Raw genomic sequence first — 55,456 nt, 5'->3', positions numbered from 1 at the left:
AAAACCGAGTTTTTCCTGAAGAAGGAATGGCAGATCATCCAGTACGCTGGCACCCGAAGCGCTGATGACCCTGTCTTGCAGCATTTTTTGCTCATTCACGATCATGGCTGCTGTAATCACAGCGGAAGAGCCGTGCTCATAAAAATGATTCCAAAAAGGTCCCATCCAGCATGATACATGAAATTTTGGGAGCAGGTGAAACAGTGGAACTCCCATCTTCCTGCTGTATTCTAACAGCAGGAGCTGCGGGTATGCATCCTGGAAAATATAAGCATTGCAGCGCTCCAGAAAAAGAAAGTAACGCTCCTGGTCTCCTTCAGTGAGGAAATTGGCCAGATAAGAACTCTTTAGGTCTGTCATATAGTAGCCGCCATTTCTTGATACCATATGGGCAAGGAAGGCCCAGTGGAGACCGGGGTTGCGTTTGTAAAATAATAGATAGGCTTCTGTCCTCGTGCTATTGTTGCAGTTATATTTTTCCGTTTCTGCGGAAATAGCTGCAGCGATTTTTTTTTCTTTTTCTGTCAAAATATAAATCGGCGTATCAATTTTGGCCTGGCTGATCAGTGCCTGTTCAATGCCGTCCATCTCCCGTTCGGTAAGCAAGGTTTTCTTTGGAATGTGAGGCACACTGCGGTAATTCAAAACCCTTCTCAGCCATGCAGGATAAAATTCTGCAAATAATTTCATTTTGCCTCCCCGGATATGAAACTTTATGATTATCCATACGTATTAAAAAATCATCAGGCTGAAATGAAAGCATATCGTTATATTATATGTATTAAAGTACTTTCGGCTTCATGTATGCTGCTTCAGCAGTCTAATTGAAAGAGGGGGAATTGGGATGTCATTTTTTAACAAAGTGCTGGCAAGTGTAGGTGTAGGTTCTGCTTCTGTTGATACGAAATTAGAGCGGGATTCCTTTTATCCGGGTGAAATGGCCAAGGGTGTCATTGAAATCAGGGGAGGGAAGACAGAGCAGAAAATCGATCAGATTTACCTGGCTTTGAATACAACTTATATTAGAGAATCAGATGATAAGAAATATACAGCTGCAGGTGTTATTGATAAATACAGGATTGCTGAGACACTGATGATCCAGCCGAATGAAACGAGGGAAATTCCTTTCTCTATTCAAATCCCTGAGGATGCACCGCTGACATTGGGAAGAACGAAGGTTTGGATTTCAACTGGCCTGGACATCAAGAATGCGGTTGACCCTGGAGACAAGGATTATATATCCATTAAGCCGAACAGGCTCATGGACGGTGTAATACAGGCATTTTCAGATTTGGGCTTCAGGCTCCGGGAAGCAGAATGTGAAGAAGCGCCCCGCAGGCTTCGCGGCAGGCTCCCATTCATACAGGAGTTTGAATTTGTCCCGGTTTCAGGGCCATTCAGGGGCAAGCTTGATGAGCTTGAACTGGTATTCCGTCCTGCCGGTGGCGGCCAGATGGAGCTGATGCTGCAGGTGGACAGGAAAGCACGGGGGCTTGGAGGCTTCCTGTCGGAGGCACTGGAAATGGATGAATCCAATGTGAGGCTGAGAGTATCAGATTATGATCTTGCTGGAATCAGACAGCAATTGGAAAATACCATATCACGGTATTGCTGAAGAAGGTCTCAGAGAAAACGGAGAATTCAGGGATTAGCGCTGAAATCCCGTAATGCCGGGAGCAGCGCCGCCCCGCGGAAAGCGAATTGCCTGGAACGGAAATCAACAGCCCCATTAACATCAAAAAACGATGGCAAATAAAATAATATTCCTACAGTATTTGACGATGGAAAACCATCGTCTTTTTTATGCAGGAAACCTGCAGTTCTACTCATGGATCCACAAAAGAAAAGAGCCGTTCAAAAGTGCTGGCGTATTGTAAGGAACTGTCTGGATAAAGGTCAGATATAATTCCGTTGACCTCCAGTCGCTGCATGGCTGTAAATTGATGTTCCTGCGTGACCGTCCATGAATTCACTTTGTACCCAAATGATTTAGCCTGGGTGACAAAGGATTTGGATAAGAATGCATGATGGACAGACAAGAAATCGGCAAAGCTTCTGTAGGAGGCGAGCTGGAACATATCGAGCGGCTTGCTGACCAGGATTCCGGCCTCAACTTTGGGGGAAAGGGCGCTGAATGTCCGGATATCAGCGATATTAAAAGACTGCACCATCAAGAGATCAGGATTGATGCCCTCCTCGAGTGTTTGGTTCAGCAAAACAGCCACCTCTTTTGCCAGGCTTGCTTCACCTCCTGCCCCCTTCATTTCTATAAGAAGGCCTATTTTCCCCCCGAAACGCTTTACGACCTCTTTCAGCAGAGGGATTTTTTCTCCTTTATACTGATGACTGAACCAGGAACCTGCGTCCAGCTCCTTCAGCTGGCTGGCGGTCAGTTCTGTTACCAGTCCGGCTCCTCCTGTTGTCCTGCCGACATCTCCATCATGGATGACCACAGGCTGGTGATCGCGGCTAAGCCACACATCCAGCTCAATAAAATCAAAACCAAGTTCATAGGCTTTTTCAAAGGCAGCCATTGTATTCTCGGGAGCAATTTGGACAGCACCCCGGTGGGCAATGGACTGAAAAGGGGCCAGCGGCTGAAATGCAAAGCTCAGGAAGGATACAAGGATGCCGAGAAGCAGGGATCCTGCAAAAGTGTTTTTTATACGAAAAGGCAAGAGGCGGAATTTTTCGCGTGAAAGCCGTTCAAGGGCACGTACCGCCAGTAGATGAATGCAAATGATAAATGAAAAGATCCTGGATCGAAAGAAGCAGAAGCAGTTTCTTCCTGAAAGGGCAGCTTTCATTGCACTAAGGCCCCTCATATACATTCCCCCTTCTGTAGGTTGGGTTATATATAATATGCGGAAGCAAGCAAGTCCGGAAATGACGAACGACAGAATTTTCTGAAAAACGATAAAATTAGAAAAAATTCTTTGAAGGAATCGACAAGACCAAAATGTAATAATTGTAGTAGAAAATATAGAGGTGCTGGCTGAAAGGTGGATCTGGCAAAAGGGAATTAATAAAGGAGGCTTGCTCATGCTGAAGGAATTAACATTGCCAATGTTGAAGCAGAAGGATTTTGACGTGACGATTTTCCAGACGCCGGAGTTTCGGCAAAAGAAAGGGTATAAGCAGGTGTACAGGCTGCCCATTAAGGGTGCGTCACATGAGGAGTGCCTTGATCTTGCTTTCAGGAGTTTCAATGTTCCCGATCGCATGCCGGCTGACTTTAGAGGAAGATTTCTGTCAACAGGTGATATTATCTTTATTGATGAGGGGAGAAGGGGGCAGTTCTACTATCAGCTCAAACCAGGCGGCTGGGAGCAAGTGAACCGGGTGCATATCAGATAGATAAATGGAAAAGCAGCAGGGAAATGCCACCTGCTGCTTTTGCTTTTCATTTTTTTCGCCTTTCGGCAGAATTCTCTTTGCCATGTGCTTCATGTTCAGCCACGATAGCTTCAGGCGGGATATGATTATTTTTCTTTGGCGAATTGATGCGATTGCGATGTTTTTTTCCCATTGGCGCTTCTCCTCCTTGGATCTTTACATGGACTATTGTTTATGCTTCCTCCGAACTGTTTTGGAGGTATGCGGTTCAGTATTGGAACGTGAAGATGGATTGGTTTCATTCGCATGCTGGACAGCCTGTCTCAGCTTTTTGCTCATCGGTTCTTGCGGCATGTTTATCCCTCCTTAGGAAAAACTAATATTAGGTTGCCCGGGGCAGAAAAAAACATGCTGGCATCACTTGGTTTTCCAGCAGCAGCGGAAATATGGTATAGTGTGATGTGAAAGCAGTTGCAAACCATGCTTCAGAAAAATAATGGAGGTACAAAAGATGAGTGTACATATCGGTGCAGAAGAGAATCAGATTGCAGAGACGGTTCTGCTGCCAGGTGACCCTTTGCGTGCTAAATATATTGCAGAAACATTCCTTGAAGGTGCTGAATGCTACAATGAGGTCCGAAACATGTTTGGATATACCGGAACATATAAAGGAAAAAAGATTTCTGTCCAGGGAACTGGAATGGGGGTTCCTTCCATATCCATTTATATTAATGAACTGATGAACAGCTATAATGTACAGAACCTGATCAGGGTAGGTACTTGCGGTGCCATCCAGAAGGATGTAAAAGTAAGGGATGTCATCCTGGCTATGAGCGCTTCAACTGATTCACAGATGAACCGCCTTACCTTTGGAGGCGTGGACTATGCTCCAACCGCTGACTTTGACCTTTTAAAAAGAGCATACGATGCCGGTGAGAAAAAAGGCCTGAACCTTAAGGTTGGCAATGTTTTCACAGCGGATATGTTCTATAATGACAACTCTGAGCTGGAAAAATGGGCAAAATATCAAATCCTCGCAATTGAGATGGAGACAGCTGCCCTTTATACCCTTGCAGCAAAATTTGACAGAAAAGCTTTGTCAGTCCTCACAGTTAGTGATCATATCCTTACTGGTGAAGAAACTACTTCACAGGAAAGACAAACAACTTTCAACGAAATGATTGAGGTTGCACTGGAAGCTGCGATTAAATAATTCTTAAGTAAGATGCCCCATACCGGGCATCTTCTTTTTTTTGCTGATATCCATACTATCTATGCTTTCGAATGCAGTGCAAAAAGTGTTAAGATATACATATTGTGAAATACTAACATGGTACAACAATAGGACAGGTGAAAGAAATGAAGAAAATAGTAATCATGGCAGCAGCTGTTTTTATCCTTGGGGGATGCAGCAGAATTGAGCCGTTTGTAAGCAAGATTCCCTTTTGGCCTGAAGGCGGGCAGGCCGCTGAGAGCCCTTCAGAGGAAAACAAAGAAACCGGGAATGCAGCACCGTCAACAGATGATGGACAGGCAGCAGCTGAAAAGGAAGAAGAGTCTGTCCAGGACGGCCCTGTCTTGGAAGCGGCCTTTTTCAATCAAATAACGGAAACAGAAGGCAAGAAGTTAATTCAAAATCCTGCCAACATCATGGCGCTTGTAAATAAGGAGTTTATGCTGCCCGGCAGCTACATTCCGGAAGATCTTGTCCGGCCAAACGTTCCATTCTCATTCGGGGAACAGGATATTGAAAAGAGCTATATCCGCAAGGAAGCTGCGGCCCATATGGAAAAGATGTTTGCTTCAGCAAAGCAGTCCGGGATTGAATTATTTGCCGTGTCCGGCTATCGTTCATATGATAGGCAGGCAGTCATATTGGATGCTGAAATCCAGCGGGCAGGCGAGGAAAAGGCGGTCCAGGCAGTAGCCATGCCTGGCAGCAGCGAACACCAATCAGGCCTGGCGATGGATATATCCAGCAGAAGCGCTAAATTGGAGCTCTCTGAAGCTTTCGGTGACACAGCAGAAGGAAAATGGCTTGCTGAAAATGCCCATAAATTCGGCTTTATCCTGCGTTACCCGAAAGGCAAGGAAAATATTACAGGCTATCAGTATGAGCCTTGGCATTTCCGCTATGTCGGCCCTGCAGCCGGGGAGATTTATGCGAAGAAGCTGACTCTTGAAGAATACTTCAGCATTGTCAAGAAAATATGATCATCACTCCCTGTTTTTACTTGCCCTGATTGGGGAATAGAATGACTGCAGAACTGAAAGAGGGAGGAAGAAAATAATGAATAAAACAACCATGACTGTACCTGAAATGACATGCGATCATTGTGAAGAATCCATCAAAAATGCCCTCCTTTCGCTTGACGGAGTTGCCGGGGTGTCAATAGCACTTCAGGGGAAAACCGTAGAGGTCGATTATAATCCTGAGCAGACATCGGAATCCTTAATCAAGGAAGCAATTGAAAATGAGGGATATGGTATTGCCTGATTGTTTTTTGGGATGGCAGGAAAGCATGCCATCCCTTTTTTATGGCCATTCCAAAAAAGTCATTTTTTATTCATAAATTTTTTCCGTTTTTGTACATATTTTTTGTTAATTTACTCTATAAAATGTTATTCTAATTTTTAAGGGTCTAAGGACTTCTTTATGGAGACGAAAGTGGTGAACAGCTTGGATAATAATCATGTAGACCAGGAAAATTCTGACAAGCAGCCTGATTCCGGATATGTCCGGATGAAGAAGTTTCATTTTGTTATGCTGCTTTTTTTCATAGTATTCCTGGCAGCGGGGATTACAACCTTCGCACTGGCGTTCGGGGATGAAAAAGCTGTCAGTATCGGCAACGAACGAAACGAATTTGATAAGCTTTATTCTGCTTATGATACATTGAAAGGCAGCTACTATAAGGATGTGGAGCAGGATACACTCATTAACGGGGCTATCAACGGAATGGTAGAGTCCCTGGAAGACCCTTATTCAGACTATATGAATGAAGAAGAAGCAGCAAGCTTCCATCAGAGCATCTCTTCTTCATTTGAAGGTATAGGTGCAGAGATCCAGGAGCAAAACGGACAGATCATCATTGTTTCTCCGCTTAAAGGCTCCCCTGCAGAAAAGGCAGGCTTGAAGCCGAATGATAAAGTCCTTTCTGTGGATGGAAAGAGCCTTCAGGGAAAGAGCTCTACAGAAGCAGTAACACTGATACGCGGCAAGAAAGGTACCAAGGTGGAGCTTGAAATCCAGCGCGCAGGCGCTGATGAAGCTACAAAAATAAGCATCACCAGGGATACAATCCCGCTTGAGACGGTTTATGGTGAGATGATGGAGGACGGAATTGCAAAAGTCCAGATCACCACTTTCTCTGAGAACACCTCGAAAGAACTTATTGATGTATTGAACGATCTGCAAAAGCAGGGAATGAAAGGTCTTGTCCTCGATTTAAGGCAGAATCCGGGCGGATTGCTGAACCAGGCGATCAGTATTTCCAGCCTGTTTGTGCCGGAAGGGGAAATATTATTCCAAATCGAAGACAGGGAAGGCAATCGCGAAGTGGTAAAATCCAATTCTGAAGGCAGTCCCGACATCCCGCTTGTTGTGGTAATCGACAAAGGCAGTGCGAGCGCTTCGGAAATATTGGCAGCGGCTGTGCACGAGTCTGCAGGTGTCCCGCTTGTTGGTGAGAAGTCCTTCGGAAAAGGCACAGTACAGCGTGCAGAAGATTTCACGGATGGATCCAATATGAAATTCACAACGGAGAAATGGCTGACACCTGATGCGAACTGGATTCACGAAAAAGGAATCGAGCCTGATTATAAAGCAGAGCTTCCTTCTTATGCATCACTTCCGTTCATCAATCCTGAGAGCGAGCTGAAGGTGTCTTCGTCATCCGCTGAAGTAAAGGCTGCACAGGAAATGCTCAAGGCACTTGGCTTTGAACCGGGCAGGACAGACGGATTCTTTGATGAAAAAACAAAGCAGGCAGTCATCCAGCTGCAGAAAGCCCATAAACTTGAGCAGACCGGTGTAATTACAGGAGATACCACTGTAAAGATGATGGATCTCTTAAGAGAAAAGCTTCTTAAAAACGATACACAGATTCAAAAAGCAGTAGAGGTGCTTAAGAAAGAAATGCAGTAATATATGATTTGAAAAGGACCGGCCTGCTGGCCGGTCCTTTTCATGCTGCTTGAACGAGCCGGAATTTTACAAATATTAGCCGGTAGGTATAGGGCTGCCCCCCGATGCCCGAAAATGATGGTAAACGAATAATGGAGGCAGGCCAGTGATGAAAAAACTATTGTTTATCATATGCTTCACCATCCCATTGACTGCATGCTCTTTACCTTTTGACCCTGGATCCGATGATGCAGCCCCTGGCATGCCGGGGACTAGTGGAGAAGAAGAAACTGCTTACAAACAAGATGCTAAGGGCACTACATTCCTCCTGATAGGGATAGACAGCAGGGGGGAAGCGCACTCAAGGTCTGATGCAATCATGGCAGCAAGCTATATGCCAAAAGAGAAGGAAATCAAGCTGATTTCTTTGATGAGGGACAGCTATGTGGAAATCCCGGGAACCGGTAGGCGCACTAAACTTAATCATGCCTATTATGAAGGCGGGAAAGAATTGCTTAAAGAGACAGTTGAAGCGAATTTCGGGCTGAAAATTGACTATACTGCCATCATAGACTTTAAGGGCTTCATTGCTGCAGCAGATCTGATTGCTCCTGAGGGACTGGAGCTTGAAGTTTCAAAGGAAATGATAGAGGATATGAAGCTGGATATGCAGCCGGGAAAGCAAACCCTTGATGGAGAAGAGCTTTTGTCATATGTCCGCTTCAGGCATGACGGAGAAAGTGATTTTGGACGGGTTGAACGGCAGCAGGAGGTCTTAGCTGCCCTCAAAAACAAGCTTTCTGAAAGATTCAGTAATATAGAGGGAGTCCTGGATTTCCCGGCGGTTGTCCTTGAGGCAGCGAAGTATATAGAAACCGATATGGATGCCGATGAAGCAATCCCATTGGCTGTATCCTATCTGCTTAATTCCGCTGAGAACGTCCAGACATTGAGAATTCCAGTCAGTGACAGTTATGAAAATAAACTTGTCGAGGAAGCTGGAGCAGTGCTTGAAATGGATTTTGAAGAAAATAGAGAGGCGATCCAGCAGTTTATTGGAGAAAAACAATAAAGATGCAAGATAAAAGAGCAGCCATGGCCTTCGCTGATTTTCTTATGAGCCGATGTAATTAAAATGCTAAAAAAAGCTTCTACAGCTTTTTTGCTTTCAAACAAGGCAAAGTTTAGGTAACATATGATTGGAGCGTTAACCAATTTTGTCAGGAAGTGAACATGCTGAAATGGTAAATAAAACAGAAGTTTATATATTATCGGGATTCCTTGGAAGCGGAAAGACCACTTTGCTGAAAAGGCTGCTTCTGCAGGAAAAGAAGGATGGCCGGAAGACAGCGGTCATGATGAATGAGCTTGGGAAGGTATCCATTGATTCGGAAGCCGTTGATGGTGATGTCCCGTTGAAAGAACTGCTCGGCGGATGTATTTGCTGCAGCATTCAGGATAAACTGGAATCTCAGCTTCAGTCGCTGCTCCTGGATGAGAAACCTGAAGTGATTTATATTGAAACGACCGGCGCAGCCCATCCTGTGGAAGTTCTTGATGCTGTGCTGTCGCCGCTGTTCGCTGACAAACTGCAGGTTAAAGGCATCATCACTGCAATTGACGGGATGAGATGGCTTTCCCGCAAGTCGCTGAGCCCGCAAGTTCAGCAGCTGCTCATAGAGCAGGTACGGCATGCCGACCTGATCCTGGTGAATAAATCGGATGAAATGACCAGTTCAGAACAGGCCTCTGCAGTAATGGAAATCCAGTCTTTCAATCTGCATGCTGTGCCTATTCTCACCACCTACTCCAAGGTCTCCGCCGGCACGGTAAGAGGTCTTAAGACGAATCGGAAGACTGGGGCTGAAAAAACCTCCCTCAAGGACCTGAACCTTGGGTCCTATGTCCATACTTTTAAGGGTCCAGTCAGCCAGGAAGCATTTGAGTCTTTTTTGAGGGAGCTTCCTGATTCAATCTTTAGGATAAAGGGTTATATTAAATTTTCGGCTGAGGGTTATCCTTTCCTGTTCCAATTTTCCTATGGAATGCCTTTATATATGAAGGAATATATGAATATGCCCCTGAACATGGTGTTTATCGGCGAAAATATAGACTGGGAGCAGGTCAGCGGGAAATTAAAGGGTATGGAGTGGAGTGAATGATATAATATAATCGAAAGATCATTTAGCCGATATAGGGAAAGGACGATTTTCTTTGAAACAAGCAGCAGAACTGGAAAGAGCATTCCGGACTGTTTTTCGGACTTTAAGGCAGGAAGTGAATAAGCTGATGGGCGATGAAGTCACCAGCAATGAATTCACTGTGCTGAAACTAATAGCAGACGGACCTAAGATGGCTTCTGCCATTTCTAAAGAGCTGAATGTATCGGCAAGCCACATTACGAGTGTAACTGACTCTCTTGTCAGGAAAGGCTATATGACGAGAAGCCGTTCTGAAAACGACCGCAGAGTAGTGGAATTGGTGCTGACAGAAACGGGCAGTAAACTAGTTGAAAAACTGGAGGAGAAAAAATCTGCCTATCTGCAGGCAAAATTCCGCTCATTTACTGAAGATGAGCTGAATCAGCTGGTAAAGCTGTTTCAAAAACTTATGTAATTATTCTAAAGAGCCTGTGCAGCGTCCACAGGCTCTTTTTTTGCCTCACTTTACCCTGTCAGGATACGGTGAATAAAACAAGGCTTGTGTGGGACACTTTTCATGGAGGGCCGCAAGATCCACCAAAACAAAAGAGAAATCGAGTGATGAAAATGAAGTTATTAAAACATCCGGCAGCCCTTATCTTCGCCAGTTTTCTTCTTCAGGGATCCGTTTTTTATGCTGATGCATCCAGCAGGCCTGCGCCCATGGATTGGTCTGAAGTCAATGAGCTGCTTCCCAGATACAGCACATTTACTGTTGAAGATGTAGAAACGGGAAGGGAGTTCAAAGTGCAGCGAAGGGCAGGAAGCCGCCATGCAGATGTCCAGCCATTGACAGCGAAAGATACAGCCGTGATGAATGAAATTTATAATGGCAAGTGGAGCTGGAGAAGGAGAGCCATTATTGTAAAATCAGAAAAGTTGAGAATAGCGGCTTCAATGCATGGAATGCCTCATGGAGCTGGAGCACTTACCAATAACTTTCCCGGCCATTTCTGCATCCATTTTAATGGAAGCACCACACACCGAAGAGATGAGATGGACTTATCTCATAAATTAATGATTCTGAAGTCAGCAGGCGAACTGGATGCATACATCGGAAGTGCAGAACCGGAAGAAGCAGTTGCGGCATTCATTGCCGGGCTGAAGCAGCAGGACGAAGATATTGCGGGCATGCTTTCTTTGCAAAAGCTGCCATGGAAAAAAATCCTTCCTATCATTGAAAATGTTCAGCTTGAAAGTGCTTCCGGCGGATATAGCATGGAGGAAAAGCAGACTCAGCTTCTGGAAGTTTCCGTTGAAGTTGACTGGTATATTAAAAATGAAGGAAAAAGGCATTACAAAGGAAAAATCGAAATGGTAAAAATGTCAGCTTTCGACGGCTGGAAAGTAAACGCGCAAAAATTCCTGGAAGAAAACCGCCTACTCGAAAGATAAGCGGTTTTCTCTTTTCCTGTATAAATGGCTGTAAAAAGTATAATGGGAATGCTATTGGCATCCCGCCCATTCCTATTTCATCTCCCCAAACTTCACAAACGTCTTCTCATCCTCCACCAGCCCGCAGGCTGCGCACTGCACTCGGACCTCAGGTCCTTTATAAGCCATATGGAAAGGGCTCAGCTGCTCTTCAGCATATTCTTCCACAATACTCCCTGAGCCGGGATCGAGTTTTACTGGCTGTGCTACCTGCCTGATGATATTGAACCTGCTGCGATTGGTTTTGCAGTTCGGGCAGCGGTAAGGTGTCCCCATCAACATTCTCCTTTCATCCTTCTTATAGTTTTGCCGGTGAACGTATTTTTTGCCATTCCACTCTTCTTTATGCATATATAGTAGGGGTATACTAGAATGGATTGATAGACGCAGGCAAGGAGAGATAGAAGATGAACACTGATTATGGTTATTTGCTTGACCAGTACAGGCAGCTTTGGAACAACCGCAGGCTTGAAGGTGCCGATTCACCTGAGGATATTCTCAAGGAAGCTATCCGGAGGGAGCTGAAGGATGAAAATGCCCATCCTCGTGCCAGAAAGAGGGAGGCGGAAAAGTTCTACCTGGCTGTTAAGAGGATAACAGAATCGGACATACCTCAAGAGGATAAGCTTTTCCTGATAGAAATGCATTGCCAGTTATATGAACAGATCAGGTCCTGAGCGTTCTCAGCGGCATGTGCCCTGTAATGGAGAGTGATCTATATAGATGATCAATAACTTTTCACAAATATTTCACAGTACAAGGATATAATCTTCCTATACATAGCAGAAAAGGGGAACACTCATGAGGGCAATTGCACATACGCTGGTATATGCATGGCTGCTGCTGGTGCTGGCAGCCTGCAGTTCTGAACAGTATCCGCCAATTGCAGAGGACAAAAGGGTTGCGGCAACCGTCAACATTAAAGATATGTCTTTGACCTTCATCGATTTGGATATATTGGGTGAACTGGCGACATGGGATTTACAGAAGCCTTATACGGGCGGCCTGATCCTCTCTGACGGAGATACCTTGTTATTATACGGCAAACAGCTGGAAACCATTGATCTATATTCGCTGGAAAAAGGGACTAAGATTGGTGAATGGTCCGCAGGTACCGGGATTGTCAATGGCAGACTCCTTGAATGCAGGAAGGAAATTGCTTTTGCAGACCAGGAAAAAGATGAAGTCAGATTCTATGATTTGAATGGTAACGAAACAGGAGCAGTCGAAACTGAAGCCGATCCCTTGACGATCCTCGAAGAAAAGGAAAAAGGGAGACTATTTGTCTCCAGCTTCAAGCAGGAAGTGATGACTGTCATCGATTTAAATCAAGGCTGGAAAAAAATCTCATCCTTCAAGATCCACCCTTCTGCAGCAGGGGCTCTGATCAGGGAGGAAGAGGGAGAACTTTGGATAGGCGGCCATGGAGAAGGGGCAGAAGCCGAGAAAGACATACATATATACAGTCTGGATACAGGCAGGCTGGCAAAAACGATCTCTGCCCCAACTATGCCGGTAGGCTTTACTGAGCTGAATGGATCTATTTTTGCCCTCAGCCACGGCTCCAGTACACTCTATAAGATGGACGGCGGCGGTAAAGAGGCAGGCAGCATCCAGGTTGGGGCCAATCCTTTTGAAATGCTTCCTTTCGGACAGTATTTGATCATAGCGGGGTATGACAGCAATGATGTCCATCTGATTGATCCCGGACCGCTTCAGGTCAAAAAAACGATCAAAACAGGAGACGGGCCATTCCAGATTATACTCCGGGGGGATGTTGAAAAATGAGTGACATAGAAATATTGATTGTTGATGATGAAGAAGATATGCGCCACCTGATCGGGATGTATCTGGAAAATGCCGGCTTCAGCTGCCGCTATGCTTCAGGAGGAAAAGAGACGCTGGAAGAAATACAAACTAACCTTCCTGACCTCATCCTTTTGGATATCATGATGCCGGATGAAGATGGATTCTCAGTGTGTGAGAGGGTGCGGGCCCAATATGAAGTACCTGTCATTTTTTTATCTGCAAAAGGGGAAGAGTGGGATAAAGTAAAAGGGCTGCAGATCGGGGGGGATGATTATATCGTCAAGCCTTTCAGCCCTGGGGAATTGACTGCCCGCATTCATGCGGTCCTAAGGAGAAGCGGCAGCAGCAGCGGTGCAGATTCAAATATAACCGGTGCCGGAAAAATAACGATCGACAAAAAGGCGCGGAGTGTGAAGGTGGAAGGCAGCTATATTATGCTGACACTCAAAGAATATGAACTCCTGATGTTTTTTATCGGCCACCAGTCCCATGCTCTGAGCAGGGAACAGCTTTTAGAGCAAATTTGGGGAATGGATTATCTGGGAAGCTTAAGGACGGTCGATACCCACATTAAAACACTAAGAATGAAGCTTGGTGCAGGAGATTATATCAAGACGGTCTGGGGAATCGGGTATAAGTTTGAGGTGCCGAGCGAATGAAATACTTCTCAGGCAGCCTGGGAAGGAAAATCTGGCTGGCAATTATGGCCGCAATTGTCATCACCATCGTTTACTCTTATTTTCTTTCCTATTTATTCTATGAAAACCTTTATGTCTCACATATTGAAGAAGATCTGCTGCAAGAGGGCGGCCGCCTGGCCTCGCAGTATAGTTCAGGCCCGATTACCGAACAGTATAAAGAAAAAGTGGAATGGTATAACCAGGTATCGGATGCGGAAGTCATTGCTGTCAGCAATCCCAGGGAGCTGAGCGCCTGCCTCCCATTTGAGATTGATTATGACACGCTGATCGGCCCTGAAGAAAGAGAACGGCTCTTAAAAGGGGATGATATTCTTAAAACCGGGTATGAAGAGCGGTTTGGCCGAAAGATCATGGGAGTTATCATCCCCTTGCTTGACGAAAACCGGCTTGAAGGAATTCTATACCTATATATCCCAGTGGAAAACATCTCTGAAGTCACAAAGGATTTTGCCTACTGGTGGATTGCCGCTGCTTTGCTGTTTCTCGGAGCCGCCTTCATCTTCGGGACAAAAGTGATCAGAAAGCTGACTCATCCGCTTGCAGATATAAAAAATGCAGCAGAAAGAGTGTCTGCGGGAGATTATTCAAGCAGGGTCCAAATTCGATCGGAAGACGAAATTGGGCGTCTGGCCAGGGCATTCAATCAGATGTCTTCCTCCATCCAGAAGGAGGATGAAAGAAAGAAGGAATTTTTGGCTGATATTTCGCATGAACTCAGGACACCCATCAGCTATATTAAGGGCTATAGCGATGCCATCCTGCAAGGAATCGCGGAAAAAGATGATAAATATCTTCATCTTATTAATAGGGAAGCGGCCCGGATGGAAAGGCTTGTCGGAGACCTTCTTGATTTATCAAGGCTGGACACCGACGAGTACCAGCTGGTCAGAATGCCTCTTCCCCTTGCACAAGTCATTGAAGACAGCCTGGTCCGGTACGCTCCGGCTTTGGAGGAAAAGAGAGTAGAGCTGAGGACAAAGCTTGATCCGGACATCATTATAATGGGTGATGAAGGAAGAATCGGGCAGATCGTGCAGAATATTATGGATAATAGCATCCGATATACAGACAAAGGCTATATTGAAGTTATTCTGAAAGCTTCCAATAGGGACTGCGTTCTTACAATAATTGATACAGGGGGCGGAATTCCTCCGGAAGATCTCAAAAGTATCAAGCAGAGATTCTATCGGGTCAATAAAGCCAGAACCCGGGATGACGGAGGCACGGGACTCGGCCTTGCCATTGCAGAAAGGCTCATTCAGCTGCATAATGGAACCCTATCAATAGCGAGCAGACTGGGAGAAGGCACAATCGTAACCATAAAACTGCCAGTGCTTCAGGATTAATATGGAAAACCCGGAAAACTTCCGGGTTTTTTCTTTTTCTGATATACGAATTTCTTTCACATTCGTAATAGCAGTGTAATAAACGTAAACAATGGATGCTTCCTGAAAATGTGTCAATAAGACGTCTTTATCATATGTTTGGAAAAAAGACAGGTTCACTTCCACTTTACCAATTATTATCCATTCAATAATATTCCAGCCGTTTCACCTTAATATCCTGATACAATAAGCTTTTTTTAATAGATTAGTCCCAAAGTCAAAATCTGCATCACATGGGTGCACTCCCAAACTGCTAATATGTAAAATCCTCCCTCAAATATTACAAAAATCGTATGCTATGATATTACTGCAAGCAAGAGAGCAACAAAAAACAAACTACGATTATCAGGGAGGATTCATACATGAATAAAAAAGTAATCTTTTCAGTAGCAGCGGCAGCAGCATTGCTTGTATCACCAGGCTTTAATAAAGCAGATGCAGCATCTAATTGCCCGACTCCACAGCAAGTTAAAGTAAATTACTCTGGAAACCTGAATAACGAGCAGATTAACAGCCTGCTTCAAAAATATCTGAAACAATACAATATCAGCTGGGAAAATGTCCAGGTAAACAAGCAGCCGGCAAAAGCAGAACAGCCAAAACAGGAAACTCCTGCACCGGCTAAAGCTGAGCAGCCAAAGCAAGAAGCACCTGCACCTGCACCGGCTAAACAGCCTGCACAAGCAGAACAGCCTAAAGCTGCACCTACAGCATCACAAGTAAGTGCGTTTGAACAAAAGGTATTCGAACTGACTAACCAGGAACGCGCTAAAAATGGTGTACCTGCCCTTAAGCTTGATACAGAGCTCAGCAAGGTTGCACGTGAAAAATCAAATGACATGAAGACAAACGGTTATTTTGACCACAACAGCCCAACATACGGTTCTCCGTTTGATATGATGAAGAAATTCGGCATCTCTTACAAGACAGCCGGTGAAAACATTGCAATGGGCCAGCGTTCACCTGAAGAAGTGGTAAAAGCTTGGATGAACAGTGAAGGCCACCGTAAAAATATCCTGAACGCCAGCTTCACACATATCGGTGTAGGACATGTGGCTGAAGGAAACTACTGGACTCAACAGTTCATCGGAAAATAATATAGTAATCAAAAAAAGGAGACAGCACCCGCTGTCTCCTTTTTTCCTGCCTTGAGACGATCGCCGGAATGACTGTTTATAAGCATTATACCCATTCTGGCTGTCCGTATCAGGTTAAAAATAAATCATCTCATCTTTGCAGCAGGTGCTTTTCCTTCATGATTTTTCCGAAAAAGGATACAATACAACCTAGAGTGAATAAAGATAGGGGATTTCTATGGACATCAGAAAAGCAGAACCAAAAGATATAAGAAAAATAATGAAAATTGTAAAGAAAACAGTAGAAATTATGAAGCAGGAAAATAATGATCAATGGACAGATGAATATCCGGCAGAAACTGATTTCCTTAATGATATCAAGAACGGAACGATGTTTACGGCAGTTATGGATGGAGAACCTGCCGGAGCTATTACTTGCGATCAGGTCCAGGCAGAGCAATATAGCCAAGCTTCCTGGCAAAAGGAAGCTGATGAATGCTATGTGTTCCACCGCCTGGTCGTCGATCCTGAAATCAGAGGAGCCGGGATTGCCAGCCGTCTTATTTCCTTTGCTGAACAGCATGCTGTTCAGCGGAATGTGCCTTATATGAGAACTGATACATATTCACTGAACAAAAAGGCCCAAAAACTATTTGAGAAAAACGGCTACAAAAAGGCCGGTCAAATCTATATGGATAGGGAGCATCCTTTCTTTTGCTATGACAAACTTCTATAGAAGAAGTATGCCTGGAATTCAAGTATCCATCTGGAAAGGAATATCAACAGCTTCCTCATCTTCATGTATGGGGATGATAATTACAAGAAGACCCTCTTTAAAAGAGGTTTTGATCTCTTGCCGTATGACCTGATAAGGAATGGAAAGTTTTTTCTCAAACTTCAGGCTTGGACGTTCTTTTATCAAATATTCCCGGTTAGGGAGCAGAGTCAGATATTTACCTTTAATTATGATTTCTTCCTTAGCCATTTGAACCTTGATGGCTTCCCTTTCAATGCCGGGAAGTTCTGCCTCAACAATGACGGTGCTTCCGGATTTGTAGACATCACATCTGGGCACTGACCCCTGCTGGCCGAAGAATGCTGATCCGAGACTGGATGACATCATCTGTCCCTCCGGATTTTTTTTGTTCAGACTCCCCAATAGCGGATCATTCTGGACCTGGGTGCTCCATTCCAGAAGATGCCTGAACTGTTCCAATTCCATAGCTTGTTGCCTCCTTTATTGAAAAATGTGAGCTCAGAGCCAAAACGAAAATGTTAAAGGATCTCAGTTACTTCAATCTCAGAAAACTGCATATCAATATTTTTAGGTATCCTGACTTCCAGCATGCTGTCTTTGAAGCTGGCAGAAGAGCCTTTCCTTTTTACAAGTGCAGGAAGAGTAATTGTATGCTTATCATCATACTCAGGAATATGCTCCAGGATGATCTGGTTTGAAGTATGATAAAGCTTCAGCTGTTTGAGCCACGATTCATCCTTTATCCCGATTCTGACAAATACATAATCATGTGTTTCGTAGACAGAGGTATCGAGTTTAGAAGAGCCGGGAGGAGAGGGAGCAGGGTTCCCCTGCTGAAATGGGCTGAAACCCTGCATCATATTCTGCGGCCCTCCCATTCCCTGCATTGATTGGGGAAAAAGCTGCCCCATCATATTCTGAACATATTTGTCAATCTCATCAGGCTTGAGCTGCTGCATCGTTTTTTTCATGTCTTTGTTAAACGGGAAGAGGTTCCAGGGAAACATATGATACATCCTTTCATGGTGAGGCGTATATGCCCCGTGTTCGGTATATGCTGCAGTATTATATGCAGGCAGCAGCCTAACCGTTAATGATCATTGAGGCATTCAAAAGACCAGCACCCAGTCCAATGGCTTATATTTTCTGCCAGCCTCTTTTTAGTTGCATATCTTAAGGGTTCTTCATAGTATAGTGATTAAGAGAGCAGAAAAAAATATAGCGGGGTAATCTAATTTGGTGAATGTAAAATCGGCGTTAATAACCGGCGGAGCGGCCGGCATTGGAAAAAGGACAGCCATTGAACTGGCGGCTAATGGAGTTTCACTAGCAATCAATTACCGCAGCAGCCGGGCTAAAGCTGAACAGCTCGCGGTGGAATTGACTGAAAAATATGGAACGCAAAATATTGCAATCCAAGGTGACATCGCTTCTGCAGAAGACTGCCGGCGCATTGCGGAGAAGGCACTTGAAACTTTCGGCTCAATCGATATCCTTGTCCATAATGCCGGGCCATACATACATGAACGAAAAAGAATGGCTGATTATTCCCTTGAAGATTGGAGCTATCTGATGAATGGGAATGTAAACGCAGTCTTCTGGCTGACAAAGCTCCTTCTGCCGAAGATGAGGGAAAAAGGCTTTGGAAGAGTCATTACCATTGGATTTGACAGAGTCGAAACGGCGCCAGGGTGGATTTACAGATCAGCTTTTGCTGCAGCAAAAACGGCGGCGGCATCCCTTACAAGGACTCTTGCACTGGAAGAGTCTGAGAACGGGATAACAGCCAATATGGTCTGTCCAGGCGATATCGTAGGGGAATGGAAAGAGAAGGAAATCATTCAGGCGAGAGAATTGATCGGAGATTTGCCGGAAACTGAAAGAGATGCCACCGGAGAGGATATCGCAAGGGTCATCTCGTTCTTAAGTGATGATAATTCCGCCTTTATAACAGGGAGTATTATTCCTGTTACGGGAGGAAAGGATATACTGGGAAAAGCATACAGGCGTGATAGCTGAGGAGGGCACATTGCTGAAAGGCAATGTGCTTTTGCTGCCACACTTGTGCAAATATTTAAGAAAGTTTGAGAGAATTCTGGTTCAGAAACGGGTACGTATAGTTTTAAAGGTGAAAGGGTGATAAAATAGTAGGAAATAACTATAAATTTTGATGCAGGGTGCTGTGGAAGATGGACATATATAATAGGTTTCTTAAAAAACTCCTAATCAATTACATATTTGGCTCGTTGATTGCAGTGCTGGCAATCGGAGCAACCTTTATCTTTACTACCATTGATGCCAGGGGATATGATAAGGCCCTTATATGGATCATTCTGGCCGGGTCAATGGTCATCATGTTTTTTACCGAGGGCTTCTTCTTCAGGCTGCATATCAGGCCCATCCGTGCTGTCTTTTATTCTAATGAAATGGATGAAGGATCTGTCAGGAAAGCTACCTTGAGGCTGAAGCAATTTCCTCTCCTTACGGTCAAGCGGATTATGCTGCCGCACCTGCTTGGACTGACGGTGCCGGCAGCAGCTGCTTCAAGTTATCTGATCTCAGCCGGAGAGCTTAAGCTCTCCTTTTATATGGTGCTATATGCCGTCATTGCGGCTTTTCTTGTAGCCAGCATGCATGCCCTGGTAGAATTCTACTTGACACTCCGCGCGATCAAACCAGTATTGGCCCTTTTAAAATCGGCCAGTACTGGCGGGTGGCACATTCAAGAAACTCAATCTGCCATTCCGATCAAAAAGAAATTCCGATTGACAGTCCTCGCCATCGGTGTCCTTCCTGTCCTGATTTTTATGGTGGCTGCCCAGATCAAGCTTGAAGGAATGGGGATGGAAACGGCCGTTTTTTGGCAATGGGCAGCGGTTGTCATTTTCATAACAGTTTGCTATGCCATGCTGACGGCGAAGTATATGGCTGAGGATATAGAAGAGCCGATTTCACGGCTTCAGACGCTGATGTCCGAGGCGGAAAACCAGAACTTTGCCTACTTGAAGGATAATGTGTATACGGACGAATTCTCGGAAGTATTCACAGGCTTTAATATTATGATAGCGGCCCTGAAGCAAAGGGAAGAGACGAACCGGCAGCTGCTTGAAAGCTTCATGACTGTGCTGTCGGCAGCCCTTGATGCGAGGGATCCATATACTTCGGGCCATTCCATGAGGGTGGCATCTTTATCCCGCGACATAGGGAAGAGGCTTGGCCTTCATGAGGAGGAGCTGAAGCAGCTCTATCAGTCTGCGCTTCTCCATGATATTGGGAAAATAGGGGTTCCGGATGGAGTCCTGCAAAAAGAAGGAAAGCTGACTGACGAGGAATTCCAGTTCATAAAGGCCCATCCGGCTATCGGTGAAACCATTTTGAAGCAGGTACAGCCGGCAGGCGAAGTGGCTTCATTGCTCCCCGGGATTCGTTCCCATCACGAAAGAATTGATGGAAAAGGCTATCCAGATGGACTTCAGGGGAAAGAGATACCCTATTTTGGCCGCATCATCGCCGTAGCCGATTCTTATGATGCCATGACTTCTGACAGGCCTTACCGCAAAGGAATGCTGCCGGAAAAAGCTTTGGCCATACTTGAAAGTGGAAAAGGCACGCAGTGGGATTCCCATGTGGCAGACGCTTTTATAGAGCTGGCCAGAAGAAAGCTGCAGTCTGATGCCTCCTGACTTTCAGGTTCTCTATGGACGAACCCTTTATATCCTTCAAACACTACAAAGGCCGCACCAGATTGGTGCGGCTTTATTGATGCGAGCCATTTTTCCCGCCGGTAAGAATCATGACGAACGCAGCAATGCCTTCTCTTCCTGAAGAATCCCGCTTCCGGATTGTGCCTCCTCTGATTGGAGCACAAGAGTCCGTGTCGGGAAAGCCATGCTGACTCCTTCCTCTTCCAGAATGAGCAGGATCCTGAAATTAACGTCTTCTTTGATGGAAAGATAATCTGCAAAAGAGGTCACATTCGTAAAAAAGTACAGGTAAAGATCAAGGCTTGAGTCATTGAAGCGGTCAAAGCGCACAATGATTGTATCGTTATGGATTTCCTCATGCTCAATCAGCATCAGCTCAATCCGTCTTGCGATTGTCTGCAGCTTTTCCCTTGAAGTTGAATATGTAACTCCAAGATGAAAGGCAATCTGCCTTTTCCCCATTTTAGACCAGTTTATGATCGGCTCATTGGCCAGGGTCGAGTTGGGAACGGTCACAAGAGCCTGGGCAAAAGTGCGTATCTTTGTGCTTCTAAAGGTTATGTCCTCAACTGTTCCCTCGACACTGGGGGTCTTAATCCAGTCGCCTATTGTGAAGGGTTTTTCGGTTACAATCACTATTCCCCCAAACAGATTGGAAACTGTTTCTTTCGCAGCCAAGGCAAAAGCAAGGCCTCCAAGACCCAATCCGGCAATGAAACCATTAATATTAAAACCCCATTCTTCCGCAATCATACTTCCGCCAAGAACAATAACAAGTGTCTTGGCCATTTTAGAAATAAAGGGGACAACAAGCTTATCGACATTAATATCGAGCCTGCTCATCAATTTAGGGAACAGCACTGTTGTCATGCTGCTTAAGTTGAAAAGGCCCCAGGCTGCAAGCACGATGAAAACAGACCGGAACAGCTTTTTTTCTGCTGTGTCACTGATCAGGTCATATGGGAAAAACTGCAAAGCAAGCTGAAGGCCGATTACTACAAATAGCCATCTGACAGGTTTTTGGAAAGAATTAAGGATAGAAGAAGCTGTGGTGATGCCTTTTTTATCTGTGAAATCAATAATCAGCTTAAAGATGTATCTTGTAAACACTTTGCGGAGCAGCAAAAATAAAATCAGGATTCCGGCAGAAATGGCAAACTTTGCCCAAAAATCATCGGTTAACAGGTAATTCATCATTTTCCTCCTTGATGCCATACTAAGCAGTGATAAACATTAAAACACTTTACCACTAACTGCAGAAAAACTTAATAGGTTGAAAGGCGTAACTTTCAATAAGGCTCTTTTCGCATAGATTGTTGCTATTATGCCATTCTTATAAGAGGTGATTATTTACTCTTTCTGGAGGCCAATGCTGCTATTAAAGCACCCATTTGTTCAATAAGCTTATTGTGGGAGGGCATTCAAGAAACTCTATTTAAGAGCAATCCCCAACCAGCCATAAAAGAGCAGACTACGGACTTGAATGAGGGAATCTGTGACGGACTGAAAAATAAGCGGAGAAATTCCCCCTAATTTCGAAAAAACCTTAAAAGTAGCTCAAATAGACGGAGAAATTCCTTCTATCGATTCAAAAAACAGGAAAGTGGGCAATTCCTCACCGCTTAACTGGAAATTTTCCTCTTATTTACATCCAATCGTGCCAAATTCAGCAGCTTAACCGGAAATTCTCCCCTTATTTTAAGGCTTGCTGGTCACAAATACGGATAAGACTTCCTGATTCCTGTTAGCTGAATAAACCTCTCTTGGAAAAGGGGAAAAAGAGGGACCCTTCACCCAATATTGAAAAAGCCTGTCTGCCATATATACCTATGCGGACATCAAACGCGAAAGTACAGGAATGGAAGTATCGAGTTTTCATAGTCTGGATATATAAGGCTTGTCCAGTTTCTGTTGTCAATCAGTTTTTACGGGTATGGTCTCGGGTGCTGCATACACGGAGGGCGATCGAGTCTAACATCAGCATGTTAAATTTGCAGGCTTAATGCTAAAGAATAAGAGATGAAAGCTGAGCCGCTGAATTTTTCCTTGAAGGTCTTCTGCTGCTTCTTTCCGCATATATTATACGGACAAGCGATTGGAGAGGAGAATGAAGGGTGGCATATCAGGGGTCGAAAGGCTGGTATATTCAAAAGCTTAAGGAAATGGGGATCAATAAGCATCCGATAGACCGCAAAAAAATAGAATTATACAAAACCTATATTGTCAGAAAACTATATATCGATGAATTAAAGAAAAATCCGGGAAAATAAGCAAAGGGGGAGGCTGCACAAAAAAGCAGTCTCTTTTGTTATGACAAATGCTGCAGCGGGGCCTTTCCGGAAGCTGATCCTGCTCCGCAGGCCAATAGCAGCGGCACGCCTGCGCTTTTCTTAAAGGCATGTTGGAAAGCGGCAAAGCATATGATGAGAGAAAGGGGGCGGGGAATAGTGAGAACTCTTATTGCGAACAAGCTGACCACGATTTGGAAGGAAGTCGGGGAAAGCTGCCTTGACTCTCCGGGTAAACCCGGAAGCAAGGGGAACACAGCCCGGCAGCAGATTTATCTGCTCCAGCACTTTCCTGTCCACCTCCATGAATATTATTTAATGGCTAGTCTGATTATCAAGTCCAATTGGCTGGCACCTCCTTGGAAACTGTTCTCTTTTAAATGCGGCAGTGCAATCGACTATGATGCCTTTTATGCTGCAGCATGCGAGCAGGATATCAATGTCTTCACATACACTGGCATCGACGAAGAGATCTGGGGCGGCCAGAGTGACGTCCCGCCCAATAAACTTAAAATGATTTGGTCTCCTCCATCAGGCCTGAGGGGAGGGGAATTGGATGAAATCTGCTTAATGATGTTCCCTAAATCATTAAAAAGCTTTACAAGCAGGGATTTTGAAGCAATAAGCCAGCAGCTGCAAAGGGCTGATATGAAAAGGAAGAGACTCTGTATGGCTTTCTCAGCATCCGACCCTGAAGGTCCGGAATATGAGCTGAACCGGTTTCACTCACTCCTTGAACAGGCTGCAAGGTGGCAGAAGTACAGAATCTGCCAAGAGGAGACTGTGCATATTCAAATTGAAACAGCCTTCGAATATGCCGATGGCCGTTTTGAATATCCCCCAAAAATACTGGCGAAGATGCGGGAAAAAAGGGTACCTCCCTCAATATGGCCTGTGGAGAGGCTTGAACATGCGTATTTGAAGGCGGTTTTTCTGGAAGCAAGGTAATTTTTTATACAAGGAAAAAGCCAGTCCGGAATGACTGGCTTTGTTAATTTCTTTTATTCTTATGCCTCCATCAGCTGGGACACATCCTGTACCGGCTGGACTCCGCTCCGCATTACGTGAAGCGTATATAAGTCCTTTGGAATTTCATACAGATTGTAGATGATTTCCTGCTTGTTCAGCTGTTCAAAAATATGCTTCCTTGTTTCATTGGCCTGAACAATATATGGAAGCTTCTCTGCAGCTTTTTGAGATCGGATATTGACATTTCTGATTCTCATAAAGATCGTTTCGATCCCCGCTTCATAAAAAAGCTCATCAAAGAAAGCATCCTTGGCTGTCTTATTATAGCCTTTCCCATGATAGGGCTTGCCGAGCCAGGTGCCGAGGAACCCGGCCTGATCCTGGATGTCGAACAGATTGATGGTGCCGATCGGAGCACCCCATTCATCGAGGATGGTGCGGGAAATAAGCTCACCGCGTTCCTCTGCTTCAATCGTCTGCTTGGTCATAAATAAAAATTCATCATAGGAATAGGCTTTTTGGCGCACAAAAGGGAAGACTTCCGGGTGCGTCATTAATTCGTACAAAGCATGGCAATCCTGAAGATCGCGTTTCTTGAGCATGTATGTTCCCTCCAGCCCGAGGTAGTCCTGCTCCATGCCAAATAGAGCCCTGGTCCCACCCTCGAAATTTTTTGTAATGTTGCTAAAAAATTTCGGGGTGGGAATCGAACCCACTAGAACCATCCTTGAATTGGATGGTGGCGCACCATTTGCCTTCCCTATATCTATTGCATTCCATTATGTGTTTAATCAAAGGCAGAAATTCATCAGAATCATTGCCACTTAAGGTATCATACTAAAAAAAAATAAAAAAAGAAATAGGTAAATTGTTAATATTTCTTGAAAAATTTACAGCAAAATTCAGCAGCGGATTTTGACAAAATTCATCATTCAGAATAGACGAATTCTCCGTCAATCATTGTCCAGGACGGCTTGGACAGAAAATGGAAGGGATGAAGGCTCCAAAGGCCCAGATCTGCATCCTTGCCCGGCTCAATTGAGCCGAGCCTGTCTTCAACCCTCAAGTTCCTGGCCGGAATCAGCGTGATTCCCTCAAGTGCTTTCTGTTCAGAAAGGCCTTCCCTCATGGCAATGGCAGCACATACATTCAAATACTGAATCGGTGTATAAGGATGGTCAGTCGTGATCGATACTTCAATTCCGGATCTCGTCAGCTCGCTGTATGTCCTCCATGTTTTATTTTTCAATTCTACCTTCGATCTTCTTGTCAATGTCGGGCCGACGGACACTTTTAAATTCCTTCCCGACAGCTCGTCGGCAACCAGGTGGCCTTCAGTGCAATGCTCAATCCTCAGATCAAGATTGAATTCATCTGCCAATCTTACCGCAGAAATGATATCATCAGCCCTGTGTGCGTGGATCCTGACAGGGATGGAACGTTCAAGGGCGAGGAGAAGGGGGGCGGTACGGAGATCTTCCGGTGATGCCGAACTTTTGGCTGCATAAAAAGCCTCCCTGAGCATCCCCATGATGCCCATCCTGGTAATCGACTCTTTATTGCCGTGGCTGTGAATCCGCTTTGGGTTTTCCCCGAATGCGATTTTGAGGCCAGCCGTTTTCTGGACCATCATCTTTTCAATATTTTTGCCGGCGGTTTTAATGACAGAAGTGGTTCCGCCGATGACATTGGCGCTGCCGGGCATAATATGGACTGCAGTAATCCCATGCCGAACAGCATCCGAAAAAGCAGGGTCGAGCGGGTAAACTCCGTCCATGGCCCTGATATGAGGACTGAGGGGTTCTATAGTTTCATTGGCATCATTCCCAGCCCACCCGGTTCCTTCATCATAAAGCCCCATATGAGTATGCACATCGATAAAGCCTGGAAGCAGATGCCTGCCGTTGCAGTCAATGATCCTGGCAGTGGAATCCCCCTTGATTGAAGGGCTGGCCCTCTCTATCTTTCCGTCTGAAACAAGGACGTCACCCCTGAAGGGTGCTGAAATAATCGGATAGACAAGCGCATTTTTCAACAGCATCCTAGTCATGATTATGCCTCCTTCATTGGCATCAATCTTTTTTGCGTGCTTTTACAGCCATATAACCGGCAAGCAGAAGAGCAGCGGTGACGATGATCGGTGCCAAATATGGTTTGGCATAATCCTTTGCCTCATTCCAGTGAGAGCCAAGCTCCATTCCCAGCAGCAGAAAAAGCACAGTCCAGGGGATGATAGCTGCCACAGTGTACAGAAAAAAGGTTCTGAGAGGCATCTTTGCTATTCCTGCCGGTATGGAAATGGCATGCCTTACGACAGGTATGAACCTGGCAGTGAAGATGACGCCGGTGCCGTAGCGGTTAAACCAATTCTCGGCAGCATCCAGATGGCTGCCTTTTATCAGCAGATATTTCCCGTATCTCTCGAGGACCGGTCTGCCCCCAAAATAACCGAGCCAGTATAGAAAAAGCTGGGCAGCGGTGCCGCCTGCCACCCCGGCAAGCAAAGCTCCGGCAAAATGAATCTTACCGCTTGCAACCAGGTAACCTCCATAGCTCAGGACAATTTCACTGGGAATCACTTCTGCCATCAATCCAAGGGCTATGCCCAGATAGCCGAGGCTTGAAAGGAACTCAAATAACTGAATGACCATTTCCTTCACTGATACATGCCTCCCTTAAAAAATCCCTGTCATTTGAAGGGCGAGGACAGCAAAGCCCAAAACCCATACATAGACAGCAAAAATCTTAAGTGATTTTCTTTTCAGGAATGAAATCATCCAGACTACAGCGGCATAGCCGAACAGAGCTGATGAGAGTGTGGCGATCAGCAGGCTCCCTAAAGGGATGGCTTCGGTATGGCCGGCATACATTTCTCCTGCCTGCATCACAATCCCCCCTGCTATCGCAGGTATGGAGAGAAGAAAAGAAAAATAGGCAGCTGTTTCTCTATCCAGCTTCCTGATAAGGCCTGCGGCAATCGTTAATCCGGAGCGGGAGAGGGCAGGAAAGATGGCTGCTGCCTGGAATGTGCCGATGAAAATGGCATCCCCCATGCTGATATCGTCCATCTTTTTCCTGCCTTTTTTCATTCCATCGGCAGTCCAGAGGATAAAGCCAGTCAGCAAAAATTCCCACCCGATGGTAACGCCGGATTTTGACAATGAATCGAGAAGGTCCCCGAGAAGGAGACCTGCAATAACGGCAGGCACTGTCCCGGCAGCAAGGAGCATAGAAAGCCGGCCGAAAGGTTTTCTGACGATTTGGAGGAGCTCATCTTTGTAAACGACAAGGACTGCCAGCAGGGTGCCGACATGCAGCATAGTATCAAGGAACAGGCCCGCCTCATCAAGCCCGAACAGGTGCCTGCCGAGATATAAATGCCCGGTGCTCGAAATCGGTAGAAATTCAGTCAGGCCCTGGATCATCCCCAGAATAAGCGCTTCTATTTTAGAAAGCATCCTATCACCCTTTACATTCTTTTTTGAAGTATTGATGAAGGCTCTTATATATACATGTATTTGTGTGATGTATGCCCTCACTAATAAGTATTCAAGTTGTCCCAAACAAGAACAGGGAAAGGAAAAGAAGCGGTCAAAGAATATTATTAAGCGGAAGAATGAAACCTTTTTAGATGTGGGGCGTAGTAATAGTTATTAGAAATCATTTTTAATATTGGAGGAATTATTAGTGGAATACCAAAAAAACTCTAGCAGTGATGAAAGGCTGATGGCTTCGCTCATTTATATCTCCAGCCTGTTTACGACCTTCCTGGGGCCTCTCGTCATCTGGCTGTTAAAGAAAGATGATTCTGAGCTGGTGAACCATCATGGAAAAGAGTATTTTAATTTCCTTATCTCTTATGGGGTATATACGATCATTAGCACCGTACTCATGATCGTGCTTATTGGATTCATTACGATTTGGATTGTCGGAGCCCTGGCCTTTGTATTTACCATTGTAGCCGCTGTAAAAGCTTATGAAGGCAATGAATACAGAATACCGCTGGTTTTCCGTCTGATAAAATAAGACAGCAAAGCTGCTGATTCCTTTCAAGGGGGTCAGCAGCTTTTTTTATGCGGCCATCAGGCGGAGCCTGTGACAGATGCGGATTTTTTTTGTTAGAATATATCCATTATCAAGTAATAATAGGCATTAAGAGAGAGGAGTCTTTACATGCTCAATGAAACCGGCCTGGTGCTCGAAGGCGGCGGGATGAGGGGCGTCTATACGGCAGGCGTGCTGGAATACTTTATGGAGCAGGATCTGTATTTTCCCTACATAATAGGAGTTTCAGCAGGAGCCTGCAATGCTGCTTCGTATATTTCCGGCCAGAAGGGACGGAATAAAACTGTTAATGTGGATCTTGTCAGTGATCCCCGCTATATATCATGGCGCAATTATTTCAGGAACCGGCAATTCTTTGGAATGGATTTCATTTTTGATGAGGTCCCTAACAAGCTTGTCCCCTATGATTATGACAAGTTCCATGACAGCCAGTCTGAGTTTGTCATAGGCACGACCGACTGCCATACAGGAGAACCAGTGTATTTCAACAGGGCAGGCTATGGGCAGGATGTTCTGCAGGTCCTTAAAGCCTCAAGTTCCCTGCCGTTCATCGCGCCTGAGATAGAGTACAATAGCAGGAAGCTGCTGGATGGGGGAATCAGTGACCCGATTCCGCTGAAAAAAGCCCAGCAGGACGGCTTCCGGAAAAATATTGTCATTCTTACAAGAAATAAAGGCTATCAGAAAAAGCCTTCAAAATTCCATTTCCTTGTAAGAAGAAAATATCCAAGTTATACGGGCCTTCAAAAGGCCATGGAAAACCGCTACCGGCTGTACAACCAGACACTGGGCTATCTGGCAGAAGAAGAACAGAACGGCACGACTCTTGTCATCCAGCCATCAGAGCCGCTCGAAGTGGGAAGGATGGAAAGGAATCCAGCCAAGCTTGAACATCTGTACAATCAGGGCTACAGGGATGCCAAGAGGCAATTTGGGCGGATTCAGTCTTTTATTGGGTGACATTATTTGGTGACAGGCACCTGTACCAGTTGTAGACCAGTTTATAGCAGATCCCTGCCCGCTTTGGGCAGGGGTTTTTGTCTTGTGAGGGTAAGCGTCCTGCAGCATTGGAACCGGAGAAGCCAAATATATTATTAAACTATCTTTCTTTAAAATAAAGGTTCAGGGTGTTTCGCTGGAAGCGTTATTAATGACTATCCGCAAAATAATGGTTCCAGAGCTCATTGCTGGGACTAATATAAAAGATATTCGGCAAGATAGTGGTTCCAGAGAGGTTTGCTGTGACCACTATAATTGATATTCGGCAAGATAGCGGTTCCAGAGCGGATTGCTGTGACCACTATAATTGATATTCGGAAAGATAGTGGTTCCAGAGAGGTTTGCTGGGACCACTATAATTGATAATCGGCAAGATAGTGGTTCCAGAGCGGATTGCTGTGACCACTATAATTGATATTCGGCAAGATAGTGGTTCCAGAGCGGATTGCTGTGACCACTATAATTGATATTCGGAAAGATAGTGGTTCCAGAGCGGATTGCTGTGACCACTATAATTGATATTCGGCAAAATAGCGGTTCCAGAGCGGATTGCTGTGACCACTATAATTGATATTTGGCAAGATAGTGGTTCCAGAGAGGATTGCTGTGACCACTATAATTGATATTCGGCAAGATAGTGGTTCCAGAGAGGTTTGCTGTGACCACTATAATTGATATTCGGCAAAATAGCGGTTCCAGAAAGATTTGCATGAACTACTATTTTTATTGTTTCTCAAAATAGTGGTCCTAGTGCGTATCCCTGGCTTGCAGACCCCACAGACCCTTATATCCCCACCCATTCCCTAGCATGATTTCCCGCCGCATTTAATAGAATTAAAGAGCAGCATAAATTTAAAGCAGAACCGCAAACAAATTCTTCACGGGAGACTTGCTGATGAATATTCAAAAGCATTACAGCCGATTAGCAGATATATCTCTTAATAGCAGCCTGGCAGCGCTTGTGCCTCTGATTTTTATCCTTCCGGCTTGCCTGGCTATGCTGCCGGGCAGGGAGCTGGTGTTGGCAGCTGTGCCTTTTCTTTTGTACAGCTTTGGGTGCTATCAGATGAGTGTGGTCCATCAATCAAGGTCAAAAGCGGTGGACAGGCCGGGCAGCTGCCAAACTCAGGGAAATCTATTGGGAGAAAATCACCTGCTGGTTTCCCATCTTCCTTCATCTTCTTTAGGAATGCTGTTATTCACACCTGACGGCCAGCTGGCGGGAGAGCTGAGAGATTCGGACGTAACCTTATTCAGGAAACTGTGCCCATCTTTTCTTACCAGGTCCTTTCAGCGGGAATACGGATTATATAATCGATCAGGCGTTCTGATGATCCTTTTTTTGTCCAGGAAAAACAAAGTGGATATTTTCAGGGCTGACCGCCGTTATGTCGGGACGATGCAATTCATTCATAAACCAGGAGGAACAGCTGTCATACAATTCAACCAGAAGACGCTTTCTGTCCGGAGGGAAAGATTTTTCCTGGATTGCAAGATTGAATGGGATGGCGGGAAAGAGTTAATGAGCTACCAAAAGGGCCTGATGCCTGTAAGCTGGGCTGAAACTTTTCAAAATCCCAATATGGAGGTTATAGCCTTTAACAGCAATGCTGGACCTAAGGAGAGGATTTTGGCATTGGCAGCAATCGCCAAGCTATTTAATGACGGAGGCTGATTGAAAGCAGCCAGGTTTGAGCTGCTTATATAAGGGAATCTATCACTAAGATCGTATACTGCTAAAGAGCGGAGGATAATGTGATGGATAACAGCTATGAAAATTGCATAAAGGCATGTCTTGATTGCCTGGAAGCCTGTGAGGTATCATTTGGGAAAACCCTGGAAGAAGCAGATGCCGGGAAGAAGTCTGACGCTATCAGGCTGTACAGAGAAAGTGCCGATATTTGTGCACTGACAATCAAGGCGCTTGAGTCAGGAAGCGATTTTATAAAAAAAATTACTCTGCTCTGTTCAAGGATAGTCGATCAATGTGCAGAAGAATGCAAGCAGTTTGAACAAGCTCATTGCATGAACTGTGCAGAAAAATGCTATATTTGTGCAGAAGAATGCAGAAAGCTGGCTGCTTGAGAGAACACTGAAATAGGCGAACACAAACCGGCCGACGTGCCGGTTTTTTTATTGCCGGCTGTTTACTTAGATCTCATAGCATATTAAAATGGTGTTCTAGCACGAATATTCAGCCTATGCAGCTAGGCCTGCTAAGGACATATAAAAATGCTAATAATAGCCCGAGGTGTGCAATGAAAAAGTTTCTTCTTGTTACAGGGATCATTTTGCTGGCTTTATTCGTTATTGATAAGACGGTCTTAAAGGATAAAGGGGTCGTAAACAAGGTGATGCCGGCTGAAAAATATGAAAGGCTGGAGAATCCGGAGGAAATAGCGGTGGGGATTGAACCGGGCAATAAAGCACCGGACTTCACTCTGACTGATATAGAGGGAAAAACAGTGAGCCTCAGTGATTATAAAGGCAAGAGGGTTTTTCTTAATTTTTGGGCAAGCTGGTGCCCGCCCTGCAAGGCCGAAATGCCTGATATGCAGAAGCTTTACGAAGAAAAAGCAATCGGGGATTTTGAAATATTGGCTGTCAACATGACGTTTATCGAAAAGAACAAAGGCGATGAAATGGACTTTGTAAAGGACAACGGCCTTACCTTTCCCATTCCGCTTGATGTAAAGGGGCAGGTCATGGGAGAGTATGAGATTATGGCTTATCCAACCAGCTTTTTTATAGATTCTGACGGAATTATCAGAAGCAGGGTTATGGGCGCCGTAGATAAGGATTTTATAGAAAAAGAAAGCAAAAGGCTTCCATGATGTTCATGGAAGCCTTTCTTCTGTATCTGTCGGCAAAATATCAGGTGCTGCTGCCTGCAGCCGCTCCTTGATCTTCCTTTTTCTGTAAAGCATCATGCCGGCTTCCCCGATATCCCCGACTGCTGAACGGTTGATGAATGCCCCGAAGACAAGCCCTGCAATCGGCACCATCTGAAAAAGCTTCTTCCAGCCAAACTGATCACGATAAGCAAAGACAACTTCACGCCATCCCTGGATCTCTGATGCGATTTCCCGCTGAACATCCTCTTCCGGCGAATCGATGTCGGACAGCTGCCTGAGAATCGCCTGCTTGCCAACGATGTCAGCAGATACAAATTGCAGCGCCTTGACGATGAACAGGCGCTCTTTCTTGCTTTTCGGATCATAGCCGTAGCAGATGGCAATATCCTGAAGGGTCTTCAGCTGCATCCCAAGAAGAACTGGAATATCAAGGCTTAAAGTAAACAATCCTCCAAACCCTGTCCCTGCCCCCTGAATGGCTGCAAGCTTCTTCCTGGAACCTGTCAGCTTCTCAGCTGCTCCGTCCATCTCCTTGATAGAAAGTACAGCAGTATCCTCAAGAGTATTTACATTCCGTCCCGGATAATAAGATATAATGGAATTAGAGGTGCTTAAATAGCTGCCGCCCGTCTGTATATAGCTGCCGAGCTCATCAAGCATAACACCCATCTTTTTCTGAATGATGGCTGGGGTCAGCTTGTCCAGTACTTTAAACGGAAGCCTGCCGATTTTTTCCCAAAACCATAGGCCGCTTTGATCTTCTTCCCATTCCTGGCATTTCTGCAGCTCAGACTGCAGCTGTTGTTTGGTCTCCTGCATTGTTATATTCCTTTCTGCTTATAATATGTATAATACGGTTGTATCTATCCAAAGGTTTCAGGTGCCAAAGCACTATTTTAAATGAAATTTGCGGCTCTTAAGCTCTCTGAATTGTCGAAAGAGATTATTCGTGATAAGATGCCTTTAATATTATATTAATAATATTCCTTCGGGGTCGGGTGAAAGTCCCAACCGGCGGTGATGAGGCATGCCTCTTAGTCCGTGACCCGCCTTCACGCTTAGTGAAGACGGTGGATTTGGTGAAATTCCAAAGCCGACAGTTATAGTCTGGATGGGAGAAGGAATGGATGTATGAACCGCGTTTTTAACATTGTGTTTCGAACGCTTATTTCGTTATGTCTAATTTGGCCCCGTACTGATTCTATACGGGGCCTGCTGTTTTTTCTGGAGAGAAAAAATTGAACGATAGGAAAAGAGGGTGTACATATGACAGATGAAGATTATATGGATCTGGCCCTGTCCCTGGCCAGGAAAACAATCGGGCAGACCAGTCCCAATCCATGTGTCGGCGCCGTTGTGGTAAAAGATGGTCAAATTGCAGGGATGGGGGCGCATTTAAAAGCTGGCACCCCGCATGCTGAAGTCCATGCCATCCGGATGGCGGACGCACTTGCCAGGGGAGCAGAGATTTACGTAACACTCGAACCTTGCAGCCACCATGGAAAGACTCCCCCCTGTGCAGACCTGATCATCGAGTCGGGGATCAAGAGGGTGGTCATTGCCTCAATAGATCCTAACCCGGTTGTCGCCGGCCGCGGGATCGCTAAGCTCCAAGCAGCAGGGATAGAAGTTGCTGTTGGGATCAGGCGGGAAGAAGCGGAGGAAATAAATAGCGCATTCTTTCATTTCATGAGGACCAGCAGACCATATGTAACGATAAAGGCCGCCGCATCATTCGACGGCAAAACAGCAGCGAAAACTGGTGACAGCCAATGGATTACCTCTCCAGAATCCAGGGAAGATGTTCACCGGCTAAGACATGAACATGACGCAATATTGACGGGCGTGAACACAGTCATCCATGACAACCCCCAGCTTACCGCCAGACTGCCCCGAGGCGGAAAAAACCCTATAAGAGTAATACTGGATTCCACATTAAGGATCCCTGATGATGCATCTATCCTGCATGATCAAAAAGCTCCGGTCATCATTTTTACCGGCAGCAGTTATGACAAAAGCAAGGCTGAGAAAATTAAAGCTCTGGGCACGGAGCTTGTACATCTTTCTGAGGAAGAGGTGTCAGCAGGCCAGGTGCTCGAAGAATTGGCAAAAAGGCAGGTTCTTTCCGTCTTTGTTGAAGGCGGTTCTGAAATCCATGCTTCTTTCATTAAGGGAGGGCTATTTCAGCAGATCATTCTCTATGCAGCCCCAAAAATCATAGGGGGAAGAAAAGCAGTCCCGTTTGTAGGGGGAGAAGGGATCTCTTCAATGGATCAAGCCGTTCCCTTGGCATTTAAATCAGCCGAACGCATCGGTCCGGACCTTAAAATTACTGCAGTGCCGCAGCCAGAGGAGGGCCAACATGTTCACAGGATTAATTGAGGAAGTCGGCAGGGTTGAACAGATTGTCCACCAGGGGAAAACTTTAAAGCTCAGCATATCGGCCGGCCTGATACTTGAAGATGTGGGAATAGGCGACAGCATTGCCGTAAATGGCGTTTGCCTGACAGTCACTGATTTTACCGCGAGAAAATTCAGCGCTGATGTTATGCCGGAAACATACCATTCTACCAGCCTTGCCGAACTGAAGCGCAATAGTCCCGTAAACCTTGAGAGAGCCATGAAAGCCGGCGGCCGCTTTGGGGGGCACCTTGTATCAGGGCATATAGATGCCAGAGGCAGCATTCTTAGAAAAAGGCATGAAGAAAATGCCATCTATTATGAAATTGAAGTGCCTGAGGAATGGTCCCATTTGGCAGTGGGGAAAGGTTCCATTGCTGTAGATGGTGTTTCGCTGACAATTTTTGAAGCGGGGGCTTCTTCCCTGACAGTCTCCCTTATTCCCCATACCGCTGGCCATACCATACTTGGAGGGAAGGAAGCAGGGGAAACTGTGAACCTTGAGTTTGATATGCTTGGAAAATATATTTACAGCTTTATGAATAAGGCTGCCTCCAAGCCGGAAAAGAAAACTGTCTCGGAGGCACTTCTCAGAGAAAACGGCTTTTTGTGACAGCGTAAGACTAAGCTTTAGCAATAAAAGAAGGCATGTCTTTCGCCAGGAATGAATAGGGAAATACCTTCCCTTAACCAAAGGAGAGCTGTAACCATGTTCAATACAATCGAAGACGCTATAGCAGAACTTAAGAAAGGCCGGCCTGTTATTGTAAGTGATGATGAGGATAGGGAAAACGAAGGCGATCTGGTAGCTCTTGCTGAATTTGCCGGGCCGGAAACCATTAACTTCATGGCAAAGGAGGGAAGGGGTCTGATTTGCATGCCTGTTACAGAAGAGCTTGCAGTAAGGCTAGGCCTCCATCCTATGGTTGATGTTAATACAGACAGCCATGGTACAGCTTTCACAGTCAGTGTAGATTTTAAGGAGACAAAGACAGGCATCAGCGCATTTGAAAGGGCACAGACCATCGAAAAACTTCTCGATGAAAATTCATTACCCGAAGATTTTGCCCGCCCAGGACATATCTTTCCTTTAATTTCCAAAGAAGGCGGTGTCCTCAGAAGGGCCGGCCATACAGAGGCGGCAGTTGATCTGGCTCGGCTGGCCGGGGCAAAGCCTGCAGGAGTCATCTGTGAAATCATGAAAGACGATGGGTCCATGGCATTAGTGGATGACCTGAAAGAAATGGCCGAGAAATTCAATCTAAAGATGATTACTATCAAAGACCTGATAGAGTACCGGCTTGAACACGATTCTCTCGTTAAAAGAGAGGCGGAGATATCGCTTCCTACTGAATATGGACAATTCAAAGCGGTCGGCTATACAAATAAACTGGATGGCAAGGAGCATATCGCCCTTGTAAAGGGAGAAATTTCAGAAGAGGAGCCTGTGCTTCTGAGGGTGCATTCAGAATGCCTGACAGGGGATGTATTTGGTTCGCACCGCTGTGACTGCGGCCCTCAGCTTGAAGCAGCCCTCAAGCAGATAGAAGAAGCCGGATCAGGTATCCTCCTGTATATGCGCCAGGAGGGAAGGGGGATCGGCCTTATCAATAAATTGAAGGCTTACAAGCTGCAGGAGGAAGGCTATGACACAGTAGAGGCCAATCATATGCTCGGATTCAAGGATGATCTCCGTGATTACGGGATAGGTGCACAGATACTCCGGGACCTGGGCGTAAGGAAGATGCGCCTCCTGACGAATAACCCCAGAAAAATCGCCGGCCTTGAAGGGTATGGGCTGGAAGTATCAGAAAGGGTACAGCTTCAGCTTCCGTCTAAAAAAGATAATGAAAACTATATGAAAACCAAAAAAACAAAATTAGGTCATTTGCTGACATTTTAATGGAGGAAAATACGATGAAAAAAGTGATTGAAGGAAATCTGGTAGGTACTGGGCTTAAAATTGGTATTGTTGTTTCAAGGTTCAATGAATTTATAACCGGGAAGCTTCTGTCCGGAGCAGAGGATAGCTTGAAAAGGCATGGTGTCGCAGAGGAAGATGTAACGGTCGTGTGGGTGCCGGGAGCCTTTGAAATTCCTCTTGCAGCTAAGAAAATGGCCGATTCCGGAAAGTATGACAGCGTCATAACACTAGGGACTGTCATCAGAGGAGCTACACCGCATTTCGACTATGTAAGCAGCGAAGTATCAAAAGGGGTGGCATCAATCAGCATGTCAAGCGGAATCCCGGTTATCTTCGGTGTTCTGACTGTCGATACGATCGAGCAGGCGATTGAACGTGCCGGAACGAAGGCAGGAAACAAAGGCTGGGAGGCTGCCGCAGGAGCGATTGAAATGGGTAATCTCTACAGAGAAATGGCTAATTAAAGGGTCTCCTATTGGCAGAGAACTCAATGTCTGCTAAAATATATCTTTGTGGCTCACCTGTTTATCAGGGAGAGCGGGTAGGGAGAGGGCTATACAACAGAATAGGTAATACTAATGAAAATGCTAAACCAATTATTCCAGCTTGATGCCAATGAAACAAGCTTCAAGAAGGAAGTGATGGCGGGTACGATCGGCTTTTTTACCATTGTGTATATCATAGCTGTCAATTCGCTCATTCTTTCAGAGGCCGGAATACCTCTGGAAGCTGCCATCATGGCGACCATCATCACTTCGGTTGTCGGCTGTTTCCTGATGGGATTCTGGGCGAATGTACCAATCCTTCTTGTGCCTGGAATGGGAATCAATGCCCTGTTTTCTTACACACTTGTGCAGTCTATGGGGCTGTCATGGCAGGAAGCGCTGGCGGTTGTATTTGTTTCTGGGCTTGTTTTTGCATTCGTGGCTTTTTCGCGTTTTGCAGGGACCCTGAGTGCAGCCATTCCACAGTCGCTCAAGGAAGCTATCACTGTAGGCCTTGGGTTATTCCTGATGCTGATTGGGCTTGAAAAGGGCGGCATTGTGGAAAAAGGCACCAACTCGCTCATTGCGTTAGGCAATCTGGGAGATCCGCAGGTGCTGGCGACGATCATTACATTCCTGCTGGCAATCGTTTTGTTTATGCGGAATGTCCCGGGAAATTTTCTGATCACTGTTGCTGCCGGAACGCTCATTGCCTTGCTGTTTGGAAATATTGATGTATCGCAGGCAAAAGAATCTTCTTTTTCTTTTGGCGATTATCTGGATGTTTTCGGGGCTATGTCTTTTGAAAGCTTCTTTTCCATAACGTTCTGGGTGGCAGTATTCTCGCTGACCATGGTCCTGGTGTTTGAAAATATCGGTCTGGTTCACGGCCATGTTTCATTCATCGGCAAGCCGGAACGTTTCAAGCGGGCTTTTCAGGCAAATTCAGTTTCTGCACTGCTTTCCGGCCTTTTCGGAACAAGTCCAACTGTTTCAACCGTTGAAAGTGCAGCCAGCATGGCTGCAGGAGGCAGGACAGGACTTACGACAGTGGCTACAGGGCTTCTGTTCATGCTTTCGGCATTTTTCATTCCGGTAATCAAGCTGATTCCAAACAGTGCGATTGCACCTATCCTCATTATCATAGGCGGATTGATGCTTCAGAACATCCGCAACCTTGATATGAAGGATATGAGTGAAAGCTTCCCGGCGTTCTTCATCATAGCGATGATTCCGTTTACCTACAGCATTGCAGACGGAATAGCCGTCGGGTTCATCCTTTATCCGATCCTCAAAATCGCGATCGGAAGGGCGAAGGAAGTCTCCGTTGCTCTGTATGTAATCGCAGGACTATTCCTGGCAAACTTCGTGTTTCATGTCATCAGCTGATTTCTAAAAAAAGCGCCATTATCATTGGCGTTGCACTATGTTAACAAAAAGGGGCACGGAATTAACACATTCCGTGCCTCTTTTTTGCATTCTAACTATATTGCGATATTTAGAGAAAGAATGACAGGCTGAGAGTTTAAAGAACTGCTAATAGTTCACTACTTAAAATTTCAATAATGTGCTTCCATCTTATTGCAGTTTCTAATAAAATTTTGAAAACCCTGTTGTTTACAGTGGAAGGCACGAAGACTCCTGCGGGATTGCAGCGCCGCCCCGCGGGAAGCGAAGTGCCTGGAACGGAAAACAACAGCCCCATTGAAAAGGGGAATGTATATTCTATTATCCAATAAAATATACTATTCTACAAACTTCGACAGACATACTGGCAAATATTGTTTTAAAATAAAGACAACCTAACATTTGGAATAACAGCGGAGGTTATAAAATGGAAGTCTTTGTTGCGAGGCAGCCGATTTTTAACACTAAGGAAGAAGTATTCGCTTATGAATTGCTGTACAGAAGCAGCCAGGTGAATGAATTCCCCATTATCAACGGCGACCAGGCGACCGCCGACGTCATTATAAACAGTTTCTTGAATATAGGAATCGACAGGCTGTCCGAAGGCAAGCCCTGTTTTATTAATTTTACCGAAAATCTCCTCAAGCTCCGGCTTCCGACCTATTTCAGGCCAAGGGAGATTGTTGTGGAAATACTGGAAACGGTGGAACCCAGCAGCTATCTGATTGATATCTGCCGGGAACTGAAAAACCTGGGGTATCAGATCGCCCTTGATGATTACGCCCTCCAGGAAGAAAATCCTTTTTCAAAGCAGCTGCTCGAGTATACAGATATAATTAAAGTGGACTTCCTTGCTACTCCAGCCTGCATGCGGGAGAGGATTGAGCGGGAAGCCAAACGGCTCAAGCTCAAAATGGTAGCGGAAAAAGTCGAAACAAGAGCTGAGTTTGAGGATGCGAGAAAAAGGGGCTATGATTATTTTCAGGGCTACTTTTTTGAAAAACCTGAAATTGTATCAACTTATGATGTTCCGACCTATTTTCATTCTTATTATGAGATGATCTATAATCTCTCAACTGCTGACCCAAGCATAGATTTGATATCAAATCTGATTGAAAGAGATTTATCGCTTTCCTATAAGCTGCTGAGGCTGATCAACTCTCCGGCTTTCAGGCCGAAGCACAAGATAAACAGCATCAGGCAGGCGACGGTTCTGCTGGGGCTTAATGAAATCCAGAAGTGGATCTATGTGCTTGCTGTCAGGGAGTCTGCCCTGGAAAAGAAGGCAGTGCAGAAGGAAACGATCAGGATTTGCCTGATAAGGGCAAAGATGTCTGAATCTATAGCGGTTCTAAGAAAGAAAGGGGCTTTGAATGCCCAATATTTTTTAACAGGAATGTTTTCAATGATGGACAGCATTCTTGGAGCATCTATGGAGGATATATTGACTGATCTGCCGCTTCAGGACGAAATAGGGGATGCGCTTAGGGGCATCAAAAATCCTCTTAAAGATGTGCTGGATCTTGCGGTCGCTGTTGAGAGGGCTGACTGGAAACTGATCGGTGAAAAAAGCAGGTGCCTTGAAATAGAAGAAAATGCTCTTTTTCGCATCTATGTTGATTCTATAGCATGGACCAATAGTCTGCTTTCCGAAGAATCGCTTTACATATGATTGCAGCTGACTTCAAAAGCGCCGGTCTGCGGCGCTTTTGAAGTTTGTCAGAGCCATCGTCTTTGCGGCTTGACATATCTCTTTGCTTCTGCGGCCAAAAGCTTTCTTAAAGAATTCTGTGATGCAGCGGCCATTATGTCTGCGGGATTGGGGAATGTTCCATGATCATTGAAGCGTACCCGGATAGAGCCATTGTAAATTTCCTGTTCCCCGTACAGGATCCTCGTATCTACAAAAGCTGTTTTTTCTGTTAACCCGTTTGCTGCCTCAAGCTCTTCAACCCTGCTGATGAAAAATTTGAACTTATATTCCTGCATTGCTTTGACTCACCTCCGGCCTGCACATAAGTTAATACCCGCCATATCGTATTCTAACTCATATCGTCCGCAAGAGGATTGAACTTAAGAGGAATTTATGGCAATCTATTATTATGATGATTTAGCAGGTTAAAGGGAAAATGGGGGTTTTGAAATGGAAATAGAAATTCTGAAATGCCATGGGTCGGGAAACGACTTTTTGCTGATAGATGAGATATCAAGAAATTATGGATTTACGGAAGAGCAGCGGCGGGAGCTTGCCATCGCTCTTTGCCGCCGGGATTCTGAACTGGGGGCAGACGGGATTCTTTTTACAATGAAGAGTGATAAAGCCGATGCCCGGATGAGGGTTTTTAATGCCGATGGATCAGAAGCTTCAATGTGCGGCAACGGCCTGCGCTGTGTCGCCCGCTATGTATGCGAACTATTAGATTTGAAGGAAGCGATCATTGAAACCATGAGGGCTGATTTAAAGGTTGAAAAGCGGCCGGATATCTTCCCGGAGATTCCAACCTATCTTGTTGAAATTTCACCAGTCTCCTTCCAAATCCGTGATTTGCCGCTTATCCTGAATCAGGAGACATTAAAGGATGAGAAAATAAGCTCGTTGTCAGATTCGCTTAATTTCACAGCTTTAGCTGTGCCCAATCCGCATCTGATTGCGGTTTGCAGCAAAGAGGATATTAGATCAGATCTTCAAAAAGATATCAGTGAGCAAGTCAATGGCCCGAATGAGCTGTTTCCTGATGGAGTAAATGTCAGCTTCATCAAGCCTCTTAGAGAGGAAAGCATTTACGTGAGGACCTTTGAGCGCGGTGTGGGCTTCACGAATGCCTGCGGAACTGCGATGTCAGCTTCCACCCTGGTATCCTGCCTGCAAGGGATGAATAAGCTTGAAAGGCCGGTGGATGTGTACAATAATGGGGGAAAGGTCCAGTGTATTGCACATGAATCAAATGGCGGGTATACAATCGACCTGATCGGGAACGCGACGTATATGTACCGTGTAAAAGCCTATGTGGACCCTGCCCAGCCTAATCCGTTTACGTTGGGTGAAAAAGCTTACTTTGAGGCCGAAGCAGAACAGTATGGGAAGCTGCAGGAACATGCCCGTGAAATAATAGAAGAATATCTATGATAAGAAAAGAATGCTGCCGCCGCAGCATTCTTTTTCATGTGCAGAAAGATACTGTGAGCTTTCAGGTCTTTTTTTCTGCATTCAAAAATTCAAGAACCGGAGAAAAAGCCTGCAAATCCTTTGCAGAGAAATAACCTTGAAGCGGGTCTCCCAGTTTGTTGATGCGTTTTACAACATTATCTACCCGGAACTCCTCCATCCTGAGCCGGTCATTAACTTCTTCCCAAAACAATGGTGCCGCGATACCGGCATACTGGTTGCCTCTGGCTGAGTATGGTGCCACGATCGTCTTTCCCTCTGCATGCTGGATATAATCGACATAAAGCCTGCTGCCCCGATTTTTCTTCATTCTTTCAGTTGTGAAAAGGTCCGGTTCTTTGGATATCAGATAGTCAGCAATGAAAGAAGTGAAAAGGCGTGTATCATCATATGTGTAGGCATTCTCAGGAAGCGGGATGTAAACCTGGAGCCCTTTATTCCCGGATGTCTTGACAAATGATGTGAGCTTAAGATGATCGAGCACCTCTTTAATCATCAGTGCAGCCTTTATAGCAAGGGTGAATGCATCCCGGGACGGCGGATCCAGATCGAAGACGATTTCAGACGGACCTTTGCTTTTGATAGTCTGAAATGGTATATGAAATTCAAATGCCAGCTGATTGCCGAGCCAGAGAAATGTCTTAAGATTATTGCAGATAATATAATTGATTCCATCTGACATTTTTGTTTCAACAAAATCTGGTGTATAGTCGGGTGCGTTTTTTTGGTAAAAGGGTTCCCCGAAAATGCCGTGCGGATACCTGATGACGGTGAGAAGCCTATCTTTTAGGAATGGCAGCATATATGGGGAAATTTCCCGAAGATAATGGATAAAGTCTATCTTCTTTAGTGCAGGCGTTTCCCATATAGGCTTGTCAGGATGTGTGATTTCTACATCATCGGGGAGATTCTTCTGCTGTTCGGCAAATTGGCTATAGGTGCACTGCTCAGGCTTCAGGTCAAAACGGAATTGATGGAAGTGGGGCTCGCGCATCTGTCCATCATAAATCTCCAGGTACTTTAGCTCTGTACAAATGCCGGGATTAACATAAACAAATCTGCCATCTTCTTCTCTTTTGTTGTTTTTGATTGTCTCCATAAGGGCCTTTTTCTCATCAGGCTTTAGCCCGAATATAAATTGGCCGATCGGGTGGACCCTTCCGCCATCATACACGCCTGCATAGAAATAACCATTAGATTTTTCATAAGCAGTGATAAAGCAAGAAACATATTTCCAATTTTTATATTTCTGCCATAAGGTTGAGCGTTTGCCTTCCTCCCATTTGCTTTTCTCCTGTTTAGCCACAATTCCTTCGCCATCATGAAGGATCACCTGTTCCCACAGATTTTTAAAATCACCATATCCAGGTATCATCTGAAGTAGCCTCGTGCTCTTTTCGTCAGGCTCAAGCGGGAGATGTGCTGATGTGAAAAAATTCTCTAATGCGGCTTTACGCTCCCTATAGTCCAATGCTGTTATGCTCTTCCCATTAAGCTTTAATGCATCAAAGATCAATAAGCGGCATGGAGATTGTCTGGCTTTTTCCAAAATCCTCTTTTCTGAACGCATTCTCCCCCTTACTTGGATAGAACCAAAATGTGCTTTATGTTTATTTTCTAAATAAACAAGCTCTCCATCCAATTGAAGAGGCAGGAAAGGTTCAAACAGCTGGAGGTTGTCTTCGAGAAAGGACCTGACTTCGGGAAAAAGTTCCAGCAGCGGTTTGCCATTTCTGCTTGTCAAAGAAAGCCCCTTGTCATCCCACTCAAGGATGGCTCTAAATCCATCGTATTTTACTTCGTAAAACCATCCTTTGGCATCTGGAGCATCAAAGGTCAGGCTCGGAAGCATTGGTTTCATTGTGACACTCCTTTCCGCGGCAGGATTCGACTATCCTTAGCCATTAAAACGGCTCATCCTCCATTATTCCATTCTGGGGGGAATCCTACTCCGCTGGCAGAAGTTATCTTGCATTTCAAATGATGAATCATCGCACATTAAAGTTAAAGACAATAGAATGGAGAATCAGGATGCATACAATCTGGAAAGGCAGCATCAGCTTCGGGCTTGTAAATATACCGATTAAGCTTCATGCAGCAATTGAGGACAAGGACATTAAGCTGCGGACTCTTCACAAAGAGTGTCATTCTCCGATTAAATATGAGAAAATCTGTCCGGTCTGTGAAACAGAAGTCAAGCCGGAAGATATTGTAAAGGCTTATGAATACACAAAGGGAAAATTTGTCGTTCTTGAAGACGAGGACCTGAAAAAATTGAAGCAGGCCAACGAAGACAAAGCTGTTGAAATCATCGATTTTGTTAAAATGGCTGAAATCGATCCCATCTATTATGACCGCAGCTATTATATGTCTCCGGGTGATGGGGGAGGAAAGGCTTATTCGCTTTTGAGAAAAGCACTGGAAGACTCTGAAAAGGTTGGGCTCGCCAAAATCATCATCCGCTCAAAAGAGCAGCTGGCCGTTGTCAGGGTATTTGAAAATACTCTGATCATGGAAACTATACACTTTCCGGATGAAGTGAGGAAAGCCGGCGATGTACCGAACGTCCCTTCCGAGGACAAAGTGACGGAAAAAGAGCTGGAAACTGCCATCATGCTCATCGACCAGCTGACAACTGCATTTGAGCCTGACAAGTATACAGATGAATACAGGTCTGCGCTTCTGGATCTCATTGAAGCAAAACGGACAGGCCAAGAAGTGGTCACTCCTGCAGAAAAAGAAACAAAATCAAATGTGACAGACCTGATGGCCGCATTGCAGGCTTCGATCGACAATACCAAACCCGAAAAACCGAAAAAGCCGGCCGCGCGCAAGAAAAGGGCTGCTGCACGGCCAAAGGAAAAGAAAGAAGCGTGATGAAAAACCGCCTTTGTGCGGTTTTTTCCTATTCATATGCGAATTATGTTCACAAACTGCCTAAATAGGCAATATAGAAGGTACAGGACAATAACAAGAAAAGGAAGTCATACATGAAAAAACTGACAGGAATCAAACTTATGTATATTCTTTCTGCTGCAGCTCTTCTTGGGCTTTTTACTTTTCTCTTTGCCGAAATGGCGGAAGAGCTGAAAGAAAACGAGCTGGAGGCTTTTGACCATACAATCATCAATTTTGTCCAGTCTTATATCAATGACCAGCTGACTGCATTGATGTTCTCAATTACATTCCTGGGCTCTGTGAAGTTTCTTGTGTTTCTGGCCGCAGCAGGGGGAGTCATTCTCATGGTTTATAAAAAATGGGCATTAAGCGTGTTTCTGCTGGCTGGTGCAGGCGGCGGAGCGCTGTTCAACTGGCTGCTAAAGTGGATTTTTAAAAGAGAACGACCTGATATTCTCCCGCTCCTGACTGAATCCGGATTCAGCTTCCCTAGCGGCCATTCCATGGGTTCCTTTATATTTTATGGTGCTTCAGCCTATATATTGGTCCACCTGTTTTCGCGGCAAAGCTTAAAGGTCTTGTCTGTCCTCGCAAATGTCCTCATCATCTTCCTGATCGGCTTAAGCAGAATCTATTTGGGGGTGCATTATCCAAGTGATGTGGCAGGCGGCTTCCTGGCCGGCGGAGCCTGGCTGGCAGCCTGCATCATTATTTTCAGGTTGTACGAGTATCGGAAGGGTCTGTGAAAAAAGGATTTGCTGCTGTTATGTAGAATCGAATCTTTTAGCCATAAAGTATTGCATCACAGTAATAGCTCCACACCTATTGCACACCAGAGCCGGAGGCAATATGATTCGGCGTGAAGGCCTGGCGTGGCCGCGAAAATCATTCTGCTCTGCTTCGGTTATTTGATTTCCAATTAGTTGACAGTCTTCATTTTTGTGCTATACTAGTAAAGCACGTATTTGAGGATATCTGCGGGCAGAATGGAGCGGAACGCCATTTTGCAGATCATGCTCTTTTAGATTTTTACTGCTTAGCAACAATAGGTTTATACCTTTAAGAATTAATTTGTGGACAGCTTGATTATCAGATGCGGCTGCTGTACAGCAGGATGCCGCCTGAATGGTATGATTTCTTCTTAATGCACATCTTCTATAAACCCGAAACATTTCTTCGCATGGATTGCTTCAATTCAATAATGCGGTCTTTAAATGACTGAATCTTAAAGAGCTGCTATCTTATCCCGATTGTTTACCTGATTCCCGCTGGCGCGGTCTCGGAGCCGCAAGGATGGAAGAGAGGCAGGGCTTTCATTGTTTTAGGTTGAAATTACATTTAATATACATTATATATAGCCTCAAATATGATAAAAAGGACAGCGTGGTTACATGCTGTCCTTTTTCAATTCATTGACCAATAACTAACAGTAAATACTGTGTTGTACATAACTATATGTGTCATAAATACGAACATTTATATATGGATATATTCGTAATATCTGTGTTTTGTGATATAATTAAAATAGGAAAATTATTAATAGAGGCGCAGTGACTGACGACGATAGTGGAAGAAACCACAGTGGAGCTGCGTGCATATATAGCCGGTCGTCTGGGCAGCCAGCAGTCTGCTTTAGCCTTTTGGGAAAGCGGCCTGAATTTTATACCTGGAGGTTGTATGCTATGACTGAAAAATTGATTCTTGATGGTAAGCGGGTGGCAGATGATATTAAAGAGGGATTGATGCCGAGGGTGGAAGATCTCAAGGAAAAAGGGATCACTCCCTGCCTTGCCACCATCCTGGTTGGAGATGATCCATCCTCTGAAACTTATGTCAGAATGAAAGGGAATGCCTGCGCCCGGCTTGGCATCCGGTCTGAACGAATTCACATGCCGAAAGAAACCACAACAGAAGAACTGGTAAAAAAGATTGAAGAACTGAATCAAAATAAGGAAGTTCATGGCATCCTGCTTCAGCATCCTGTTCCCGGACATATAGATGAGCGGAAGGCATTTGAAACCATCAGCATAGATAAAGATGTTGACGGTGTGACAAGCCACGGCTACGGGCAGACTGCCCTCGGATTTGGTACATATCCATCGTGCACCCCTGCAGCAATAATGGCAATTATCGATTATTATCAACTCCCCGTTGAAGGTAAGCATGCTGTAGTGGTAGGTAGAAGCCCTATCCTTGGAAAACCGGTTTCCGCTTTGCTTTTAAACAGAAATGCGACAGTAACAACATGCCATTCGTATACTGAAAATCTCTACCGATATGTTGGCCAGGCTGATCTTGTCATTGCTGCAGTCGGAAAGCCGGAATTTATAAAAGGAGAATGGATCAAGCCTGGGGCTGTTATCCTGGATGCAGGGTATAATAAGGGGAATGTCGGAGATGCAGAGTATGAAAGCTGCCTAGAAAAGGCATCAGCCATAACACCTGTACCAGGCGGCGTTGGCCCAGTCACAATTTCGATGCTGCTGAAGCATACGGTTGAAGCAGCAGAAAAGACACTTGGGGTTAATGCCTGAAGAAGAAAAGGTTGACTTGTCTTTTTTAATGAAGTAATATTAACTTAACACTTTAAGATTCGTTTTATATTTGGATAAGTAGTCGTAGCTGCGCTGGTGGTAGTCGATTTTATCTTCTTCAGCACGTGCAGGCTGCGATTTTTTTGTTTTTATATTATACCGCAAACTTATAGTGAAACACTTTTTGGAGGTTTTTATACATGAACACAGGTAAAGTAAAATGGTTTAATGCAGAAAAAGGATTTGGATTTATCGAAACATCAGAAGGCCAGGACGTTTTCGTTCACTTTTCAGCTATTCAATCTGAAGGCTTCAAGTCTTTAGAAGAAGGCGAAGCAGTAACTTTCGAAATCGTTGAAGGCAACCGTGGACCACAAGCTTCTAACGTAGTTAAAGGCTAATAGCATGAATGATGAGGTGATGCATGGCAAAGCATGCATCGCCTTTTTGTGTATTGAAACGGACGGCAACTTATGAAAAGAAGAAGCAGGCTCCTGAATAACGCTTTTCTTTCCTTCATTTACTCCATTTCGTATCCTTCCACCATTCCCCTAGAAAACCCGCCCATGAGGCGGACTTTGATTGTGCTGTAAATATAATCACTTGGGCGGGGTTTAAACTTATTTGAATCGGAAATGTAAAAAAGAGATAGAAAGTGGTTAGCCTAGATATATACCTGCTGTACCCTATGTACAATTTGATAAGAAACAATTGGTTAGAAATTAAGGAGGATTTAAACTTTGACAACTTTTTCGGATTTTAATTTAAGCAAAGAGCTTGAAAAAGCAGTTTCCAATATGGGCTTTGAAGAGCCGACCCCTATCCAGGCACAGGCCATTCCAATCGGGCTGAGCGGAAAGGATATGATTGGCCAGGCGCAGACCGGTACGGGTAAAACCACAGCTTTCGGCATTCCGCTTCTCGAAAAGATTGACATAAATGAAGGGATTCAAGGCCTTGTTCTGGCGCCTACCCGCGAGCTTGCCGTACAGGTGGCTGAAGAACTGAACCGGATTGGACAGGTGAAAGGCGTCCGGACTCTGCCGATTTACGGAGGCCAGGACATTTCCAGACAGATCCGCGCTTTGAAGAAAGACCGGGGACCTCATATTATCGCAGCTACTCCGGGAAGGCTGATTGACCATATCGAAAGAAAGACAATCCGCCTGAATAAAATCAAACTGGCTGTACTTGATGAAGCTGATGAAATGCTGAATATGGGCTTTATTGAGGATATTGAGCGCATCCTAAGCGAAGTTCCTGAACAGCGCCAGACGCTGCTGTTTTCAGCGACAATGCCAAGGCGCATTCAATCTTTAGCAGAGAGGTTCATGACAGAACCGGAAATGGTTCAGATTAAAGCTAAAGAACTTACTGTAAAAAATATTGAGCAGCATTATATGGAAGTGCATGAAAAGCAGAAATTCGATGTGCTCTGCAGCCTGCTCGACATCCAGTCCCCGGAACTGGCTATCGTGTTCGGGCGCACCAAGAAGCGTGTGGACGAAGTCGTTGAAGGGCTTATTAAACGCGGCTATTCTGCTGAAGGCATCCATGGCGATGTTCCTCAGAATAAGCGGGATCAGGTAATCCGCCGCTTTAAGGAACAGACCATCGATATTATGGTAGCGACAGATGTGGCTGCGAGGGGACTCGATATCAGCGGAGTGTCCCATGTTTACAACTTTGATATCCCGCAGGATCCGGAAAGCTATGTTCACCGCATCGGGCGGACTGGCCGTGCCGGAAAGAAGGGGCTTGCTGTAACATTTGTTTCTCCTCGTGAAATTGATCATCTAAAGCTCATTGAGCGGGTAACAAAAACAAAAATGGCGAAGATGCCGATTCCGACTTTCAGGGATGTTATCGCAGGCAGCCAGCAGGCAACCATTAATAAAATGATGAAGGTTATCGAAAACGAAGAATTCAATGAATATAAAAGATCGGCAGAAAATCTCCTTGAGGAAACAGATTCAGTCACCTTGCTTGCTGCTGCACTTAAGCTGCTGACAAAAGAACCGGATATAACACCAGTTAAGCTTACTGCTGTAGAGCCGATCCGCTCAAGAAAGCCAAAGCCGAAGTTTGACCGCGACAGAAGCCGCCGCAGCGACAGAAGCAGGAGCGGCGCTGGCGGACGCGACCGCAGAAGAGGCAGAAGCGGAAAATCAGGTTTTACTCCTAACTCGAAGGGGTAATAGCTAATTGAGGGGAGTTTACGGATTTTATAAGAGGATGGGATATCTTTCCTGAAAAATTTTTAAAAAATGATTATAAAATCTGTAAAACTTACCCATATTAATATAGCGGGGCATCGCCCCAAAGATTTTGTTGAAATTTAGGAGGAAATGTAAATGGCTACAGGTAAAGTAAAATGGTTCAATGCAGAAAAAGGTTTCGGATTCATCGAAGTTGAAGGTGGAGAAGACGTATTCGTCCATTTCTCTGCAATCCAGTCTGAAGGCTTCAAAAGCCTTGATGAAGGTCAGGAAGTTGAATTTGACATTGAAGAAGGCCAGCGTGGACCGCAGGCTGTTAATGTGACGAAACTATAATATTCACTTCATATGATGAAGAGTCTCCTAGCGGGGCTCTTCTTTGCTTTATAAAGGAGGAATGAGGTTTGCTTATAACTGCCATAGCAGATACCCATATGCCAAAAAGAGGAAGGGTGCTGCCCATGCTTCTCACTGAATATCTGGAGATTTCGGATGTTATCATTCATGCCGGTGATTGGCAGGACTTGTCTGTTTACAGGGAACTCTCATCCTTCGGGAAGGTTGAAGGAGTGTTGGGAAATACAGATAGCGGAGAGCTCAAGGGAATGCTGAAGGATAAGCTCATCCTTAATATTAATGGTTTTAAAATTGGTGTTGTGCATGGGCATGGAAAAGGGAAGACAACTGAAAAAAGAGCGCTTGAAGCTTTTGCAGCTGACAAACTGGACTGTCTAATCTTCGGCCACTCCCATATACCGGTCCTGAAAAAGGAAAACGGCACTCTTATCATAAATCCAGGTTCTCCAACTGATAAAAGGAGGCAGCCGCGGTTTTCTTTTGCTGTAATCAGGGCAGAGGAAGAGCTCTCAGCAGAGATCATTTATTTTGATAAAGAAGCTTAACGGGAAAAAGCAGGCCGCATTTATGCGTCCTGCTAATTGATTTTCAGCTCATAATAATCCTGGGATTCAAGCGGTTTAAATCCGCATGATGTATAAAGATTTAGGGCATTACTATTTTCGGCGGCCACCTCCAGGAAAATATCCCTCCCTTGTTTCCTTTCCTGCCTGATAATTCTGCTTAAAACGCTTTTTCCAATGCCGCGCCTCTGAAACTCAGGAAGGATGGCGAATCCATAAATCCAGCTCTCTTTGCCGTCTGTCTGTATCCTCACCTTGCCCGCGGGGACTCCGTTGTACTCAATAATGAATAAAGTCTGTTCATGATCGGCTGCTGTTTGCTCGTAAAACTGAGTGGCATCTTCTTTAGAAAGGCTGAAACAAAGAACATCCAGCAGGATGCAAATATTTGCATCTCCGGCAGACGCCTCTCTTATTTCGACCTCTATTTTTTCAGAAAGAATATCTGAGTGAAAATACTTCATCTGATGCTCAGTGAAAGAGTACGTACAAGGAAGCGATTTGAAAAGCTGTTTGGCAGCATAGGACTCTGCCGGGGCATTTAAAAGTATTTCAGAAGCGCTTGCCAATTGTTTTTCAGCCTGCCTTAAGAGGGCTGAAAAAATTCCCTTCTGCCGATGCTCAGGATGAACCATTCCGCATATCTCCATTTTAGCCCCGAAAGGATACAGAGCCAAAAAACCTGTCAATCTCCCATCCTGATAAGTGAAGAAGTCTGTTTTTGATTCGATATTCCTTGATTTCAGCATATCCCAATTAAGTTTTAGCCTGAAATTTTCATGTTTTTCGCAAATATCCTGAAGTTCCTTGATTTCTTTCAGTTGTCTTACTGTCAGCATCGCTGTCCCCCCAATCTCGTATATATCTATATTAGCCTGAAGGAGGGAGAAGAGGAATACATAATTGCAAACCATCAGAATTATGCAATTAGTGGCATTTAATTGTGTAGTTCACCTGGAATGGTTATTATAAGTAGAGTAATGATTCCGGAGGTGTTGGATAATGAAAAATTTTACAGTAGAATTTCACAAAGAAGATCAAGTAGAAGCAATGAAGGTTAGTAAGCTGAATGAAGAGGATTTCAATATTGCCACTGAAGGCGGAACCAGGCATCTTTTCGAACTTGATACAAACGTAGGCTTTTTTATTTACTTTGATGCGATCAGCAAAGAGGGGACAGAGTCGTATTTGGTTCTCCATTATGAAGAAGAAAATGAAGAGCCAAGTGCCTGTTATTCGTTTGAACTGAAGGATTTCTACCAATTTGCTGCACTTCAGTTGAACGATCTTGAATTCAGTGAAGAAGCAGGGGAAGAAGAGGAAGAGGAAGTGTACGGACCTATCCATCATCTTGCTCATCTTATGTATCATATTATTGAAGAAGGCCAAAAAATCGAGTAATAAAAAAAGAGCAGCTTGCTGCTCTTTTTTTGCTTTAAATTGTTTATGCAGGGAATGCTGTTATGCAGGAAGGTTCGCCCTGCAGTAGCTTTCCACCATCTTCTCCTCTTCTTCATCGAGTGCGAAATCGAGAGCCTTTTCATCAGAAAAAAAGAAGTGGTAATTGAGGATTTTTGAACCTGTTTCATCTTTGTAAAAAAGGACACGCAGGCTCAGCCCTTCCTCGGAGTATAATTCATCATCTTCCGGAACTTCTATGTCCAAAAGGAACTCATACCTCTGCCCTTCAAGTATCCCTGTAGGATCAATGATTTCTTCAATCAAATGTCCTGTAATTTCCATCTATATCATCCTCTCTGGGTAGTTTCTGTTTATCGACATTCGTATTATACACTTTTATGCAGGCCAGCGTAATCTTTTGTTCTTATCCTTCTTCAAATCCGTTTTTTCCATCCTTAAAGGGTGCAAATTCATACTGACAGACTTTAAAATGGTGCGTTGACAAATACAGGGAAATGCTGTATACTTATAAAGTATTTAATTCAGGAAATAACATCTAACTTTAAATTCACTTGTTATAAAGGATCCAGTCCATTTATTTTATAACGGGTGAATTTTTATTTTTCGAGGGCTTCGGCTCTTTGAGGAGGTGCCTTTTATGGCAATGGGATTCGGGAGAAAAAATACCGAAGAAGTAAAAACAGAAGAAGTGAAAGTCTGGGAATGTATTTCTGACAGCTGCAATGGATGGCTGCGTGATAACTTTAAAAGCAGTGATCAGCCGGCTTGCCCGCTTTGCAACAGTGAAATGAAGGAATCGACTAAGCTGCTTCAAGTTGTTGTTAATAATAGCATCTACTCAAAATAAGGAAACCAAATGGCCCGGCCATTTGGTTTCTTTTTTTGTTGTTAAGGAAATTATAAATTGTAAGTCTTGTGGATTATTATCAATTCTTGTTCAACGTCGAGCAGCTGCGCCGAGTCACAAGACGAACCTCCCAAAAAGGCAAAGAATGCCTTTCCGGGGTCTTGAGGCCCCCGGGAAGCTGGCCATGCAGACGTGCCGCAGGACGTAACGTTCTTAGTCTGTGTTCCTTAAGGGGTGATCAAGGCGCTTGCGCTTTTGTCTGTTCGGATAAATCAGTCAGCAGCGGGCAAAATAAAGGAAAATCCTTTAGACATGATGGAAGTGAAGAAAAACAGTGACTGGCATGCACCTTTTTACAGCTTTGGTATTTTTTAGTGTGATTTTAATCATTATTTCCTTCAGGAAAGAAATCAGGGTATCACTGCCGCTCTATTTCTTTGTAATGGGTTTGTCCTTTATATTGGAATACATAGTATTTATTCTTGGAAAAGCATACACATACAGGCCGACTGTGTTTGAAGAAAAGTGGTTTGATGAGGTATTTGGGGCAAGTATTTCACAGGCACTTTTCATTCCGGCGGTACTTACAGCAGTCTCTGTTTTCCGGATTGGCTTTCTATGGAGGCTTGCAGTAATAGCCGGCATTTTTTTAATAGAGAGCTTTTTCCTGAGGGAGGGCGTTTATGAGCAGCATTGGTGGAGAACCTGGTACACGAGCGTAATACTTTTTGCTGCTATGTTTGTGACAGACATATGGAGGGATTCATTAATAAACCCTTCCCCTTTTGTAAGGTTTGTGACGGTATATATGGCAATTACCACAATCATTCAGGCCGCTGTTTTTTATACCGTGATCTTCTTCCGGATCCATACTTACCACGCCGGCTTTTTTGAGTCGCATGACCGTGATCAGCTGGCTTTCAGCACCTTAATCTGGCTGATTTACAGCCTGATATTAGCTGTAATAGTCATTTATGAATTCAGGAAGATGGTATTTGCAGGACTATTTGCGGGAGCCTGGCTTTTTGAAAAACTTTTGATCCAGGCTGATGTTCTGACGATTTCCCATTTGTGGAGTTCTGTATATTCAGCTGCGCTCATTACGTTATTCTGCTTTCTGATCGGCAAGCTGGCCGTTTATATCTTTCCTGATATTAAAGGTGAATCTGTGTAATGTCCAGAAATGCATTATAATATAAGAAATAATGCACTCTTTAAGGGGTATGTTTTCATGGATGAAGTTCAACGGCTTAAACAGGAAAATGCTAGATTAAGGAATGAAATACTGCAGCTGAAAAACAGGGCAGAAGTAAATCAGGGTTATTGGCCTGGCCTGGATAAAGGGGATGAAGGCGTATCGTTTGAAAAGCTGGAGAGCTTCCTGAATCCTATACTTGATCTGGTTCCTCATCATATTGTTTTTATAGATGGTAATGGACTTATAACCATATGCAATCTCCAAGCTGCGAGGGACCTTCATGCTGACAGAGGAGAAATCGTGGGCCGCCACATCAGGGAGCTGCTGAAGATCCCTGATGATAAAATAAATCTGCTCGAATCCCTCAGGACGAAGAAGCCGATCGTTAACAGGGAAGTGCTTGACAAAAATTATGGAATCAACAATACAAGGGTTATACTGGACGGAAACGGAAACGTGAAGAGGGTATTGGGTGCGTTTCAGTTCCTTAATGGAGTAAAGGAAGCAGAGAAGCAGGCTCTTGCAGGGAGGATTGCAGCAGGCATAGCCCATGAAATCAGAAACCCGCTTACCACGGTAAGAGGCTATCTTCAGCTCCTTCAGGGCAAGACAAATCAAGAAGTGTCTGAGCTGTTTTCTTCCTTGCTGATCCCGGAAATTGACAGGGCCAATAAAATCATCACAGATTTCCTCAGAATTGCAAAACCGGGGGAAACGACCAGCGAACTGCTGAATGTAAAGGAATTTATTCTGGATTATATCGGGAAATTCCTGAATAGTGAAGCGCTGCTGTATAATGCGGAAATTGAATATCAATTAACAGACATTGAAGATAAAACGTTCTTTAAAGGAGACCGTGATGAATTGCTGCAGGTGTTCATTAACCTTTTCAGAAATTCATTCCAGGCTAAAGGAAGCGAACCGCTCAAAATAATCATTGCTGCCAGAAGAGCTGACTCCTTTATTAGAATTGAATTCAGGGACAATGGAAGAGGGATACCTTCCTCTATTCTGCCCCATGTTTTTGACCCTTTTTTTACTACGAAGGATGAAGGGACAGGGCTTGGGCTCTCAGTTTCCAAAAAGGTTATTGAAAATCACGGCGGCATGATGAATGTAATGAGGAATGGGGAGGGAGCACAGTTTATCATTGACCTTCCTGCCGAATGCCGCAACGATTCATAATATTTTAATCGTACAATCAACAGAAATGCCCCCGGCTGAATATGAATAAATAAATTCGTAATCAGAAGGGGGGATTAGGTTGGATGTCAAAAAAATTCCGCTGAACTATACTGCAGTGGGCGATTCGATTACTGCAGGTGTAGGTGCTTCGTTCTTTTCCCCCGGCTTTGTGCCGCGATTTGCCAGACTTGCCGAGGAATCCCTTGGCCGGAGGGTTGTCCATAAAACTTATGCTAGGCCGGGAGCCCTTTCAGGTGAAGTTCTGGAAGCTGTCAGGTCTCCTGCAGTATCCAATGCATTAGCGGAATCAGAACTAATTACGATTACAGCCGGAGGCAACGACCTTATTCAGGGATTAAGATCATATCTGCTGACAAAAAATGAAAATGATATATCTTCGCGCCTGAATTTATCAGCAGAAAAGCTAAGCGGCATTGTAGAACATATTACTGAACTAAAATCAGATTCCGCGGAGTCTTATATGGTTTATCTCCTAAACCTTTATAATCCTGTTCCCAGGGAAGAAACAGCAGATCGGTGGATTAGAAAATTCAATAAGCAGCTGCAGCAGCTGTGCGATCACCATCACTTTCGGACGGTGAATATATATCAGGTATTCAAAGGAAATGAGAATGATCTTGTGGCGATGGACAGAGTGCATCCCAATGACAGCGGCTATAATCGCATTGCTGAAAAAATAAAAAATACTGGCTATGGACTTTTGATCTGCCAATAGACAGGTTCCATCTCAAGGAAGAGAGGGCACCTGTCTTGTTTTTTGGAGAAACCCAATAATTTCCATCTCGTTTCCTGTTGACCATATTCTACAGTGCTGTTATTATAAATGAACAGCAATCGACATTGACTGCTGCTATATTTCTTCTCATTTTATCAATCTATGATTTCCGCAATATAATTTTTATCGAATTATGTTGACAAGAGGTTGCTAAACTGGTACTATAATAGAGCTGCTTCAATAGAGCGCTATTGGAAGATTGTCCTTTGAAAACTGAACGAACAAAACGTCAACGTTAATCTTATTTTTATCAGAGCTAAATCTTACTCTTATATGGAGAGTTTGATCCTGGCTCAGGACGAACGCTGGCGGCGTGCCTAATACATGCAAGTCGAGCGGACGGATGGGAG

The 55,456-nt window shown here is 44.7% G+C and carries 61 protein-coding genes, 1 rRNA gene and 2 riboswitches (1 of these 64 cut by a window edge); of the genes, 45 read left to right on the top strand and 17 right to left on the bottom strand.

Annotation, left to right across the window (positions count from 1 at the left end; genetic code table 11):
* On the bottom strand, positions 1 to 690 hold the 5' portion of the coding sequence (locus tag ACQCVH_RS23865) for a DUF2515 family protein (RefSeq protein ID WP_426838108.1). 441 nt of this gene lie to the left of the window's left edge; the window shows 690 of its 1,131 coding nt (coding positions 1-690); its start codon is at positions 688 to 690; its stop codon lies off the left edge, out of view.
* 154 nt (positions 691 to 844) lie between these two features.
* On the opposite strand from ACQCVH_RS23865, the gene ACQCVH_RS23860 reads away from it, so the two are divergent.
* On the top strand, positions 845 to 1,615 hold the full coding sequence (locus ACQCVH_RS23860) for a sporulation protein (protein ID WP_426838106.1): 771 nt from the start codon (positions 845 to 847) through the stop codon (positions 1,613 to 1,615).
* 211 nt (positions 1,616 to 1,826) lie between these two features.
* On the opposite strand, the gene ACQCVH_RS23855 is transcribed toward ACQCVH_RS23860, so the two are convergent.
* A complete protein-coding gene (locus ACQCVH_RS23855) occupies positions 1,827 to 2,825 on the bottom strand; it encodes a glycerophosphodiester phosphodiesterase (RefSeq protein WP_426838104.1) in 999 nt (332 codons plus the stop codon).
* A gap of 217 nt (positions 2,826 to 3,042) precedes the next feature.
* Here ACQCVH_RS23855 and ACQCVH_RS23850 point away from each other — a divergent pair, with 217 nt between their 5' ends.
* Positions 3,043 to 3,357 carry a YodL domain-containing protein gene (locus ACQCVH_RS23850; RefSeq protein WP_426838102.1) on the top strand — a complete coding sequence of 105 codons (315 nt, stop codon included), beginning with the start codon at positions 3,043 to 3,045 and terminating at the stop codon, positions 3,355 to 3,357.
* 46 nt (positions 3,358 to 3,403) lie between these two features.
* Here ACQCVH_RS23850 and ACQCVH_RS23845 read toward each other — a convergent pair whose 3' ends face one another.
* Complete coding sequence (locus ACQCVH_RS23845) at positions 3,404 to 3,529, bottom strand: hypothetical protein (RefSeq protein ID WP_257991558.1); 126 nt, start codon at positions 3,527 to 3,529, stop codon at positions 3,404 to 3,406.
* Between the two features lie 32 nt (positions 3,530 to 3,561).
* Positions 3,562 to 3,690, bottom strand: a complete 129-nt coding sequence (locus ACQCVH_RS23840) for a hypothetical protein (protein WP_009795474.1) — start codon at positions 3,688 to 3,690, stop codon at positions 3,562 to 3,564.
* Positions 3,691 to 3,847: 157 nt separating this feature from the next.
* On the opposite strand from ACQCVH_RS23840, the gene deoD reads away from it, so the two are divergent.
* The 8 genes from deoD (at position 3,848) to ACQCVH_RS23800 (ending at position 11,058) form a co-directional block, all read left to right on the top strand.
* Positions 3,848 to 4,549 (top strand): purine-nucleoside phosphorylase, encoded by a 702-nt coding sequence (deoD, locus tag ACQCVH_RS23835; protein ID WP_257991557.1) that lies wholly within the window; start codon positions 3,848 to 3,850, stop codon positions 4,547 to 4,549.
* Between the two features lie 146 nt (positions 4,550 to 4,695).
* A complete protein-coding gene (locus tag ACQCVH_RS23830) occupies positions 4,696 to 5,550 on the top strand; it encodes a M15 family metallopeptidase (protein ID WP_426838100.1) in 855 nt (284 codons plus the stop codon).
* Positions 5,551 to 5,626: 76 nt separating this feature from the next.
* Positions 5,627 to 5,833 (top strand): heavy-metal-associated domain-containing protein, encoded by a 207-nt coding sequence (locus ACQCVH_RS23825; RefSeq protein WP_257991556.1) that lies wholly within the window; start codon positions 5,627 to 5,629, stop codon positions 5,831 to 5,833.
* A 246-nt stretch (positions 5,834 to 6,079) separates the two neighbouring features.
* A complete protein-coding gene (locus tag ACQCVH_RS23820) occupies positions 6,080 to 7,483 on the top strand; it encodes a lmo1851 family serine protease (protein ID WP_483964308.1) in 1,404 nt (467 codons plus the stop codon).
* A 148-nt stretch (positions 7,484 to 7,631) separates the two neighbouring features.
* Positions 7,632 to 8,534, top strand: coding sequence for an LCP family protein (locus ACQCVH_RS23815; protein WP_426838138.1), 903 nt, complete (start codon positions 7,632 to 7,634; stop codon positions 8,532 to 8,534).
* Positions 8,535 to 8,703: 169 nt separating this feature from the next.
* The gene (locus ACQCVH_RS23810) at positions 8,704 to 9,624 is read left to right on the top strand and encodes a CobW family GTP-binding protein (protein ID WP_426838098.1); all 921 of its coding nucleotides are present in this window, start codon (positions 8,704 to 8,706) and stop codon (positions 9,622 to 9,624) included.
* Between the two features lie 52 nt (positions 9,625 to 9,676).
* Entirely contained in the window at positions 9,677 to 10,078 is a 402-nt protein-coding gene (locus tag ACQCVH_RS23805) for a MarR family winged helix-turn-helix transcriptional regulator (protein WP_426838097.1), read from the top strand.
* A gap of 146 nt (positions 10,079 to 10,224) precedes the next feature.
* The gene (locus tag ACQCVH_RS23800) at positions 10,225 to 11,058 is read left to right on the top strand and encodes a hypothetical protein (protein ID WP_426838095.1); all 834 of its coding nucleotides are present in this window, start codon (positions 10,225 to 10,227) and stop codon (positions 11,056 to 11,058) included.
* Positions 11,059 to 11,130: 72 nt separating this feature from the next.
* Here ACQCVH_RS23800 and ACQCVH_RS23795 read toward each other — a convergent pair whose 3' ends face one another.
* A complete protein-coding gene (locus ACQCVH_RS23795; protein ID WP_224901389.1) occupies positions 11,131 to 11,373 on the bottom strand; it encodes a DNA alkylation repair protein in 243 nt (80 codons plus the stop codon).
* A gap of 131 nt (positions 11,374 to 11,504) precedes the next feature.
* On the opposite strand from ACQCVH_RS23795, the gene ACQCVH_RS23790 reads away from it, so the two are divergent.
* The 6 genes from ACQCVH_RS23790 to ACQCVH_RS23765 all read left to right on the top strand — a co-directional run bounded on the left by ACQCVH_RS23790 (position 11,505) and on the right by ACQCVH_RS23765 (position 16,804).
* The gene (locus ACQCVH_RS23790; RefSeq protein WP_426838094.1) at positions 11,505 to 11,774 is read left to right on the top strand and encodes a hypothetical protein; all 270 of its coding nucleotides are present in this window, start codon (positions 11,505 to 11,507) and stop codon (positions 11,772 to 11,774) included.
* Positions 11,775 to 11,898: 124 nt separating this feature from the next.
* Complete coding sequence (locus ACQCVH_RS23785) at positions 11,899 to 12,885, top strand: YncE family protein (RefSeq protein WP_426838093.1); 987 nt, start codon at positions 11,899 to 11,901, stop codon at positions 12,883 to 12,885.
* Entirely contained in the window at positions 12,882 to 13,565 is a 684-nt protein-coding gene (locus ACQCVH_RS23780; protein WP_426838091.1) for a response regulator transcription factor, read from the top strand. Before ACQCVH_RS23785 ends, ACQCVH_RS23780 begins: the two co-directional genes overlap by 4 nt.
* The gene (locus ACQCVH_RS23775) at positions 13,562 to 14,953 is read left to right on the top strand and encodes a sensor histidine kinase (protein ID WP_426838090.1); all 1,392 of its coding nucleotides are present in this window, start codon (positions 13,562 to 13,564) and stop codon (positions 14,951 to 14,953) included. The genes ACQCVH_RS23780 and ACQCVH_RS23775 overlap by 4 nt, the downstream gene beginning before the upstream one ends.
* A gap of 401 nt (positions 14,954 to 15,354) precedes the next feature.
* Positions 15,355 to 16,089: a CAP domain-containing protein gene (locus ACQCVH_RS23770; RefSeq protein WP_426838089.1), complete on the top strand. Its 735-nt coding sequence runs from the start codon at positions 15,355 to 15,357 to the stop codon at positions 16,087 to 16,089.
* A 217-nt stretch (positions 16,090 to 16,306) separates the two neighbouring features.
* Entirely contained in the window at positions 16,307 to 16,804 is a 498-nt protein-coding gene (locus ACQCVH_RS23765; protein WP_426838088.1) for a GNAT family N-acetyltransferase, read from the top strand.
* Positions 16,805 to 16,822: 18 nt separating this feature from the next.
* Here ACQCVH_RS23765 and ACQCVH_RS23760 read toward each other — a convergent pair whose 3' ends face one another.
* The gene (locus ACQCVH_RS23760; protein ID WP_426838084.1) at positions 16,823 to 17,290 is read right to left on the bottom strand and encodes an Hsp20/alpha crystallin family protein; all 468 of its coding nucleotides are present in this window, start codon (positions 17,288 to 17,290) and stop codon (positions 16,823 to 16,825) included.
* A 53-nt stretch (positions 17,291 to 17,343) separates the two neighbouring features.
* Complete coding sequence (locus tag ACQCVH_RS23755; protein WP_426838082.1) at positions 17,344 to 17,832, bottom strand: Hsp20/alpha crystallin family protein; 489 nt, start codon at positions 17,830 to 17,832, stop codon at positions 17,344 to 17,346.
* A 232-nt stretch (positions 17,833 to 18,064) separates the two neighbouring features.
* Between ACQCVH_RS23755 and ACQCVH_RS23750 the strand changes: the two genes are divergently transcribed.
* Positions 18,065 to 18,844, top strand: coding sequence for an SDR family oxidoreductase (locus ACQCVH_RS23750; protein ID WP_426838136.1), 780 nt, complete (start codon positions 18,065 to 18,067; stop codon positions 18,842 to 18,844).
* Positions 18,845 to 19,014: 170 nt separating this feature from the next.
* Positions 19,015 to 20,508: an HD-GYP domain-containing protein gene (locus ACQCVH_RS23745; protein WP_426838081.1), complete on the top strand. Its 1,494-nt coding sequence runs from the start codon at positions 19,015 to 19,017 to the stop codon at positions 20,506 to 20,508.
* A gap of 108 nt (positions 20,509 to 20,616) precedes the next feature.
* Here the strand turns inward: ACQCVH_RS23745 and ACQCVH_RS23740 are convergent, their stop codons facing one another.
* Positions 20,617 to 21,726 (bottom strand): mechanosensitive ion channel family protein, encoded by a 1,110-nt coding sequence (locus ACQCVH_RS23740; protein ID WP_426838079.1) that lies wholly within the window; start codon positions 21,724 to 21,726, stop codon positions 20,617 to 20,619.
* A gap of 917 nt (positions 21,727 to 22,643) precedes the next feature.
* Here ACQCVH_RS23740 and ACQCVH_RS23735 point away from each other — a divergent pair.
* On the top strand, positions 22,644 to 22,799 hold the full coding sequence (locus ACQCVH_RS23735) for a YflJ family protein (protein ID WP_426838078.1): 156 nt from the start codon (positions 22,644 to 22,646) through the stop codon (positions 22,797 to 22,799).
* Positions 22,800 to 22,976: 177 nt separating this feature from the next.
* Entirely contained in the window at positions 22,977 to 23,765 is a 789-nt protein-coding gene (locus tag ACQCVH_RS23730) for a hypothetical protein (RefSeq protein WP_426838077.1), read from the top strand.
* Between the two features lie 59 nt (positions 23,766 to 23,824).
* Here ACQCVH_RS23730 and ACQCVH_RS23725 read toward each other — a convergent pair whose 3' ends face one another.
* The 4 genes from ACQCVH_RS23725 to ACQCVH_RS23710 all read right to left on the bottom strand — a co-directional run bounded on the left by ACQCVH_RS23725 (position 23,825) and on the right by ACQCVH_RS23710 (position 27,244).
* Positions 23,825 to 24,388 (bottom strand): GNAT family N-acetyltransferase, encoded by a 564-nt coding sequence (locus tag ACQCVH_RS23725; RefSeq protein WP_426838076.1) that lies wholly within the window; start codon positions 24,386 to 24,388, stop codon positions 23,825 to 23,827.
* Between the two features lie 326 nt (positions 24,389 to 24,714).
* Positions 24,715 to 25,836: an amidohydrolase gene (locus tag ACQCVH_RS23720; RefSeq protein ID WP_426838075.1), complete on the bottom strand. Its 1,122-nt coding sequence runs from the start codon at positions 25,834 to 25,836 to the stop codon at positions 24,715 to 24,717.
* A 22-nt stretch (positions 25,837 to 25,858) separates the two neighbouring features.
* A complete protein-coding gene (uptA, locus tag ACQCVH_RS23715) occupies positions 25,859 to 26,437 on the bottom strand; it encodes an undecaprenyl phosphate transporter UptA (RefSeq protein ID WP_426838135.1) in 579 nt (192 codons plus the stop codon).
* Positions 26,438 to 26,461: 24 nt separating this feature from the next.
* Complete coding sequence (locus ACQCVH_RS23710) at positions 26,462 to 27,244, bottom strand: undecaprenyl-diphosphate phosphatase (RefSeq protein ID WP_426838073.1); 783 nt, start codon at positions 27,242 to 27,244, stop codon at positions 26,462 to 26,464.
* A gap of 268 nt (positions 27,245 to 27,512) precedes the next feature.
* On the opposite strand from ACQCVH_RS23710, the gene ACQCVH_RS23705 reads away from it, so the two are divergent.
* From ACQCVH_RS23705 to ACQCVH_RS23685, 5 genes are all read left to right on the top strand, one after another.
* A complete protein-coding gene (locus ACQCVH_RS23705; RefSeq protein WP_426838133.1) occupies positions 27,513 to 27,812 on the top strand; it encodes a DUF4870 domain-containing protein in 300 nt (99 codons plus the stop codon).
* A 147-nt stretch (positions 27,813 to 27,959) separates the two neighbouring features.
* Positions 27,960 to 28,811 (top strand): patatin-like phospholipase family protein, encoded by an 852-nt coding sequence (locus tag ACQCVH_RS23700; protein WP_426838071.1) that lies wholly within the window; start codon positions 27,960 to 27,962, stop codon positions 28,809 to 28,811.
* A 934-nt stretch (positions 28,812 to 29,745) separates the two neighbouring features.
* Positions 29,746 to 30,525, top strand: coding sequence for a hypothetical protein (locus ACQCVH_RS23695; RefSeq protein WP_426838070.1), 780 nt, complete (start codon positions 29,746 to 29,748; stop codon positions 30,523 to 30,525).
* 83 nt (positions 30,526 to 30,608) lie between these two features.
* Positions 30,609 to 30,935 carry a four-helix bundle copper-binding protein gene (locus tag ACQCVH_RS23690; RefSeq protein WP_426838069.1) on the top strand — a complete coding sequence of 109 codons (327 nt, stop codon included), beginning with the start codon at positions 30,609 to 30,611 and terminating at the stop codon, positions 30,933 to 30,935.
* A 173-nt stretch (positions 30,936 to 31,108) separates the two neighbouring features.
* Positions 31,109 to 31,684, top strand: coding sequence for a TlpA disulfide reductase family protein (locus ACQCVH_RS23685; protein ID WP_426838067.1), 576 nt, complete (start codon positions 31,109 to 31,111; stop codon positions 31,682 to 31,684).
* Between the two features lie 3 nt (positions 31,685 to 31,687).
* On the opposite strand, the gene ACQCVH_RS23680 is transcribed toward ACQCVH_RS23685, so the two are convergent.
* Positions 31,688 to 32,524, bottom strand: a complete 837-nt coding sequence (locus tag ACQCVH_RS23680) for an EcsC family protein (RefSeq protein ID WP_426838066.1) — start codon at positions 32,522 to 32,524, stop codon at positions 31,688 to 31,690.
* 161 nt (positions 32,525 to 32,685) lie between these two features.
* A riboswitch (FMN riboswitch) is annotated at positions 32,686 to 32,832 on the top strand.
* A gap of 139 nt (positions 32,833 to 32,971) precedes the next feature.
* Here ACQCVH_RS23680 and ribD point away from each other — a divergent pair.
* The 6 genes from ribD to ACQCVH_RS23650 all read left to right on the top strand — a co-directional run bounded on the left by ribD (position 32,972) and on the right by ACQCVH_RS23650 (position 39,593).
* A complete protein-coding gene (gene ribD / locus ACQCVH_RS23675) occupies positions 32,972 to 34,087 on the top strand; it encodes a bifunctional diaminohydroxyphosphoribosylaminopyrimidine deaminase/5-amino-6-(5-phosphoribosylamino)uracil reductase RibD (protein ID WP_426838064.1) in 1,116 nt (371 codons plus the stop codon).
* On the top strand, positions 34,068 to 34,718 hold the full coding sequence (gene ribE / locus ACQCVH_RS23670; RefSeq protein ID WP_426838063.1) for a riboflavin synthase: 651 nt from the start codon (positions 34,068 to 34,070) through the stop codon (positions 34,716 to 34,718). The genes ribD and ribE overlap by 20 nt, the downstream gene beginning before the upstream one ends.
* A gap of 96 nt (positions 34,719 to 34,814) precedes the next feature.
* A complete protein-coding gene (locus ACQCVH_RS23665; RefSeq protein WP_426838061.1) occupies positions 34,815 to 36,008 on the top strand; it encodes a bifunctional 3,4-dihydroxy-2-butanone-4-phosphate synthase/GTP cyclohydrolase II in 1,194 nt (397 codons plus the stop codon).
* Positions 36,009 to 36,022: 14 nt separating this feature from the next.
* Positions 36,023 to 36,493 (top strand): 6,7-dimethyl-8-ribityllumazine synthase, encoded by a 471-nt coding sequence (gene ribH / locus ACQCVH_RS23660; RefSeq protein WP_148974277.1) that lies wholly within the window; start codon positions 36,023 to 36,025, stop codon positions 36,491 to 36,493.
* 114 nt (positions 36,494 to 36,607) lie between these two features.
* Positions 36,608 to 37,903, top strand: coding sequence for an NCS2 family permease (locus tag ACQCVH_RS23655; RefSeq protein WP_426838059.1), 1,296 nt, complete (start codon positions 36,608 to 36,610; stop codon positions 37,901 to 37,903).
* Positions 37,904 to 38,348: 445 nt separating this feature from the next.
* The gene (locus ACQCVH_RS23650) at positions 38,349 to 39,593 is read left to right on the top strand and encodes an EAL and HDOD domain-containing protein (RefSeq protein WP_426838058.1); all 1,245 of its coding nucleotides are present in this window, start codon (positions 38,349 to 38,351) and stop codon (positions 39,591 to 39,593) included.
* A gap of 47 nt (positions 39,594 to 39,640) precedes the next feature.
* Here ACQCVH_RS23650 and ACQCVH_RS23645 read toward each other — a convergent pair whose 3' ends face one another.
* On the bottom strand, positions 39,641 to 39,910 hold the full coding sequence (locus ACQCVH_RS23645; RefSeq protein ID WP_426838056.1) for a hypothetical protein: 270 nt from the start codon (positions 39,908 to 39,910) through the stop codon (positions 39,641 to 39,643).
* 154 nt (positions 39,911 to 40,064) lie between these two features.
* Between ACQCVH_RS23645 and dapF the strand changes: the two genes are divergently transcribed.
* Positions 40,065 to 41,048 (top strand): diaminopimelate epimerase, encoded by a 984-nt coding sequence (dapF, locus tag ACQCVH_RS23640; protein ID WP_426838054.1) that lies wholly within the window; start codon positions 40,065 to 40,067, stop codon positions 41,046 to 41,048.
* 61 nt (positions 41,049 to 41,109) lie between these two features.
* Here dapF and ACQCVH_RS23635 read toward each other — a convergent pair whose 3' ends face one another.
* The gene (locus ACQCVH_RS23635; protein ID WP_426838053.1) at positions 41,110 to 42,948 is read right to left on the bottom strand and encodes a DNA ligase D; all 1,839 of its coding nucleotides are present in this window, start codon (positions 42,946 to 42,948) and stop codon (positions 41,110 to 41,112) included.
* Positions 42,949 to 43,118: 170 nt separating this feature from the next.
* On the opposite strand from ACQCVH_RS23635, the gene ku reads away from it, so the two are divergent.
* From ku to ACQCVH_RS23600, 7 genes are all read left to right on the top strand, one after another.
* Positions 43,119 to 43,964: a non-homologous end joining protein Ku gene (gene ku / locus ACQCVH_RS23630; RefSeq protein WP_426838051.1), complete on the top strand. Its 846-nt coding sequence runs from the start codon at positions 43,119 to 43,121 to the stop codon at positions 43,962 to 43,964.
* Positions 43,965 to 44,077: 113 nt separating this feature from the next.
* Positions 44,078 to 44,731, top strand: a complete 654-nt coding sequence (locus ACQCVH_RS23625) for a phosphatase PAP2 family protein (protein WP_426838049.1) — start codon at positions 44,078 to 44,080, stop codon at positions 44,729 to 44,731.
* 794 nt (positions 44,732 to 45,525) lie between these two features.
* Positions 45,526 to 45,609, top strand: a riboswitch (ZMP/ZTP riboswitch).
* Between the two features lie 58 nt (positions 45,610 to 45,667).
* Positions 45,668 to 46,519 (top strand): bifunctional 5,10-methylenetetrahydrofolate dehydrogenase/5,10-methenyltetrahydrofolate cyclohydrolase, encoded by an 852-nt coding sequence (locus ACQCVH_RS23620; RefSeq protein ID WP_426838047.1) that lies wholly within the window; start codon positions 45,668 to 45,670, stop codon positions 46,517 to 46,519.
* A 200-nt stretch (positions 46,520 to 46,719) separates the two neighbouring features.
* On the top strand, positions 46,720 to 46,920 hold the full coding sequence (locus ACQCVH_RS23615; RefSeq protein WP_009795528.1) for a cold-shock protein: 201 nt from the start codon (positions 46,720 to 46,722) through the stop codon (positions 46,918 to 46,920).
* 339 nt (positions 46,921 to 47,259) lie between these two features.
* Positions 47,260 to 48,717: a degradosome RNA helicase CshA gene (gene cshA, locus ACQCVH_RS23610; RefSeq protein WP_276541856.1), complete on the top strand. Its 1,458-nt coding sequence runs from the start codon at positions 47,260 to 47,262 to the stop codon at positions 48,715 to 48,717.
* 156 nt (positions 48,718 to 48,873) lie between these two features.
* Entirely contained in the window at positions 48,874 to 49,074 is a 201-nt protein-coding gene (locus ACQCVH_RS23605; RefSeq protein WP_009795530.1) for a cold-shock protein, read from the top strand.
* Between the two features lie 68 nt (positions 49,075 to 49,142).
* Entirely contained in the window at positions 49,143 to 49,640 is a 498-nt protein-coding gene (locus ACQCVH_RS23600; protein ID WP_426838046.1) for a metallophosphoesterase family protein, read from the top strand.
* Positions 49,641 to 49,672: 32 nt separating this feature from the next.
* Here the strand turns inward: ACQCVH_RS23600 and ACQCVH_RS23595 are convergent, their stop codons facing one another.
* Positions 49,673 to 50,497 carry a GNAT family N-acetyltransferase gene (locus tag ACQCVH_RS23595; RefSeq protein ID WP_426838045.1) on the bottom strand — a complete coding sequence of 275 codons (825 nt, stop codon included), beginning with the start codon at positions 50,495 to 50,497 and terminating at the stop codon, positions 49,673 to 49,675.
* Between the two features lie 163 nt (positions 50,498 to 50,660).
* Here ACQCVH_RS23595 and ACQCVH_RS23590 point away from each other — a divergent pair, with 163 nt between their 5' ends.
* Positions 50,661 to 51,059, top strand: a complete 399-nt coding sequence (locus ACQCVH_RS23590; RefSeq protein ID WP_426838043.1) for a cytosolic protein — start codon at positions 50,661 to 50,663, stop codon at positions 51,057 to 51,059.
* 60 nt (positions 51,060 to 51,119) lie between these two features.
* Here ACQCVH_RS23590 and ACQCVH_RS23585 read toward each other — a convergent pair whose 3' ends face one another.
* Positions 51,120 to 51,401 carry a DUF6509 family protein gene (locus ACQCVH_RS23585; RefSeq protein ID WP_257991527.1) on the bottom strand — a complete coding sequence of 94 codons (282 nt, stop codon included), beginning with the start codon at positions 51,399 to 51,401 and terminating at the stop codon, positions 51,120 to 51,122.
* Between the two features lie 316 nt (positions 51,402 to 51,717).
* Here ACQCVH_RS23585 and ACQCVH_RS23580 point away from each other — a divergent pair, with 316 nt between their 5' ends.
* The 5 genes from ACQCVH_RS23580 to ACQCVH_RS23560 form a co-directional block, all read left to right on the top strand.
* Positions 51,718 to 51,927 (top strand): cold-shock protein, encoded by a 210-nt coding sequence (locus ACQCVH_RS23580; protein WP_009795535.1) that lies wholly within the window; start codon positions 51,718 to 51,720, stop codon positions 51,925 to 51,927.
* Between the two features lie 376 nt (positions 51,928 to 52,303).
* On the top strand, positions 52,304 to 53,101 hold the full coding sequence (locus tag ACQCVH_RS23575) for a hypothetical protein (RefSeq protein WP_426838042.1): 798 nt from the start codon (positions 52,304 to 52,306) through the stop codon (positions 53,099 to 53,101).
* 57 nt (positions 53,102 to 53,158) lie between these two features.
* Positions 53,159 to 54,310, top strand: a complete 1,152-nt coding sequence (locus ACQCVH_RS23570; RefSeq protein ID WP_426838041.1) for an ATP-binding protein — start codon at positions 53,159 to 53,161, stop codon at positions 54,308 to 54,310.
* A gap of 79 nt (positions 54,311 to 54,389) precedes the next feature.
* A complete protein-coding gene (locus tag ACQCVH_RS23565; RefSeq protein ID WP_426838040.1) occupies positions 54,390 to 55,046 on the top strand; it encodes a GDSL-type esterase/lipase family protein in 657 nt (218 codons plus the stop codon).
* 330 nt (positions 55,047 to 55,376) lie between these two features.
* Positions 55,377 to 55,456 (top strand): 16S ribosomal RNA (locus ACQCVH_RS23560); the annotation flags it as partial.

Origin of the sequence: Bacillus infantis (genome assembly GCF_050107595.1) — a bacterium.
Taxonomy (GTDB): Bacteria; Bacillota; Bacilli; order Bacillales; family Cytobacillaceae; genus Bacillus_AB; species Bacillus_AB infantis_C.
Note: the sequence above shows the minus strand (reverse complement) of the source record. Positions and strands in the feature narration are given on the sequence as shown.

Coding starts and splice junctions, on each gene's coding strand:
- ACQCVH_RS23795 (WP_224901389.1), bottom strand. CDS start 11,373: ATGGGGACACCTTACCGCTGCCCGAACTGCAAAACCAATCGCAGCAGG.
- ACQCVH_RS23580 (WP_009795535.1), top strand. CDS start 51,718: ATGGCAATGGGATTCGGGAGAAAAAATACCGAAGAAGTAAAAACAGAA.
- ACQCVH_RS23780 (WP_426838091.1), top strand. CDS start 12,882: ATGAGTGACATAGAAATATTGATTGTTGATGATGAAGAAGATATGCGC.
- ACQCVH_RS23590 (WP_426838043.1), top strand. CDS start 50,661: ATGAAAAATTTTACAGTAGAATTTCACAAAGAAGATCAAGTAGAAGCA.
- ACQCVH_RS23760 (WP_426838084.1), bottom strand. CDS start 17,290: ATGGAATTGGAACAGTTCAGGCATCTTCTGGAATGGAGCACCCAGGTC.
- uptA (WP_426838135.1), bottom strand. CDS start 26,437: ATGGTCATTCAGTTATTTGAGTTCCTTTCAAGCCTCGGCTATCTGGGC.
- ACQCVH_RS23725 (WP_426838076.1), bottom strand. CDS start 24,388: ATGCTCAAGAAACGCGATCTTCAGGATTGCCATGCTTTGTACGAATTA.
- ACQCVH_RS23855 (WP_426838104.1), bottom strand. CDS start 2,825: ATGAGGGGCCTTAGTGCAATGAAAGCTGCCCTTTCAGGAAGAAACTGC.
- ACQCVH_RS23720 (WP_426838075.1), bottom strand. CDS start 25,836: ATGACTAGGATGCTGTTGAAAAATGCGCTTGTCTATCCGATTATTTCA.
- ACQCVH_RS23645 (WP_426838056.1), bottom strand. CDS start 39,910: ATGCAGGAATATAAGTTCAAATTTTTCATCAGCAGGGTTGAAGAGCTT.
- ACQCVH_RS23815 (WP_426838138.1), top strand. CDS start 7,632: ATGAAAAAACTATTGTTTATCATATGCTTCACCATCCCATTGACTGCA.
- ACQCVH_RS23705 (WP_426838133.1), top strand. CDS start 27,513: ATGGCTTCGCTCATTTATATCTCCAGCCTGTTTACGACCTTCCTGGGG.
- ACQCVH_RS23605 (WP_009795530.1), top strand. CDS start 48,874: ATGGCTACAGGTAAAGTAAAATGGTTCAATGCAGAAAAAGGTTTCGGA.
- ACQCVH_RS23680 (WP_426838066.1), bottom strand. CDS start 32,524: ATGCAGGAGACCAAACAACAGCTGCAGTCTGAGCTGCAGAAATGCCAG.
- ACQCVH_RS23860 (WP_426838106.1), top strand. CDS start 845: ATGTCATTTTTTAACAAAGTGCTGGCAAGTGTAGGTGTAGGTTCTGCT.
- ACQCVH_RS23625 (WP_426838049.1), top strand. CDS start 44,078: ATGAAAAAACTGACAGGAATCAAACTTATGTATATTCTTTCTGCTGCA.
- ACQCVH_RS23585 (WP_257991527.1), bottom strand. CDS start 51,401: ATGGAAATTACAGGACATTTGATTGAAGAAATCATTGATCCTACAGGG.
- ribD (WP_426838064.1), top strand. CDS start 32,972: ATGACAGATGAAGATTATATGGATCTGGCCCTGTCCCTGGCCAGGAAA.
- ACQCVH_RS23710 (WP_426838073.1), bottom strand. CDS start 27,244: ATGCTTTCTAAAATAGAAGCGCTTATTCTGGGGATGATCCAGGGCCTG.
- ACQCVH_RS23810 (WP_426838098.1), top strand. CDS start 8,704: ATGGTAAATAAAACAGAAGTTTATATATTATCGGGATTCCTTGGAAGC.
- ACQCVH_RS23655 (WP_426838059.1), top strand. CDS start 36,608: ATGAAAATGCTAAACCAATTATTCCAGCTTGATGCCAATGAAACAAGC.
- ACQCVH_RS23740 (WP_426838079.1), bottom strand. CDS start 21,726: ATGATGAATTACCTGTTAACCGATGATTTTTGGGCAAAGTTTGCCATT.
- ACQCVH_RS23615 (WP_009795528.1), top strand. CDS start 46,720: ATGAACACAGGTAAAGTAAAATGGTTTAATGCAGAAAAAGGATTTGGA.
- ACQCVH_RS23595 (WP_426838045.1), bottom strand. CDS start 50,497: ATGCTGACAGTAAGACAACTGAAAGAAATCAAGGAACTTCAGGATATT.
- ACQCVH_RS23775 (WP_426838090.1), top strand. CDS start 13,562: ATGAAATACTTCTCAGGCAGCCTGGGAAGGAAAATCTGGCTGGCAATT.
- ACQCVH_RS23820 (WP_483964308.1), top strand. CDS start 6,080: ATGAAGAAGTTTCATTTTGTTATGCTGCTTTTTTTCATAGTATTCCTG.
- ribH (WP_148974277.1), top strand. CDS start 36,023: ATGAAAAAAGTGATTGAAGGAAATCTGGTAGGTACTGGGCTTAAAATT.
- ACQCVH_RS23650 (WP_426838058.1), top strand. CDS start 38,349: ATGGAAGTCTTTGTTGCGAGGCAGCCGATTTTTAACACTAAGGAAGAA.
- deoD (WP_257991557.1), top strand. CDS start 3,848: ATGAGTGTACATATCGGTGCAGAAGAGAATCAGATTGCAGAGACGGTT.
- ACQCVH_RS23840 (WP_009795474.1), bottom strand. CDS start 3,690: ATGCCGCAAGAACCGATGAGCAAAAAGCTGAGACAGGCTGTCCAGCAT.
- ACQCVH_RS23700 (WP_426838071.1), top strand. CDS start 27,960: ATGCTCAATGAAACCGGCCTGGTGCTCGAAGGCGGCGGGATGAGGGGC.
- ku (WP_426838051.1), top strand. CDS start 43,119: ATGCATACAATCTGGAAAGGCAGCATCAGCTTCGGGCTTGTAAATATA.
- ACQCVH_RS23685 (WP_426838067.1), top strand. CDS start 31,109: ATGAAAAAGTTTCTTCTTGTTACAGGGATCATTTTGCTGGCTTTATTC.
- ACQCVH_RS23690 (WP_426838069.1), top strand. CDS start 30,609: ATGGATAACAGCTATGAAAATTGCATAAAGGCATGTCTTGATTGCCTG.
- ACQCVH_RS23785 (WP_426838093.1), top strand. CDS start 11,899: ATGAGGGCAATTGCACATACGCTGGTATATGCATGGCTGCTGCTGGTG.
- ACQCVH_RS23765 (WP_426838088.1), top strand. CDS start 16,307: ATGGACATCAGAAAAGCAGAACCAAAAGATATAAGAAAAATAATGAAA.
- ACQCVH_RS23850 (WP_426838102.1), top strand. CDS start 3,043: ATGCTGAAGGAATTAACATTGCCAATGTTGAAGCAGAAGGATTTTGAC.
- ACQCVH_RS23695 (WP_426838070.1), top strand. CDS start 29,746: ATGAATATTCAAAAGCATTACAGCCGATTAGCAGATATATCTCTTAAT.
- ACQCVH_RS23665 (WP_426838061.1), top strand. CDS start 34,815: ATGTTCAATACAATCGAAGACGCTATAGCAGAACTTAAGAAAGGCCGG.
- ACQCVH_RS23635 (WP_426838053.1), bottom strand. CDS start 42,948: ATGAAACCAATGCTTCCGAGCCTGACCTTTGATGCTCCAGATGCCAAA.
- ACQCVH_RS23800 (WP_426838095.1), top strand. CDS start 10,225: ATGAAAATGAAGTTATTAAAACATCCGGCAGCCCTTATCTTCGCCAGT.
- ACQCVH_RS23825 (WP_257991556.1), top strand. CDS start 5,627: ATGAATAAAACAACCATGACTGTACCTGAAATGACATGCGATCATTGT.
- ACQCVH_RS23790 (WP_426838094.1), top strand. CDS start 11,505: ATGAACACTGATTATGGTTATTTGCTTGACCAGTACAGGCAGCTTTGG.
- ACQCVH_RS23830 (WP_426838100.1), top strand. CDS start 4,696: ATGAAGAAAATAGTAATCATGGCAGCAGCTGTTTTTATCCTTGGGGGA.
- ACQCVH_RS23770 (WP_426838089.1), top strand. CDS start 15,355: ATGAATAAAAAAGTAATCTTTTCAGTAGCAGCGGCAGCAGCATTGCTT.
- ACQCVH_RS23745 (WP_426838081.1), top strand. CDS start 19,015: ATGGACATATATAATAGGTTTCTTAAAAAACTCCTAATCAATTACATA.
- ACQCVH_RS23620 (WP_426838047.1), top strand. CDS start 45,668: ATGACTGAAAAATTGATTCTTGATGGTAAGCGGGTGGCAGATGATATT.
- ribE (WP_426838063.1), top strand. CDS start 34,068: ATGTTCACAGGATTAATTGAGGAAGTCGGCAGGGTTGAACAGATTGTC.
- ACQCVH_RS23570 (WP_426838041.1), top strand. CDS start 53,159: ATGGATGAAGTTCAACGGCTTAAACAGGAAAATGCTAGATTAAGGAAT.
- ACQCVH_RS23845 (WP_257991558.1), bottom strand. CDS start 3,529: ATGGGAAAAAAACATCGCAATCGCATCAATTCGCCAAAGAAAAATAAT.
- ACQCVH_RS23755 (WP_426838082.1), bottom strand. CDS start 17,832: ATGTTTCCCTGGAACCTCTTCCCGTTTAACAAAGACATGAAAAAAACG.
- dapF (WP_426838054.1), top strand. CDS start 40,065: ATGGAAATAGAAATTCTGAAATGCCATGGGTCGGGAAACGACTTTTTG.